The organism is Flavobacterium sp. 38-13 (assembly GCF_001899155.1).
Lineage (GTDB): Bacteria > Bacteroidota > Bacteroidia > Flavobacteriales > Flavobacteriaceae > Flavobacterium > Flavobacterium lindanitolerans.
On sequence record NZ_MKVG01000020.1, the window covers coordinates 301,843 to 343,622 of the forward strand.

Below are 41,780 nucleotides of genomic sequence, written 5' to 3' on the forward strand. Positions count from 1 at the left end.
TATAAGTTATTCCGGTAACTGCCCAGGTATAGCTGTCACAGGCCGTTTCAGTTACGATCATACTTCCAGGACAGGCAATCAATGTCGGCACCTGCAGTCGCCCCGTAAGCCCGTCACCCAATTGCGAGTAATTGTTATAGCCCCAGGCCCAGAATGAACCATCATTTTTTATAGCTCCTGAAAATAGTGAACTTGTACCTACTGAAATGGTACGCCAGTCATTTTCAGTACCAATTTGAGTAGGAACCAATACATCCGCAGTGCTTGCCCCTAAGCCCAATTGGTAGTATGTATTCTGTCCCCATGCCCATATCGTACCGTCAGTTTTCCTACCAATACTAAAGAAAAAACCTGCTTTAACGCTTTCCCAGTTAGTATCAGTTCCCACTTGCGTAGGTACTGAGTATCCAGAAGTAGTACCGTTACCCATTTGGCCACGTCCGCCCGTTCCCCATGCCCAAAGTGTCCCATCCGTTTTTAAGGCTAAAGTATGGCTTACACCACGGCTTACACTCTTCCAATTGGTATCTGTTCCAAGTCGAACAGGTGAAAATCTGTCAGAAGTCGTGCCATCACCAACAACCTGACTGCCTTGACCCCAGCCCCAAAGTGTTCCATCCGTTTTTACAGCGATTGTGACATTGTTTCCTGCAGAAACACTCTTCCAACCCGTTCCGATAAGTCTGGGACTAGTCCTATTGGTACTGGTACCGTCACCTAACTGGCCATGATCGTTAAGTCCCCAGGCATACATGGTTCCATCATTCGTAATTGCCACTGTATGATCATATCCTGCAGCTACGCTAGACCAGATATTACTGGAGGATACCTGAGTTGGGACGGTTCTGTTAGTGGTATTGCCTAGCCCTAACTGGCCGTTGTCATTAAGGCCCCACGCCCAGAGCGTCCCATCTGCTTTTATGGCTACTGTATGGAATTGCCCGCCTTCTATATTTTGCCAGTTTGAAGCAGTACCGACCTGGGTTTTTACCGGAGTATTAGTAGTATTACCGATTCCCAATTGGCCATAGTTATTTCTACCCCAGGCCCAAAGTGTTCCGTCTGATTTGATTACAAAAGTACAGGAGGATCCTGCTCCGGCCTTTTGAACACATTGCGCTGACAACTGTAGGCTTAGTGATACTAATAAAATTGTAATTATTCTTTTCATATTTGTTATTGCGGGTTAATAAATTTTCGACGGCAAACATATAAAGCATTTTGTAGGTTCCAAAGAAACTGACAGAAAATATTATATACAAGTTTACTATTTCACATTTTCATTGAACATCTTTTAAACAGCCTGCACAAAGTATTGGGTACTATCGATATGGAGCAAATTGTAAATCGAAATCATAAATTCAATGTATGTTCAAGAAAGTATTCCGGCATTTTTAATGTGTTATCACCATATTCGCCTGTACAGATTAATGATTAGATTGATTATCTTATTCTTTGAACATTGAACGATAATGACGAAATGCAAATCACGAAATCACACAAATACGTTACAATGATAGTTCAAAAGCAAGAAAAAATCCGGAACAATGAACAAGTGCTAACTATAAGAGGATTACTGTAAACCATTACAGGATATTCGTTCTTTCAGAACGTGTTTAAAAACAAGAAAATCCAAATGTTGGGACTTCAAACAGAGTACTTTTACTGTGTTAAAATAATCAATCCAAAAGTTTTTTTGTGTAGTATTGTAAAAACGGTTATTGATGATGCGGCAAATACACTTTTACAACAGTGAATACATATCGTGTTTGGGCATATAACTTGTTAGCACTGTATCGAACAATACCAAAACCAATGGAGTACAAAATAATAAAACCTTATAAAGATTTAAATCCTTTTATTCATTTTTACTGGGAATTAAAAGGAAACGAAGCCGAACTCCAAAGAGAACGGGTTTTCCCTGATGGCTGTGCCGGCATTCTAATAAATTTGGGAGATACTTGTTTGACGGATAACGGTTCAGTTTCTATGGAGTTTGGAAAAACCTATATAGTTGGTGCAATGAATTCTTTCAAAGATAGCTTTATTAACATTAACACTCATTTGTTAGGTGTTTGCCTGAAACCTGCAACTTTTGCTAATTTCTATAATTATGCTGACCAAAATGAGCTGACTAATGATACTGTTGAATTTGAAAAACACAACTCATTTGATATTGATAAAATAGTTGACAACCCATTCCTCTACTTTGACCATTTCTATTCTGAAAGAGTAAAAAGCCAACACATCCAATTACAACCCGTTATTAATGACATACATTTGACAAACGGGCAAATAAGTATTTCCGAACTATCAAAAAAGAACTTTACAACCGTAAGGCAGCTTGAAAGGAATTTTAAAAAATACATTGGATTAACTCCAAAAGAATATTCCAATATTATTCGATTTCAGAATGCACTGCGTGTGATTAAAAATTCCAAACAAGACCGGAGTTTATTAGATATAGCCTTTGAATGTGGTTATTATGATCATTCGCACCTTAGTAATGAAATCAGACGGAATACGGGACTTTGGCCATCACATCTGTAATTTGTCGCATTTTTACAAAGCATTATTGTTTGTCTAAAAATAAATTTGCAAAAACATTAAATGTATAACAGATGCGAAAAATATCACTTTTCATTGCAATGAGTTTAGATGGTTACATTGCAAAACCTAATGATGACCTCAGCTTTCTGAAACTCGTAGAAAAAGAGGGGGAGGATTATGGCTATTCGGAATTTGTATCAACAATTGACACAATAATTATTGGCAGAAAAACTTATGATTATGTATTAAAAGAAATCGGTCCATCCCATTACGATAACGGACAAAGAGATGTGTATGTCATTACAAGAACGGAACGTCCTCAGCTAGGCAGAACTATTTTCTATACGGGAAGCATTACAGACTTAGTTAAACAATTGAAATCCGAACAGGGAAAGAATATATATTGCGACGGTGGTGCTGAAATAATAAATGAGCTAATGAAGCATACTTTAATAGATGAATTCAAAATTTCGGTTATCCCGGTTTTATTAGGCAACGGAACGAGACTTTTCAAGGATGGAAGACCTGAACAAATACTTGAATTCGTGAAGGCAAAAACGTTTGATACAGGATTAACACAGTTGCATTACAAGAGTAAAAACAATAATGAATCCTAAAAAAACCAGGCTGAACTCTTCGGTTGGGCTTTTATTTAAACTGAACCTCTTAAAACATCCACACCTTAAAAACCTACCCTTTTTTTTATTTTTTCACAATGTTCTGTTACATTTCAAAAGGAGCCTCGTCTTAATGCAAAAGAGTTTTAAAAAATCATATTTTTTAAAATCAATCATCAAAAAACAGAACGACCTATGAAACTTTTGACTACCTTTTTTTTGGCAGCATTTTTTGCATTCAGCTCATTTGCACAATCCAGCTCACCAACATGGAACAAATTTCTTTCGGACTTGCAAAAAGCACAAGTCGAGTATAACAAACATTATCCCGCAAAGGAATACCAACAGGCCGCTACAGTTTTAAACACAGTTGCTACTTCATTAGACAATTTAAAATTAACTGAAAAAGAAAAGCAGGAATTCCAACCTACTATTAAAGATGTATATGCCAATGTTTACTATAATTTGGCTTGTTTACAATCATTGTTAAATGAAAAAAAACAAGCAATTGCCAGCTTTGAAAAAGCAATAGACTGGGGTTATAAAGATTATCAGAATGCGCTAAATGATGCCGATTTAACAAACATTCGCAAGGAGAAAAAGTTTATAAAGGCATTTAGTCAATTAAAACAATACGACAAGTTATTCCTGCTACAGCAATCCGGGAATTACATATCAGAAAATAAAAGTTCTTTACCCGCCTTTAATTATCAGGCAGCAAATGACCGCAATCTAACAGAAGTGAAACGATATTTCAAGTTGGATTCCATAGCCGGAACAGGTGATGAAGTTTCAAAAATAATCAATATCATGTTGTTTGTTACCAACAGTATCAAATATGACGGTACCAATTGGGCACTATGTGAATTTGATGCCATTGATTTTTATAACTACCATAAGGCAACAGGCAAAGGAATCAATTGCAGACACAAGGCTATGACATTAAATGAAATGTATCTCGCAATGGGTTTTAAATCACGCTACGTAACCTGTATGCCAAAAGACGACACGGATACCGACTGCCATGTCATTAATAGTGTATATTCCGAAACGCTAAAAAAATGGCTTTGGATGGATGCTTCCCACGGGGCTTATGTCATGGACGAAAACAATAATCTGCTGAGTATTGAAGAAGTTAGGGAACGATTAAGAAACAATCAGTCCATGAAGTTAAATTCAGAAACGAAAGTAACCAAAATCTGGTATCTTGATAATTATATGGCCAAAAACCTATATTGGATTCAGTGCACTAACAAAAGCCAGTTCAATACAGAAAGCAGATACAGACAAGCCGATGCTGACTTACAATATATTTCGCTCATCCCAACCGGTTTTGACAAAGACAGCAATAAATATTTGAAAAATAATGTTATCACTCATGACCCTGCTTATTTTTGGAAATTGCCTGAAGAAAAAAAAATGCAATAGAAAGTTTTGGAGATTGAATAACCTAGAATGATACGCTCAATTGATTTATAGTATTTGGTTTACACATAGAGTTTCGAGAGTTCGAATCCTCATTGCTCACAGAAATATAAACAATACTATTGCTTTCCAATGATATTATCTTTTCAAAAAGATTAACAAAATTTTGTTACGCCAAAATCTACCCAAAAAAGTCAATTCATTAAAAAAACAGGTCATGATATTCTTTTTTTGTGTAGTATTGTAAAACTTATCGTACTTTATATTATAAATACTCTTTCTAGTAGACAGATACATATACATTATTAAGTAGGATATATAAGTAATACGCAATTCCACAAAATATGCTAATGAAAACCCCACCCGAATTCAAGTGTAAAAGATGCTTGAAAAATTTTGAAATCGAGTCCGATGATTTTGAAAGAAACACCTATTCTTACGAAAGAAATATGGGAAACGAAACCCAATATAATTGGAATTATGTTGGTAATTGTCCACATTGCATGAACGACATAGAAATTTCATTTGATGCATATGAGTATCCAGTTGGTGTATTAAATTTTGAGGATTCTGAACTTACTGGGTGTGAATTTATTTCAAAACCAATATTTGATATACATGATGAAAATTTTGAAACAGATATTTAATATCTACACTCTGATTGTAATATCAATTTATTCTGTACTATTGTACATATACTTTAATCACTTTGATAGTTCAAAGTTATCAGATGACAATGATAAGTGGGGAACATTTGGAGATTTTTTCGGAGGCACACTTAGCCCAATTATTGGAATATTATCAATTTACTTAACTTATAAGATTATCTATAAGCAGAGTGAAGAAAGTGATCAAAATGAATTTAAAAACATGTTTCAAATTTTATTTCAATCACTTCCGGAAGAAAAGAAAGAAATCTCAATAAATAAATTAGTAGGTGATAAAGCAATTTTAAAATTAAACAGTGATTTTAAACTATATTTTGAAATAAACTCTAAAAAAGACAGTAATATTCCAAAAAATCATCAGAAAAATATTGAAAATTCATTTTTGAGTATAAAAGGAGATGCAAAAGATTCATTCGGCCCATTCATGAAGAATTTACATAATATGCTGAAATTTATAGATTCATACTGTGCTGACAATAGAAAAAGTGATTATGCAGATTTATTGAGAGCGCAATTTAATTCGCATGAACTATTATTTATTTTTTATAATGCTATTGGGAGCACAAAACATTCAAAATTTAAAAATCGCCTGATAAAATTTGACTTTTTAAAAGATATAAAAGATGATAATAGTATCGATCCTGACTTAAGAAATTTATTTAAGGTAAAGCAGTCTAAATATCCTATTAACTTTTCAGTTTGGAAATACCATATTAGAATCGAAAAAAACGCATAATAGCTAATTAATCGTAATTACCTAATCCATAACATTATAAATTCACAATAAATCGCTAAATTAATTTAGCTCATTCACATCAATAAGAGCTGATACCTTTGAACATTATTAGCAATCATAAATACAAAATAGATAAGGTGTCCAACTGCTGCGCCTATCTTTCATAAAACTGATTTTTATAATGACCTTAATACGATTATTGCCTTATCCACTTTTTCGCTTCTTCAACCACCTCATCCTCTTTGGTGTTTGCATTATCCTCAACCGTTACATCCGGAAAAATTTTTTCCCTATATACTTTTCCTGTTCTATCAGCGGCATGGCTTGTTGCCAGATACAGATGCGAACCGTTTGACAGAGGAAAAGTACCATTGGAAGTAGTATAACCTGCAGAGGTTTGCCCAAATGTTTTTACATTAGGAAGTCCAAGGAATAAATAGCAGTCATTTCTCCACTACTGCGGTTAATGAATCTATAAGCACGGCAATCTTTAGCTGCCTGTACTTTATTTTATAATCATTGATTTTTGCCTTCTGAGAAAGCATCGATCCGTTTTTGCTTGACCATGATATTTTATTATTTGATGCCGGATAGACAAAGTAACCTACTTCTTCATCTTCTATTAGTGCGTTCAAACCCGCAAGCATGGGCCACATATTACCCCAAGAATTATGACGCAAATCAACTATCCAGTCTGTAACAGTATATGTATTATCCACACTTTTAATTTCTTCACGTATGGTATTGGCTAATGCCAGATCTTTTTCAGAATCAAATGTCAGACAATGAGGTACTTTTATTAATCCGATTTGATCTCCCAAATATTTACTTTTAGGCTGTTCATGATCTGTAGTTTGCTTTCTGGTTGACATGGTCTTTTTTGAAACAAAAAAGGAATGGTGATCTCCCACTTGTCTTAGTTTTTCAGTAAAAAACTTAAATAATATAGCCTGACTGGCAGAATCATTTTCACTTAATACAATCATTTCATATTCCTCTTTAATCTTCTTCCAATCTAAAGAATCTGTATACAAGGAATTCTCTTTTATAATCTGAAAAATTTCCTTTTTCAATTTGAGGCTTTCTTTACTTGCCTTTTTTGAATTTTGGCAATATGTGGCAAACGAGCTAAAGAATAGAATGAGAAAAAAATATCTGATCATAATTGTATTGATAAAATCTCAGTTTGTTATCTTAACAAAAATAACAATAAAAAACCGCAGTTAATAACTGCGGTTTTAAACAACCTTATACTACTTATTATTTTTTGATGCTATTGATAAAAGTCTGGAGAAGCGCATCAGTTTCTTCCAGAGTATTTCCGTTATTTTTTACAGAGCTTGAAATGATAAGGGTCAGTTTTGGATTCGTTGGATGTTCCAGGATGTAAATAACAAAGTTCCCTTTTGGAGTCCATTTGGTCGCATTAATATGCTCACGTTCATCCGTACTGCTTTTAAATGCATAGCCTTTCATGCCATTGATAGTAACTGTTTCAAACAAATTCATCAGGTTACTATTCTTGACTTCTTTGTTGACACGGTAGGAAAGTTTAGACAGCCTGTTTTTCGAATCCAGCAAATCGTTGATATGGTCCCAAGGCAATGTATATTTCTGAATATCATAATCCTTAAATGGTTTTTTATCATTCATCTGGTTATAATTCGCATAGAACGTTCCTGCATGAATAAAATCGTCTGCTACTTCTTTGGCGTTCAGCCCCGGATATTTATCACTATCAAGAGCAAAAGCAGTATACCATATTTTGTCTTTTTCAATGAGCCTATATCCAATCTCAGTCTCTTTTCTGCCTAACATCCCGTTTTGCTTGGTGTCCATATCCCCCGCTATATTGGTCTTATCGATAGTCAGGTCCAGGAATGGCATAGTCACATTTTTTGCGTCCCAAATCGGCACGTTGAATGTCATAGGTTCTAACAATCTTACACTTTGTCCGTACTGTCTGTAACCTGTTTCTTCAGCAACATACAACCCGATTTTTACCTGTATGGTTTTCTGAGCTTCTTGTCCAATGGCTGCCGACAATATCCAATCAAGCGTATTGCCATTGCTAAGAAAACCTCCTTCACCAAATACTTTATACTTTGTTGTTGGTGTGTTACTTTTAAAAAAATCTTCGATGGCAACATAGCCGTCTTTTTGAAGGAAAAAAGACTGGATATCTTTTTTATTTGCGTCAAGAAGCTGAACATAGAGTGCGCTTATTCCGGAAATAATGGTGACTTTTTTCTGATTCTTAAAACCAACCTGCAGCGATGCAAGATCTTTTTTGGAGACACTTGCTCCTTCTTTGATTGCCTTCCCGTTGATATAGGCAGAAAGTTGCGCGTAACTGGTAGCGCTCATCGCCAAAAACAGAACAAATAGAATTTTTTTCATTTTCAGATGTTTTATATTAAGCTTAAATAATCTCAAAAAAACCACAACCTTTCGGCTGTGGTTCACCAATGAATTAAGTAAGATGTTGCTGATTTATTTTTTAGGAACGAATTTCATCGTCGTATTATTTATCAATAACGACAAGCTTTCCGGACTAATTTCCCAAATAGTCCATTGAAACGGATCCAATGCGCCTTCAGGCATTACGTTTAAAGTTTTGTCCTCATCAGTAAGCGACCAGGTTCCAGTGTAATTTTTGATTGTATTGGTATGGTCCATCATTTCAACGGTAACTTTCCCATCAGCACCAAGATTCAATTCACTCTTTCCTTTCATATCAGCCAGTACTTTTTCAAGCTGTGCTTTATATGCCTCTTTATCCTTTGCTGCATTAAGGCCCACATTGTAATTAATGTCATCTACCACCCAAACTTTTGTCAAAGTTTCTTTGACTGATGCCGGAGCTTTTGTCTCAACAGCTTCTGTAGCGGTGCTGTCTGTAGCAACCGTATCGTTTTCTTTAGTTTCTTTTGATCCGCAGGATACCGCTAGCGCAATGACCAGCCCAAACATTACATTTCTTAATTTCATAATTATAAAAATATTTAAACAGTTAGTTATTGATTTCGTTTAGCGTCCACTACGCAGGCTTTCTGCATTCTTTTTCTTCGCAATCCAGAAAGCAAATAATGCTACAACAATAAGTGGGATTCCTGTTATTAGTGCCAATGTTCTTCTTGAAAATCCTGAATATTTCCCTCCATCAATGTCAGGCGAAATAAAATAAGTAGCCAGTAAAAGTAGAATAGATGCCACCAGCAAAGTCTTTGACGATTTCAAATTCGGACGAAAAAGGAATACTCCGAAAACGATTGACAACAACATAGAAGACCCGAACAATACTTGTACAATTGTAAAGGTAGATTCGGCCGGAAGTTTTTTAATATCCGATTCTGCTTCTGCTATCTGGCTTTCGATTTGTACTTTTGATTCGCCTGTCATGTTCTTGGCTTCTTCTTTCAATAAAGCAAGGGATTGCTGTGCCTCAGCAATTGCCGCCTGACTTTCACGAAGTTCAGTCTTATCGCGCTCAGCTCTCCAGATGGATGCAGCGCTTGCAAACAAAATAAGCAAAATGATAAAGACTCCTAAAATGCGTACTGTTGTTTTCATTTAAATTGATTTAGGTTGTAATAAAGTTAAGTTTGGCAGTTTCAGAAAACTTGATGTTCCTGAACCACATTGCAATACTAAATCAAAAAGAAATGAAAATTCGGACCGATGAACCTGCGTAGCTTTTTACAGGACTATCGTTTGGAATGAAAGAAGAAATGTTTTAAACGTAAGAAACTTACATATTCTCGAGCAGCAAAAGAAATTCTTCTTTTTTACGTACTGATAGAGGTATCGTAAGCTTGTTTTGCATCACGATTGTATTACCCCCATCCGATTTAATAAAATGGTCGAAATAGGCCATATTGACGAGGTGTGACTTGTGAGTACGGAAAAAATTATAAGGCACCAACATTGTTTCATATTCTTTGAGATTCGTAGAAACAATAAGTTTTGGAGCATTAATAAAATTAAAGGTAGTGTAGTTTTTATCGGCTTCGCAGCTTACAATATCCTGAATATTGACCGAATAGATTTTATCGGCAGTTTTGAGTATCAGTTTTTGGAGATTCTTTGGGCGTTCGATATTGGAAAACAGGTTGTTGAGTTTTGTATCGAAAATCTCTTTATTGAAGGATTCCTGCGCTTTTTTTACCGCATCGACCAGTTCTGTAGCATCAAGCGGCTTCAGCAGGTAGTCAATAGCAGAAAAACGGAAAGCACGGATTGCAAAATCCTCATAGCCTGTAATAAAAATAACCTTAAATTGAATTGGTTTTAGTTTCTGGAGCAGATCAAAACCCGTTCCGTCGCTCATCTCAACATCAAGAAAAACAAGATCAGGTGAAGTGAGTTTTATTAATTTCACACCCGACTCTACTGAATCTGCCTGTCCGATTATTGAGATATTCGGACAATTTGATTTTATAATCGCAATATTTTCTTTTCTAATGCGCTCAATATCATCAATAACGACAGCTCGTATCATATAATTCTAGTTTTCGTAAATATAAGGAATTTCAAATGTTAGTCATCGAAACCGCTAAAAAATATCAGTGCAAGAAAATCTTATTAAAACGATTAACACAAACTACTCAACGTTAATAACCCAAAACGCAACGTTGCTTAATTTAATTATATATTGACATTTCTTTCTTCTATATTTGAATCATCCGAAGATTTTTCAGAAATGAAACAACTGACCAAAAATAAAAAAGAATATTCATAATTATAACATTATTTTAAAAAAATGAATAAAACAGCACTCCTACTTATTATGGCTTTAGTAAGCTTTACAATTACCAAAGCACAAACTATCGAATCCGGAAGCCGAAGCACCATTGGCTATATTAAAAGTGATGGAACTATTGAAAACAGCAGCCGCTCAACAGTTGGTTATATCAGAAGCGATGGCACTATTGAAAACAGTAGCCGGAGCACCATTGGTTACATTAAAAGTGATGGAACTATTGAAAACAGCAGCCGCTCAACAGTTGGCTATGTAAAGAGTGATGGAACTGTAGAAAACAGCAGCCGCTCCACTCTGGGCTATATCAAAGATGACGGAACGGTTGAGAATTCCAGCCGCAGTACTATTGGTTATGCCAAAGGAATAAAGAAAGAATGGGTGGCGGTTGTATATTTCTTTTTTAAGATGTAACGAAAAAAAACAAAGAGATAAACTATTAAAACATACTATAAAATGGGATTTTTTACAAAAAAAGAAAAGAAGGAAGAAACTGCTAAAAGTAACCTGTTACTGGCAATGCCAATGTTTAACAATGGAGAAAGATTTGATATCGACAAAGTAATAGCCTACCTCCAATCTGATTGGGGAATTGACGTAACGGATATCGATAAATCTACAGAAGCAGCGAGTTTTTCTGTTCAGGGTGAAACAGTTGTTTTGGCAACAGTAGCAGCGCAAATTCCAATGGGCGACATTCAAGGAACTGCACAGTATGCCTATAACTGGCCAACTGCGGTAAAAGATTTGGAGAATCACAATGTACACGGACTGGTAACCATATTATCAAGTAACACTACCGCTAAAGAACGCTTTGGAATTTTGACAAAAGTACTAACGGCCATTCTTGCAACAAGCAATTGTATTGGAGTATATCAGGGCACTCAATCTTTGCTTATCCCAAAAGCACAATATCTTGATAGTGCAGAAGCATTAAAATCAAATCAAATTCCTCTCGATTTGTGGATTTATATCGGTATTCGCAGAGGAGAACAGACAAATAGTGCCTATTCTTACGGATTGACCGCTTTTGACAAACTGGAAATGGAGTTTGTAAATGCTCCTCTTGGTTTAAGAGAATTGCACACCTTTTTAAGTCAGATTTGTGCTTATGTTATCAACAGCAATGTTACCTTTAAAAGTGGTGAAACATTAGGCTATACAGCAGAGCAGAAAATCAAAATAACCCAATCTAAAGGAAAATTTGTAGAAGGAGAATCTTTCAAACTGGAATTGTAAAAAATTCTAATGCTATTATACTCATTAACCAATAAAAGTCATGGCAGATTTAAAAAGGGAAGAACTAAAGAAACTTTTGTCTCCTATCAATAAAGAATTAAGAATTCACGGCGGAAATGAAAATACCGTTAAAATTACAAAGTTAAAAGCAGCGCAAATTGACTTTTTATTAGAATTATTAAATGTTCATTTAGATAATTACAAAACTTTTGCACGGACAAAACTGGAAGAGTTCCATGCTGAAGATATTAAAACGTTGGTTAACTATAAAATGCCTGTCAGTATACATAAAATCACGTTGCCCGAAAATGATGATGAAGATTGTATCTGGGAATTAATTATTGGCAGACTAAGATTTGGTTCTACAGAAATCATATTAGACCTGAAAAAATGGGAAATTATTGACGATACAGTGGTAGGTTAAATTAGTACGGAGGATATGAGTTTTTTAAATAAAATATTGAAACAAAAAATGAAAGATGACCAAAATTTCACAAATGAGCAATACGCTGAATATCATAATCTGAAGCTAAAATCAATAGAATCTATTTTAGGGATTTCGGCTGAGACTGTCGGGCATTCAATAATTCCATTTGGAACTATTGCTGACATGACTGTCGGGGCTGTTGACATGTACTATTTCCCAAATCATATATCCGGTACAGGATTTACAACCATGCAATTAATCAACCCTGACGGAAATGGTCCTAAAAATAAAAAAGGCACGTATGAATTAATCGCTTTTACGAAGCAAACTTATAATAATCCGGAGCAGGAACCACCCACGGAATTCAATCAAATTGAAAGACGCATTTGTGACACTTTTACGCAGATTGCCGGCGTGGCCTCTAAAAAGGAATTTAATCCTTTAGAAATATGCCAGTTAAAAGACAATGATGGTAAAAACAAATACATCATTTTTGATCTTTACAAAGAGTTCAAAATCGGAAAGCAAAAGCATCATTTATTGTTATGCATTGAAATTTTTGAAGAAGAATTGGCTACTGTAGAAATGTTTGGACACAAAGGTTTTGTAAACATGTTGAAAATGATAAACATTTATCCTTATAGTGATCTGGACAGAAATTGGGTGGGAGTCAGATAATTAAGAAATATGATTTATGATTTATGATTTATGATTTATGATTTATTTAAAAAAAATACTCTGGTACAATATGTTTGACCTTGAAGGCAGAGGAAAAGAAATTAAACTTGCTAAAAAAGGAACTTCCATGATACTTGCAGGAACAGTCCTGATATTCATTATTGATTACTCTTTATGGAATTTAGATTTTATAGCCGATAGTCTTTCAGATACTTCATTTGAAACCATGACTCTATTGGGTTCAAAATTTATAGGTAAAACAGTAGGGCTTCTGTCAATTGGCTTGTTTTATCTGTTGATTTTTGGAATGATGAACAGAAAAAACTTTTTTGAACAAACATTGCAAGAGTATGAAGCCATGTCATTGGTAGAAAAAGAGGAAGTAGCACAAAAAGGAAAATACCTAATCGTAATACCGTTTGCTCTGGCTTTGTTGTTGTTATTTTATATTATGCTTTTTAGATTAGACTAACTTAAAATTAATAACTGGAAATTTACAGAACATCCACTTAAAAAAGACATGATAGAAAAACTGAACATTGATCTAAGCCAGACACCCGAAAAATTCCAGGATTTAGGTCATGAAATACTTGATTTTTTGATTGGCAAACTGTTGCTGATCGATGCATTGGAACAGGAAATATATGATCGCTATCAGGTTTTGGAAAAGAAAAGAGCTTCTCCCAATCAAACACATCCCGATGAAGAAGATTTATGGGACGAATATGCCCAACGTTGCAAAGAAATAATTGCGCCAATCAGTATAAAAACCTATAACGATTCGCGATCCTTTGGAAAACCAACCGCTTACGAATATTTAAGCTATCCCGATACAAAAATCACCCTTATAATGAAATCGGAAAATCGTGCTGTAGTAGAAACCTATTTTGAACACGGGATAGCCAAAAAGGAACAATTTGTACTGAAAAAAGACAATAATAGCTGGAAAATTGACACCAAAAAATATGGCTTCCCAGACGAAGACAAATGGTGGAAAGATGAAATATAGTATTTGATTTTTTTAAGCAGTAACAACAAAAACCCCGATAGATGTATCGGGGTTAAAACTATTCTTGATTTTTCTTTATAGTATACGAAAAGTACTATCAATCATTTATTTTTTTGTGTTCAAACGTCCATATTGATTCATAAGACGTAATACGTTTTCCATCCTTAAAAAGATCGATATGAAGTTTTATCGGAATCAGTGTTGAGGTAAGTGTCAGGTATTGGTTGTCTTTTGACATTTTCCATTTTCCTTTATGCACTTCGTCGCCAATAAGGCTTTCAAATTTGCCATTTTCATAAAACACCTGATATACCTGGTCTGTCTTAAAGAAATCCTTGAGGTCTTTTTCCGGTCCGTTATGCAGATAACGTACGAGTTGCCATTTTCCAATAAGTTCTTTGGCAGTTTGTCCTTTTGCTGTTAAACAGGTAACGCAGAGAAATAATGCGAATAGTGTTGTTCTCATTGTGGTAGGTTTTAGATATTTAAATTTATGAAAAAGATTATTCATAAGCACTGTAATCCGTTTCTCGTCCGCAAAACATTCGCCCTTGTCTTTTTGCAGATGATTCCGATATTACGGAAATGCCATGTATGCATTGTTTTAGACCCGGGCATTCCGGATTCAGGTGGTATCTAAATGACATTGCACTTTCACAAACATATACCTTTCGATCATCCAAAGGTTTTTCCTGCTTTGAATCGTCGCAACCTAAAGAGAAAAAGAGCAATAGTAAAGAAAAATAATCCAGAATATGTTTCATTCTTAAATAGATTAAGTCTTATTTGAAAAACCATTAGGAAGAAATAAATTTCTTGATTGTTTCTATTGTAGCTGCTGAAGCTTTTTGACGTTCATAAAACACTACATCTTTTGCGGCCATTCTGTAAAGCCAATCTTTCCAATATGCTTCTAATATTATGGAATCTCTACCTTCGCCTGATTTTCTCTCTGTTACTTCACAAACAAGTATTTCTGTATTTGATAAATCTATATTTGCCGAGGGGATATTAAAATCATGTTTATTGATTTTATTAATCATATCTTTTAAATCTCCTTTTTTTGCTACAGGATATAGTATTTTCTCGTAACCATAAAGCTTTGTATACGCTTTCTCATCTTGCGGCTCTATATATCCATCAGTAAGGATAATTACTTTATTTTTATATTTAGTAAAGAAATTCGGCTTCTTTAAATTAGACTCCAAATACTGTCGAAAGTAACGATAATAATCTGCTCCCAGCTCTTTCCCTTTAGCAGAAACATACATTGTATTAACTGCATTTCTATATTGATTTGATAGTTCTTGCGTAAAATAGAGCCTATTTGTTTTTCCTTTATGATCAGAAAGATTAAATCGCAGATTATTTGCAATTTTTTCAAATTCACCTCCTGCCTGATGTTTGTCTGTAACATCAACTATTAATCTGTCATGAGAGTCTTTTTTCAACTTACAGGTTGACTCAAATGCATTCCAAATGGCCTCCATGGTTTTCTTATCACTATCTATCTGTCCAGGAATTAAATCAATCCTATTAGACAAATCCGGAACTACAATAATATTTAGACTTTCAGGAGCCGGAGGAAGCCAACCTATACAATCTTTAATTTCAGCATCGGTAAGTTGCATAGTGCTGAGTTTTGTTCGTATGGCTAACAAAAAGCTTTCACTATCATGCAATTTTAACTTATACTTTTCCCATACCTGTTTTACAGCATCTTTATTATATGCAGTAATCAATTCCTTTTTAGCATTCTCTTCTGGACTTGGTATCGAAATAAGATAAATAAACAAGCCAAAAACAGCGAAGAAAGCAAACAGTATAAATAAGGGTTTCCTATCTTTTTTCTTTTTTTTCTTAGAATTTTCCACTGCTATACTCGGTCTTAATGTTTAGAATTTTATTTTCCTGCCATTCTTCTTTCGCCTGCTCTGTTTCTTTTAAAATATCGTGAGCCTTCGAACCAAAAAAACCATGTGTATAGGCCCCCCATCCACCCATAAATTCACCAACGGCAGCTTTCAGTGAAGGAATACTAACTGGAATTACTCCATTTTCATATCCAATGATATCATTTTGCTTACCAGAAATTTCATCATCTAAGGTCATCAGGAGATTGGAAAGACTATTGATTCTGGCTATAATTTCTGTTAGTTCTGCCCGTCTTTCTTCAATCTTTTTGTCTATGTTTTCCAGCAGAATTTTAATTTTTTCATTTTCTGTTTTTACAAAAGGATGACTTAATACAAAATTCAGTAGAAAGCCCCAAATGACATAGACCACAAAACCAAGCAGTAAAACGATATAGAAATTTATATCCGTAAATATCATTTTGAAATGCCATTGCTCTTCGGTCAGACCTGCATTAAACTCATTATTATGCACACCCTGCGAAATTTTATATCCAATAAAAGCATCGGCTATTAGTGTTATAAATAATAACAGGCCAATTGTCAGGAATTTTTTAGGTTTTTTTTGAGCGGCTAACTTTTTATTTTTTTCCAGCGCATCATGAATCAAAAAACCTAAACCTAAAAATATTACCGGAAATAAAATTACAATCGCTATAGAACCTCCACTTATTTCTGCAAACGGATTGGAAATCCAACTGATCTTGCCTTCTTTAACTCCATAAAGCGCAGCATAACCCGAAGAGGAATAAAACGTAAATAAATAAAACGTAAGTAATATTGTTATGAAGGTTCCAATTACAAAAGGAATGGTGTCGCCAGTTTCTCCATCCCCATTTCTAATATCTATCCTTTCAAGCTCTAAATCCTCAATTAGCTTACTCTTTTCCTGCTTAAGTCCTTCGTAGGTAGTAATTTCGGCTTGGGTTTCATTCTTTTTTGCCCTGCTTTGCAACACTTCGGCTCTTAACTTCTCTATCCTGCTTTTAATCCCTTTCGCATCCAGTTTCATCTCTTCAATAAATCTTTCATATACATTATCTAAAAAGAATCCAACTGCCTGATATCTTGAATTAGCATTCTGTGCAGATTTAAATCCATAAGCATGATAAGTAAACCTTTCTTTTTCTTCGGTTTGTTCAAGTATTTTTTCTTCCATTTTTATTGTTTTAGTAAAATATTTTTGTTTAAAAATCCATAAAAAAAATGCTGAGGATAACAGATCAACAGGTATCCAAAATATTTTTTCATATAAGTATATGGGGAAAATCGGATTAAAAATAAAACCGACTATGAGCAATGTTATCTTCCATTTAATATCGATATTGCTATCATAGGCAAGAATGAGTAGTACCGAAACAAATACAATAATTCTTAAAAATGTATAATATCCAATCGGTAACGGAAGGCAGGCTAGCAACAATAATATGCTACAGACCGCATAAATATTCTTTATACTATTTGCCTGCATGATACTACCATCAAAAAGGTTATTAAAAAAACAACGATACAGCCACTCGCATTAGATTTACGGAGTCTCTTTGAATAGGTTACTCCTTTGATGCCTGTATTTACAGAGATTCGTTTGTTGCCGATTGTCCCGTATTTAGTCCGTAAACTGGATGAAACGCCACTACTGCTTATGTTAAGTCCAAATCCGCCTCCCAAGTTTACCCTTTTTCGAAACTGCAATCCCATAATTAACTTGTATGACAGGCATTACAGCAATAATAACAGCCATTAACCTGTGTATATTTTTTCTTAGCTTCCTTAACTGCGCCATCGCAAGAAGAATATTCTCCTAGATATGTTTTACTACCAGGCATATAATCGCAGCCACTTTTGTGCACTTCATGGTCTCCGTTAGACTGTGCTTTGTCATTTACATAATACTTTTTCATAATTAAGATTGTTTTAGGTTACACTTTTATTTTACTTTTTCATAGTTCGCCAATACTTCTAAAAGCATATCGGAATAATTAAAAATATCGTCGAGTGATGATAGGTCATGCCGTACTTCCTTTCGCTGCTCATCTAATGTTACCATATACTTCTTGTTTCCATTAAAATATAGTCTACACAATGTTTTACGGTTATTATCGTCGAGTAGTATAGCGAAATAAGAAAGCGCATCCCGATAGACGATGCGGCTTAGAGCTACTTTCTGTCTGAGTATGGTTTTTACAATCATAAAGCCTTCTAATTCTTCCTGAGTAGTAACAGTCTGATTAGAATCTACTTCCGTTTCTGTTGCTAAAGCAGCATCCTGTTCTTTTATTACCTGATTTTCTTTAGTAAGCGCCGATTTTAAACGTTCAGTTATCATGTCACTTACATACTGGTTTAGAGAAGTCTTTACGAGATTAGTGAATTGCTCCAACACCTTTGCAGTTATGACACTTGGATAGACCTGACGGGCAAAATGCTTTACAAAATCACCACCCGGATTGGTAAATTCTGAATGAATCAGTTTTTTCAATTCATTGGTATATTTCAGGTCGCTGGCTGTATTTACAATATTTTCAAAATCGTAATATGCTTTATGGAATTTCTTCAGCTCCTCGATCTGGTTTTCCTTCATGTCTGTAATGTCAAATGAGAAAAAGGGTTTTTCATCCATTTTATTTGTTTCAACCAGATCGGTATAAAATTTATATTCTATGCCGTTTGTCAGGATAGAAAACTTGGCTTTGGTTGTATGGAAATACCGAAACAATTGTGAAGCATTATTCACATTTAACGGAGCAGCATGGTGCTTACATTCAATGAGTATTATAGGTTCACCATTTTGCATAATGGCATAATCTATTTTTTCACCCTGTTTTATCCCAATGTCTGCAACTAACTCAGGAGTTACTTCAAACGGATTAAAAACATCATAGCCAAGTTCTTTAATAAAAGGCATGATAAATGCATTTTTTGTAGCCTCTTCTGTATTGACCTGAGCTTTGAGCTTGCTGACTCTTTCACCCAGTGATTTTATTTGGTCTTTAAAATCCATTGTTTAAATATTATAAGGTTACAAGTTTGGACACTCTGGAAGTTCTAAAAGGTTGTTCCTCGTGGTAGAGTCATTTTCAGTTTTTAAATAGTCATAGCCTGCGGCACTCCTCGCTACAATAACATTAACTTTATAAATGCCTTGCCCTACATAAAACAACCATTTACCAGATTTAATTCCTTCAATTGCCTCTAGCTGAGAAATTTTCCATCTGCTACCATCGGAGTTAAATCCTCCGATATTAATTATTCTTTCATGGATATTTTCTCTTTCCCGCTTGTTGATACATTTAATTTCGTGTGATGAAGCCATAATTTTATTATTTTAAATTTTATCCAAACCTACTGTGTCTGAAAAACTTAATTTTAAGGGAATCCTTATTTTCTAAAAAAAACCAAAAAAATAAGACCGGCATATTGCCGGTCTCTTTCAATTATTTGGTAAAGCTTTTAGTGACAGGGATGTTGGCAGTTAAACAATAGCCTATCCGAAATTTTATCATGGGTTATAATATCCTTATTGGCTAAAATCATTTCTGCTTTACCGGAAGATGGATTAATGTAAACAACAGCGCCATACCTGCAAGTTTTAAATCTGTAATGCAATGCTTTTAGTCCGGCTACTGTCCCATGATTCACAGCCGCTTCAAACACAAAATGAGAGCATGATTTTTTAAAAAGGCAGGTGCGGCGTTTGCTTTTGGGTATCAGCCAATAAATTCGGATAGCTGCAAGTAACAGATACCTCATCGTTTAAATACCACCATTTGGTTTGAAGTAGTAAAACCCGGTTTAGCACCAAGACCAAAGCAACCATACTCAGGTTGCACGTATGTAATTACGCTTTCCAGCCCAACATATTCCCAGCCTAAATTAACATGGTTTCTGATAGTTTCTTGCAGTTGTTCAACAACATGACTGGTATTTCCTTTTTTAGGATCTATTGAAGCAACAAAAGGTACAACTTTGTATTCCATAATGTAATAAGGTTTAGATTTCAGCAAACCTATTTCATTTTAAAGAAGCTATTTTAAGGGAATCCTTAATCTTTGGAATTAAAAGCATTTATACTTTAAAATTAATAATCACTTTAAAGCAGCCCCATATCTTTTGCTAAACTTATAAGATGTGTAGTATTTTTTGCTTTAAGCGAAGCTTTCATTTTTATGATACGCTTTTCGATACTGCTAATGCTTGATGCTTTTTTGCCCTTGCGTTTAAAATCTTCAACTATTTCAATCTGATTTAATCCTTTAGCCAGAAGTTGAATGATTTCCAAATCAAACTGGTCAATATCCGTTACAGAGGAAGGTTTTTTTAAATGAATCAAATGAGGTGAAATATACTGTTCTCCGGCATAGGCAGCTTTTATGGCCTTTAGCAAATCCCGTGTACTTTCTCTGCCTTTAGATACATATCCGTCAACTCCTATATCATCTAAAAGATGTCTTATGCTATAGCCTCTTTCGTCAATGGAATAAACAATTATTGCAATATCGAAATTTTCTTTTTTAAGCTGTCCTATAAGCTGTTCACCCGATGTAAGATTTACATCCATATGGCTGCTCTTAGAAGAAAGATCTGTAATTAAAAGCTCAAAAGGCTCATTATCATTTTCTGCCTTTTTAATTTTCAGGTACGTTTCATCACAATATTTGGTATAGACAACTTCCACTCCTTCAAGCTTTTCTAAGAGTACTTTTAAGCCCTGGCTAATACTGTCAATATCTTCTGCTACGATTATTTTTTTAAACATAAAGCTTTAAAATTATGCAGGAAAAGTACAAGTGACTTTGAGCCCGCCCATTGAAGTATCAAATATAAGCGACCCGTCAATGGCAGAAATGCGGGAAACCGCATTTTGCAGTCCATTTTTATAAATTAGGGCATCTTTGCTTAGCCCTTGCCCATTATCAGTATATTGTATTGTTATTTTTTTATTTTTAATAGCAAATTTTATAACCACAACATCGGCATGGCTATGCTTTTTCATATTGACCATCAATTCCTGAAGCACCCTGTAGACTGTTATCTTTTTATGCTTAGAAACCTGGTTCCAGTCAATGCTGTCAAAATTTATGTTCATTAAATTAATCGTGGCAGTCTTATAATCTGTTAGCATTTCACGGAGTACATTACCAAAATTTTCACCGGTATCGATCGTATTATTTTCTCTTGAAATATCACGCGTTTTTTGGTAAATAGAATCCAGATCCTGGATAAGTTTTCGTTGTTCAGGGTAATGTGTATCAGATGATTCCGCATACGACATGACATTGAATACATCATTTGCCAGCTCATCATGGATCTTTTTTGAAATTCGCGCTTCTGTATTATGCACTTCCAAAACTTTGGCCCTTTTATGTCTTTGCCGTAATATGTAAATTACAAAACCTGAAATAATTAGAATCGAGCATCCTCCTATTCCAAGCAATAATTTGTCTGTTCTATCTTTTTCCGACTTCAGCCTGTCCTGGACTTTTTCTGTTTTGAGTTTTAAATTTTCCGCTTCGGCTTTTTGAGAATCGTATCTCAAACTTGCATACCTAGTCTTAGTTTTATCCCTAACATAAGTAATACTATCTTTAAGTGAAATATACTTTAGCATAGGTTCTATTTTATTAGTTACAGAAAAAATTATATTCAAAGCCTCTAGGCGTTTATCTATGTTCTTACTTTTTTCTGCAGCCTCATATCCTTTTTGAGCATATAATACAGCTTCATTTTTATTTTTATCTTTATAAAATTCTGCAAGCTGAATGTAACTGGATGGAATTGCGGACAAATCATTCTTGGCCAGTCTTATGCTTAAAGATGATTTCAGAAGATCCAAAGCGTTCGGTTTTTTAAGAAAATTTGATACAGCCCCTAAATTGTTTAATACTCGGGCTTCTGTTTTAGAATCATTCAGGACAGTATCAGAAGTTATTAAATTACTCAGGATGTGATATGCCTTTTCATAATCCTGATTTTCAATATAAATACCTGCTATATTGTTTTCTATAATACATAAGGCCAATGAATCTTTCGCCATCATTTTTGCCTTATTATAAAATTTTATAGCTCGTTCAGTGTCTAAAAGACTTCTGTAACACATACCTAATTGATTATATGCCTTACTCAAGTAATCTTTTTTTAAGTTCAGACGGTCAGAACTATCTTTTTTGCTGTAAAATTCTTTCGAATGTAGATTTTCCAAAAGATTCAAGGCTTGTGTGGCATTTTCTTCGCATCCAAAGTTATCTCCTTCCTTTTTTTGTATTTCGGCCATCTGTAACAAAGAAAATCCTTCTCCCAAACTGTCTTTTGCCCTATTCTGCAATTCACGTGATTTATTATAATATCTGAATGCACTGTCATGAATTTTATCTTCTAGAAATTGATTTGCTTTACTAATATAAGACTTCAAAGAATCACTATCTTCTTTGTTTAGCGCATCACGAAGTATAAGTTCTTTTTTAGGTTTATTACACGAAACAATACCTGCTAACAGGAATAGCAAAAAAAAGGGGGAATAAATCTTATAAATAAGTTTCATTCCCCGAAATTAATAAAAAATTTAATTTATGTAACCTATGGTTTTGGTTTTACGATAATTGGATCTGGCGGCGGAGGCGGCGGAATAGGAATATCGCCATCGTCTGAAGCATATGAAGTTATTGCACCATTTTCGTCTACAGTTTCGTTGTCACAAGACACTAAGCTGCCACCTAGCAGCGAAAAAGCTGCCAGCAAAACTATTTTTTTCATTTCCGTTTTAATTAAAAATTAGACACTTGGCAGTCCGATATGCTGTTAAGCCTTAAGGCAGTAAACCAACATTTTTTGGATGCCGCTATTTTTTTGGGAAGTGAAGTGATGCTGTTCAGACCGTAAGCAGATTATACTTCCCGGATAGCTGTTAACAATCTGTACAGCAGCACTTAAATGTTGAAAGTAGTTTTGTACATTTGCTCTATTGCGCTTATAGAGCAACTAATTTCTGAGACAAAGAAACATCTGATTTTTAAGGACTTGAGTATGATATTAAAGTCATTCCAATTATTCCAGAAAAATCCCGGATATTCCTAAATATTCCTAATAAATCCTGTTTAAACAATAATTTAAAGTAATTATGGAAGAGTATAAAAAAGCAGTATTGGCTCATTATGAAGCCGTAAAAGACAATCTGCACCCCCATTTTTTATTACATCCTACTGGGGCTAAACTTAGAGGATTGTGTGAACTTTTATTAAATTCACTACGTTCCGATGACAAAGTGATTTTTGTACAATTTTTTACACCTGACAATCTTGATACTAATCTTGATTTCAACCATATCAAAAAAATTGATATCGATAAGTTCAGGCCTCTAGTACGGTATATGAGAGGAGGCCCATCACCAACAAGCCTGACAACTATAGAGTTATTTGCAATCTTGGTGGACTTCCAGCCTAGACCTATACAAAAGTTCAATAGGATTGGAATTAGACAAGCAGAATCTGATAATGAATCTGAGAAGGTTGATATACCACAAATATCAGACGACAATAACGGTGGGGAGAAAGAAAAAGAGAAAGAGAACATCGCTCCTTTCAATAGTAACATAAATGATGAAGACAAAGAGAGAAAGGATGAAGATATAGAAGCTAGTATTATAACAGGCTCTTTAATCAGCGATTACAAAAGGATGGATTTTCAGAGTACAATTCCTCAGAAAACTTCTGTAACAAAAGACAATTCCAGAACGAACTATGTAAAATTAGCCTTCGTTTTTTTACTGGTAGCTATAGGAGGTGGATATTTGGCAAAAAGCGATTTGCTAAAATATAAAGGTTGCATGATGTGGAACGAGGATCATTACGAAAAAGTAGCATGTGATTATGAGGTAGATCCTTCAGAAGGAAGAAAAATCATCTCTCTAGATGAAACACTTCTTAAATACCAAAAAAAGATTAAAGTTACCGACACAACAAGATTTTTAAACCCTGATGGAACAAAAAGATTTTATTATGGCAAGAATGCAAATCAACAAATGGAATATTTCACTCTTCCAGGAAGACACCCTGAAACAGGAAAATTATTAAAAGAGCTTTCGGATTATATGATGAAGAAGCATTTTGTAAGTACTGGAAATTAATATTATGTATAATACTTCTCAGTAAGAATTATAGATTTTACACTATTAAGAAAAGAGAGAAGTTAGATATTTTAATTAATGACAAAAACAATAAAAAAAACACAAGCTCGGCTTGTGTTTTTTTTATTGTTTTTGTTGAGCAATTAGTTCTTAAGCAAAATCCTTATCCCAACCAATGCCAAACAAATTGCCAATACTTTAATAATATTTGTTCCTTTAACTCTATGCGAAAAATAAGCCCCGAGTTGTGCACCGGGAATTACTCCTCCCGCAAGACAGATTACCATTTTTAATACTTCAGGATTGTTATAGGTACCATTCATGGCATGGACTATAACCGTAACCGTTGACATTACTGCCAGAATAAAATGCGAGGTTGCGGTTGCGATATAAACTGGAAAATGCAGCCAATTGACCATGGCCGGCACATGGATTATTCCACCACCTATGCCTAAAAGGGGCGACATATAGCCTACTACAATACTGATAATAATACCATTGCGCTGGTTATAGCTGTATTGATAAACGGTGCCCATCTTATCAACCAATTTGCGGTGTTTTAGTCCTTTTTGCTGACTGTCATCTTCCTGTACCTGTCTTTTTTCTGATTGCTTTTTAAAGAAAAGGAATACCGATAACGCAAGAAGCAAGACCCCGAAAATAATATTAAAAGATTCTTTTGGGATATACTGCACCGTAAACACACCCAATATAGAACCCGGAACCGTAAACAGCGCAAAAATAACACCTGCTTTGTAATCAATTTTTCCTGACTTTGCATAGGCCGCCGACCCAGAAATGGCATTTGCAGCCACTACAGCCATAGAAATAGCCGTAACGGTTTCGGGAGGCAAATCAGGATAAAACAATAACAACAATGGGACTAATATAAAACCACCACCCGCACCAATCAGCGTTCCACAGGTTCCGATGATAAAACCGGCCAATACTAAAAGAAAAAGCTCCAAACTAAAAAGTATTAATTAGTATTCCAAAGATACATACAAAGTCCTTGGTTTTTGGTGTAAATTATTTCAGTATTCTTATTCCGCTTAATTATTTATATTAGTAACCTTAAATCATTTCCATGAAAATTTTCAACACCCTGTTTATCATTATTATAATAGCCTCCGTATTTTTTAGCTGTAGCCGAAAACACTCCCTAAAAACAAATGTTCCAATTTCTGAAAATACTTTTAAACAAGACAGTCTGGCTTTTGAGTTGTGCAAAATGTATGGCTTTGACCAGGGTATCAGGACCAACAAACTGAATTTTAACAAAAGGGAATTAATGCCTAAAATTGACTCTGTAAATTTTTCCAATATGGTTGATTTTATTATTAAGAATGGTTACCCTACAGAAGAATTAGTAGGTGAAAGAAACATGAAACATGAATGCGTTGAAGCTGCTGTTGCTGCAATTTTACTGCATAACCCACACAGACTTGTAAACGAAAAGGTATATTTTGATTTATTTCTAAAGGAAGTCAATAAGGGAAATATTGACAATGCTTTTTTTGCTTCGGTTTTAGACAAGTATTACTGGTTAAACAGTCCTAACAAAAAGCAAAGGAGAGTTTTTTATGGTTCACAGTTTGGAAAACCCTGTATTCAAACTAAAGAAGCGACCAACACCGCAAGAATTGAAATTGGCTTAAAACCATTGAATGACGATGAATTCATAGATTGCGGGCAAGAGGAATTGAATATGCCGAAAAAGAGAGATAAATAAAAACACTTGGATGAAGCTATTAAGGCATAACTTAAAAAAGAATAGGCCCACAAAATAATTCTTTTTTATTGCCGTCAATAAATCTAAAAATGAGAAAGATATTCTACATATTACTCTTCCCTCTCATCATAAACTGTAGTAAGAATAATAATTCTGATACTGTTTCTGAAGAAGATATATATTCTATTCTCAATTTTGTCATCAGTACAGAATTACCAAGATTCAGCAGTACTCCCGGCAAGAGTTACATTACAGAAAGTTTTACAAATTTTTCACTTTCAAGTCAGGAAGAATATTTGGACAATAACCTTGATAGCCTTTTCAATAAAAAAGATATCGAATTTATTCATCAACAAATGGAAGATGCTGTAGACTTCAAACTCAACCAGAATTTTATAAAATCAAAAACAGTTATTTCATTTGACTCCCTAATGAAACTAAGAAATAAAGGCGAAAGAACATGGAAATTTTGGGAACGCTTTTCCAAAAAATACGGAAAACACGAATACTTCTCTATCAGCAAACCTCTTTTTAGTGTAGACAAAAAAACAGCAATAGTAAGCTATGGATTTCATTGCGGGAGTTTATGTGGTGAGGGATTAACAGAAATTTATAGATTAGTTAATGAGAAATGGATAAGAATCAAAACTATAGAAACCTGGGTTAGTTAAGAATTATTAAAACTACATTGAGGTATCAATATTTTGACGAATACAAAAACATTGAGGGCTATGACTGGTTTATTGGCAAGCCCTGAATTTAACCAATATCCTTGTCTCCTGCTTACCAAACAACTGGCATCTTGAGCAATACTAAAACATTTGTATATTTAACCACTTAACAAAAACTAAATCAATCAAATGAAAAAACTATTACTATTAGCCATGATTTTTATCTGGCAAAATAATTTTGCTCAGGTTTTAATATATACCGCAAAAAAGGAATTTATTCCGGCTGAAATCAGATTGGCCAATGACGAAATTATTTCAGGTTATATCAAAGAATTCAATGTCCCGAATGCCATTGAATTTACAGACTTCTCGTTTAATTTCAATCTTGAGTCCGAACTGCGTCTGGACCGTACGAAGTTCAACTTTAAGAAAACTCCGGATGGCGCTTCTGAAAAGATAGAGTTAAACAACATCAAATCCATTACTTTAAAAGCTGAGGATACGATTACCTATGAAAAATTAAAACTAAAAACAATCAACTCTAAACTGGAAGTCGTTGATCTGAAAAGGGAAATAATGGCTCCGCTTATTAAAAAAGGAAAAATCAATGTGTATGGATTGAGAGTATATGAATGTGGTCATGGATGCTCTTTAATGTGGATATTGGCTTATATAAAGAAGCCTAATGATGAATTTGCCTATATTCCCGTTGATTATAACCGATTAAACCTATTTAACCTGGGAAAAATTGATGACAAGTTTTTTAAAGCTTTTGAGGAAGTTGGTAAGGATTGCCCGGAATTCCTGAGTTATCTGGAAACGAGAAAAGCCCAATTTAATGATAAGGCTTACAAAAAAGAACTGTTAGCCGCCCGCAAACAATTTGATAAGGACAAAAATGAAAAATTGAAACAGGCAGATAAACGTGAAAGAAGAAAAATGGAAGATCAAATGGATACGGATTATTATTTGAAATTCTATTTGGATGAGATTGACGCCTATTCTTCAAGATGCCAATAATTACTACAATAAAAAAAACGCCTCGGTTTCCCGAAGCGTTTTTTTTATTTTTTATCTGTGGCAATCACAAACTTTAAATTGTTTTTGACACCAATCTGGAGCAGGTCTACTAAATCCTGTACCTGCAGGTTATAAGGAATTCTAACAATTACGGTTTGGTCTCTGGCATCACCCATTTTTGTCAGCAATGCCGCTTCCAATTCATTAAAAGGAACATTCTGCTTATCGACATAATATTGTTTTTCTTCAGAAACCGACAGCGTAATGTGCTGTTTGTTCGTCTTGTCATTCTGCTGCGTTTTAGGCAGTGTCATCTTGATTACGTTCGGGTTTGCCAGTGTTGAGATAATAAGGAAAAACAACAGCAAAAAGAACATAATATCACTCAAGGAAGAAGTAGCTACTTCCGCGTGAAATCTTCTATTTCGTTTTAGAGCCATCGTTAGGTCTTTGGATTATACTTACAAATTCCAAAATCTGTTTTTGGACATTCAAAGAAAAATTATCAATCATCCCGTTAAATAAGTGGTAGCCTGCATAAGCGATAATACCTACAACAAGTCCGGCACCACTACTAATCATCTTTTCATACAAACCTCCGGAAATGTTCCCTATACTGATATCTTCTGTTTGCGAAATACTGTAAAAAATCTTGATAACTCCGGAAATCGTCCCAACGAAACCTAAAGTAGGTGCAATACCGGCAATAAGTCCCAAATGTCCCATTCTTTTTTCCATTTCTCCAATTTCGATATTGGCAGCTCTTTCCATATTGGATTCGATTTCAGAAATAGGTCTTCCAATAGTCAGGATTCCTTCTCTTAGAACATTGCCGGAAGCCGTGTTTGATCTTTCCGCCAATGATAAAGCTGCATTTATATTTCCGGAATTCAACTGTATAGCAATATCCTTAATCAAGTGCGAATCCTGCTTCGTTGCTTTTTTAATGGAAAGGTATCTTTCAAAAATCAGGTAGATGGTATAAAAAAGAAGAATTACAATCGGGATCAAAAATGCTCCTCCTTTCATCAGGAAGCTAAACAGGTTCATTTCTTCATTTTTGGCGATTCCCTCAATTACTGTATTCGTTGAAGCTTTTGCAATGGTATCAGTCTGCAGTAAAATTGTTGAAAATATCATAAATATAATACAGGGATTTGGTTATTTAATTTATAAAGCCGTTTGTTGCTTCAGACAAAAATAAGTTTTTTATTTAGTTTTAAAAGTATAACGGCAGTTTTTAGAATATAGTATTTTGCAGTCGCTGCCAATTCCGGGAATCCTACAATAATTCCAGCGTTCTTTCTAAGGCCATGCCTCTGGAACCTTTAATGAGCAATGTCTTATTTTCTATTTTTTCAGCTTTAAATGCCTGGGCAAATTCATCATAGGTTTTAAAGAAATGCAGATTTTCCGTATCGTTTTTATTTTCGTAAAAATCTTTCCCTACAAAATAAGTCTGTACCTCTTTCTCATGCTTTAGCAAAGCCACAATATGTTTGTGTTCGCGCAGGCTTTCTTCACCCAATTCAAACATATCTCCCAAAACAGCAACCTTATTTTCCTTGTCCAACTGTAGAAAATTTTTGATTGCCACTTCCATACTGCTGGGATTTGCATTATAGGCATCCAGAATAATTTCATTTGAGTTTTTCATCAACAGTTGCGAACGGTTGTTTTCCGGAACATAACTTTCAATAGCCTCCTTTATTTCATCATCAGAAATCTTGAAATACCTTCCAATAGTTATGGCTGCATTAATGTTATTGGCATTATACAACCCTATCAGATGCGATTTGATTTTGATACCGTCAAACTCGATGGCAACAAAAGGATTGGCTTCAATCTTATTGATAAATACCGATGCATTTTTATCGGTATGGCTAAATGTGATACGAAGATTTTTAGCCGTTTTTTCTTTCTGTATTGCGTCGTCAAGATTTACAAAAACATATTTGTTGTGTTCTGAAAGAAACGCATACATCTCGCTTTTTCCTTTGATAACTCCTTCTACTCCGCCAAAACCTTCCAGGTGGGCTTTCCCAAAATTGGTAATATATCCAAAATCAGGCGTAGCGATATTGCATAAGAATTCTATCTCTTTCTGATGGTTGGCACCCATTTCCACAATTCCTATTTCGGTATCTGAAGTAAGGGAAAGCAATGTGAGCGGCACTCCAATATGATTATTCAGATTGCCAACAGTAGCTCTTGTATGGTAACGCTTTGAAAGCACTACATTGATTAATTCTTTGGTAGTCGTTTTTCCGTTACTTCCGGTTAATGCCAAAATTGGCAATCCCAGATATTCCCTGTGAAACTTTGCCACTTCCTGCAATGTTTCAAGTGTATTGGCAACCAAAATTGTCTTTTCGTCAATATAATAATCTTTATTGTCTATAATTACATACAAAGCTCCCTTATTCAGTGCTTCCTGAGCAAAAGTATTGGCATCAAAATGTTCTCCTCTGATAGCGAAGAACATGGAGCCTTCCTCAATTTTTCTGGTATCGATTGAAACTGAAGTACATCTTAAAAACAGGTCGTGTATTTCTTTAATTTCCATGCTGTGCGGTTTAAAAAAACAAAAGCCCTAAAAGGGCTTTTGTAGAATTGTTATAGAAAATTAATTTCTTGCTTTTTTCTTTTTGTCAGACTTAGGACCTACTCTTGACATCGCACATCTGAATCCGATGTAATCTGTAGCCATATCCTGAGGGAAGTATCTTCTCTGAGCAGGATCTAACCAGTAAGCTCTGTCTCTCCAGGAACCACCTTTGTAAACTCTTACGTTGTCGTCTATCAAAGTTGTTCTTTTTGAAGACTTGTCATATCTTCTCACCATGTTGCCTAAACTGTCTGTAGTAACATTGTGCTTTGGAGAATCGTACATTCTTTTTGAATCGTCTATTTTCTCTCCTTCTTCAGAGTTTCCGAAGTCATAGTATCTTGTAGACTGCTTGTCACCATCTCTGTAGTTTCTGTTGTCAGACTTATCAAAGTTTTGTCTTAGGTAAGTTTCTTTTTCGTCAACAGGAACCTGAGCAATTTGTCCAGGGAAATTTCTTGCGATAATTTTACCGTTAGCTAAAGTATCATAAGCAATGTTATCACCTGTAACGATTTCAGCTTTTCCATCTTCACCAATTTTGTTCTTCATGTAGATGTTACCTCTGTAGTAGTTGAAGTCGTTAGCCTCATCGTCAACGATTGGTCTGTAAACGTCAGCAACCCATTCTGCAACGTTACCTGCCATATCATACAATCCGAAATCGTTTGGTGGATAGTATTTTACTACGTTAGTGATATCAGCACCGTCATCAGACCATCCGGCGATTCCGCCGTAATCTCCTTTACCTTGTTTGAAGTTAGCCAATTGGTCACCTCTAACTTGTCTTTTTCCTGAACGGGTGTAGTTCCCTTTCCATGGATATTTCTTCTGACCTCTGTAAAGGTTATATTCTCTGTTACCTACATCAGCTGCTGCTGCATATTCCCACTCCGCTTCTGTTGGAAGTCTGTACTCAGGTAGTATGATACCTGAAGTTCTTTGAGCATATACGTTTTTAGCATCTTCTTTAGCGGCAAGTCTTCCTCTTTGTCCTTTCAAGACAATTTCTTCGTTACCACCGTAAGTTTTTGTAGGAGCATTAAGGTAAGTTTCTGTACTGAAAGTGTTATCACCTTTTGCATCTAATACTTTTGCATCTCTTTTCAGGTAGCCTTCTCTTTCAAGAACACCTTCGTTTACACGGTCTGTTCTCCACTTGCTGAATTCAACAGCCTGAATCCAGTTTACACCAACTACAGGATAGTTAGCATAAGCAGGGTGTCTTAAATAGTTGTTGGTCATTGTTTCGTTATAACCTAATCTATTTCTCCAAACTAATGTATCAGGAAGAGCTCCTTCGTAAATATTTTTATAATTTTCATCTTCCGGGTCGAAAACTCTTTTCAACCAGTCAAGATATTCCATATACATAAGATTGGTTACCTCAGTCTCATCCATATAGAAAGACTGAACGTGCTGCTGATTAGGTGTATTGTTCCAATCATGCATTACATCGTCCTGAACTTTACCCATAGTGAACGTTCCTCCTTCAACCAAAACCAATCCCGGAGCAGTTTCCTGCTTCTTAAACTTAGAATTGTATTGGAATCCGCCTTTTTTGTCATTGATTTTCCAACCAGTGGCAGAGGAAGCGTTTTTTGAACTGGATTTTTTGCTACAACTAGTAAAACCCATAACTAATGCCAAGGAGAGCATCAGCTTCAAAGCCATAATTTTGTTTACTTTCATACTTTCAGTAGGTAATAAATTTCGAGCCGCAATATAATAATTAACCATTAAACTGCAACAACAATTTTGAAATATTAATAAAAAACTAATTTTGTGTTAAAAGTCTCTTGCTATAACGCAAATTTATTGGGTTTATTGCACTTAATATTAAGTTAAAAAATTATTTTTACTTTTCGTAATAATTAGGCGCGACCAGCGTTATTCAAGTTAATGAAAAAGATTACCTTACTCTTATTGCTTATAAGCTCTTATGTTTCTTTTGCCCAACAAAGAGACAATGTAACTATTGAATGGATTGATAACTCCGGAATTTATTCGGAACAGGTCCAGATTAAGGCCCCTATTTTCAAATCATCCCGTTTTCAATTCGACTACGAAAAGAAAGCCGTCCTGTTTAATTTAAAAATTCCCGTATCGGGTTTTGCAGACGAAGGCAGCCTACAGATAACGAATATTGTATACGAAACTATTTCCCGCGAGCAGCTTGGCGATTTACGAATTACATCAATTCCTTCATCAATAGAAGCCCGCATTAAAAACATGAACAATTCTGCTTCACAGAAAGCCGTTTTGAGTCTGTCTCCTATAATTAAATCCGGAAATACATTCCAACGGGTTAAATCATTTACCTATTCCTTTTCGACAACGGCAAGTCGCGCCGGCAATGCCGCTCGAAACTCCAACTTTGTCTATAACTCTGTTTTGAGTTCGGGAGATTGGTACCGATTCTATGTAGTAAAATCCGGTGTTTATAAAATATCCCGAAGCTTTCTGCAGAGCCTTGGCATGAATGTGGGCGCTGCCGATGCCCGAAACATAAAGATTTATGGTAACGGCGGTCGTATGCTGCCTTTACTAAACGGCACTTATTATCCGGAAGACCTTATTGAAAACGCAATTACCTTAGTAGGAGAAAGCGACGGTTCATTCGACAGTCAGGATTATATTTTATTCTATGCGGAAGGCATGGACAACTGGAATGAAGAAAGCCAGACCCATAATAATTTGTATGCAGACCGGTCCTATTATTATGTAACATCACAAGGTGGTCCCGGAAAACGAATCACTAACATGCCTGTTATTGCCGACAACCCTACTCTTAATGTATCAACTTTTGATGATTACCAATACCACGAATTGGACAAAACGAACATTGGACGTTTGGGAAGAAAATGGTTTGGGGAAAGATTCAACATCGAAAACGAACAAACTTTCGAGTTCAAATTTCCCAATATAGCCACAGGAACACAAATCAGATTAAGAACCAATGCGGCGGCGGCGGCATTTTCACAAACCTCGATGAGCGTTTCAGCCAATGGCCAGGACCTGGGCGCAATGACATTCCCGCCAACAAGCAGTGACGGTGATGTTGCTTTTGAAAGAGCGCTGACCGGCAGTTTTCCTGCTTCAGAAAATGTGGCCGTAAAAATACAATATAATAATGGTGGGGTTCCCAGCGCAGATGCCTATCTGGATTATATCATTCTGGAAGCAAAAAGGAATCTTCAGGGTTACGGTAAACAATTCCGTTTCCAATATAATGATGCCGACCTTAATACGGGAGTAATCCAGTATCAACTTTCAAGCGCAGCCAGGATAACACAAGTATGGGACATTACCGATATATATAATGTACAAAAAGTAGAAAATAACGGAGCGGATGCTTTCTCATTTAAAGCCTACATGGGTGAAGACCGAAATTATATAGCGGTTGATGCTTCTGATTTTTATTCGCCTTTGAAAGATTCCAGAACACGCGTAGCCAACCAAAACCTAAAAGGCAGTATTCTGAAAAATGCACAGGGCTCCTTCCAGGACCTCGACTACCTTATAGTAACACCTGCTTTTTTGAGTTCACAGGCAGAGCGATTGGCCAATTTCCATAGAACCAACTCTAATTTAAACGTAAAAGTCGTCAATCTGGAAAATATCTATGAAGAGTTCTCTTCCGGCAAACAAGACATTGGCGCCATTCGAAATTTTGTAAAATACATTTACAATAACGGTTCGATTCCTTCTAAAAAATTAAAATACCTGAACCTGTTTGGTGATGCTTCATTTGATTTCAAAAACAGGATTTCCAACAACACCAATATTGTTCCGGTCTTCCAGGCATTGAACAGCTTTTCGTTAGGAGGTTCCATCATGTCTGACGATTATTTCACGATGCTTGACGATAACGAAGGCACCATGCTACAGACCGGCTCGCAAGATATGGAACTTGCCGTTGGAAGAATGCTGGTCAGCGATTTAAAACAGGCAGAAGAAATGGTAACCAAGGTCATCGAATATCACGCTATTGAATCGTACGGAAAATGGAGAAACAACTTTGTCCTGATTTCTGACGACGTTGACGTAGCCTGGGAAAATTCCATCCAAACCGGAATTGATGCTCTGGGTGACCAGATTTCCGCACAGAAACCTTTTGTAAACGTAGAAAAAATACATACCGATTCTTATGTGCAGGAAGCTTCTGCCGGAGGTTTCCGTTATCCAAAAGCCCGAAAAGATTTTGTTGATGCCATAAACCAGGGAGCTCTTGTCTTTAATTATTTCGGACATGGTGGTGAAGACGGACTTGCCAAAGAGCGAATTTTCGAAAAAGCAGATGCCCAGAATTTAAACAATCGCTACAAATACCCGCTGTTTGTAACCGTAACCTGCGAATTTACAAGATTCGACAATCCTTACAGACCAACTGCAGGCGAGTATACTTATTGGAATCCTAAAGGTGGCGCCATTTCAATGGTAACTACTACACGACAGATAAGCGTAACGACCGGACAGGATATCAACGATGCCTTTTCAAGCGAATTGTATGGCTACGGCACAACAAATAACGTTCCTATTTCAGAAGCATTAAGAATAGCCAAAAACAACTACAATGGCTCTGCACTTATGGTTTCTTATGTGGGCGATCCGGCCATAAGGCTTGCTATACCAAAACCGACAATTGTGCTGACCAAAATAAACGACCAGCCCGTTGCTGCCTCCACATTTGTGTTTAACGCCTTGAGTCCGGTAAAACTATCCGGCGAAGTTAGAAATGTAGAAGGAAATACAATATTATCAAATTATAATGGCAGCCTGTCGGTAAATATTTTCGACAAAAACGTACAGAGAACCACATTTGGAAACGACGGAGTAACGGACAGCTCTGGCAACCTAATTCTAATGGACTTTATCCTATTGGGCGAAACCATTTTCCGTGGTAATGCTTCTGTCGCAAACGGGCAGTTTGAATTTAATTTTGTGGTACCAAGAGACATTGCAATTCCTGTAGGCAATGGAAGAATCAGTTTTTATGCCAAACGAAATCAGGGATTAGAAGACCAGACAGGATATAATACCGATATTAAAATAGGCGGAATCAATCCAAATGCTACGGTCGACAACATTGGTCCGAGAGTACGACTGTATATGAATGACGAAACATTTATATCCGGGGGCATTACTAACGAATCTCCTATATTCCTTGCTTTTCTGGAAGACGAAAACGGTATCAACACCGCCAGCGGTATCGGACACGATATAGTTGCTATTTTAGATGGCGACGAAAACAATCCTTACATCCTTAATGATTATTACGAAACCGAATTGGATAACCATACCAAAGGAAAAGTACGTTTCCCTTTCCGCAATCTGGCAGTAGGACTGCACACGATTACCTTCAAGGCCTGGGACGTATATAACAATCCGGTAACGGCAGAAATTCAGTTTATAGTGGTTGGTGATGAAACGGTAACATTAAAAAACGTGCTCAATTACCCGAATCCATTTGTAAGCTATACCCAATTCTGGTTCACGCACAATCGCCCGTACGAACCTTTGGAAGTACAGGTACAGATTATCACCATTACAGGAAAAATAGTCAAGACAATCAATCAGGTAGTAACTACGGAAGGATTCCTTTCAAGAGAAATTACGTGGGACGGAAAAGATGATTTTGGAGATAAGATAGGTAAAGGAGTTTACGTTTATAAACTCACTGTCAAATCGACGCTGACCAATAAAAAAACAGAAAAATACGAAAAACTTGTTATACTTTAATAAAATACTATATTTGTTCAATTCAATTAATACCAATCTCAGAATGAAAAAAACCATATTATTTATTATCTGCATACTAGGACTCAATATAGCGAAAGCCCAGGAAACAAACAGGGTCATCACAACAGGAGTACCCTTTCTTCTTATCGCTGGAGACGCCAGGTCTGCCGGTATGGGTGACATAGGAGTAGCCTCTTCCCCAGATGCTTATTCACAACAATGGAACCCGGCCAAGTATGCATTTTCGCTTGATAAACAGGGTTTTTCACTTAGCTATACACCCTATCTACCGGAACTTGTAAACGACATTTCCTTAAGTCAGCTGACTTATTTCAACAGAATTAGTGAAAGAAGTGCCTTTGCGGGAAGCTTACGTTATTTCAGCCTTGGAGTTATCGAATTCAGAAATGACAACCCTGATGACCCGGCCGTAGAAGTAAATCCAAGTGAATTTGCATTAGACCTTTCTTATGCCCTAAAATTGAGCGAAAGATTTTCAATGTCCGTAGCTGCAAGATATATCCGTTCTAACCTGAGACTGGCGCAGTTGAGCAATGATGCTTCTGCTGCAAGTTCTTTTGCTGTAGACATTTCGGGTTACTATCAGTCGGAAGAAATTGCTTATGAAGATTTCAACGGAAGATGGAGAGGTGGTTTCAATTTCCAAAATTTAGGTCCAAAAATCAATTATGATTTAGATGAATCTGATGAAGGTTCCAACTTCCTTCCTTCTAACTTAAAACTGGGAGGTGGATTTGACTTCATCTTCGACGAATACAACAAAGTATCGATTAATGCCGAAATCAACAAGCTTTTGGTACCTACTCCTCAGGATCCGGATTTGAATGGAGATGGCGAGATTACCGATGTAGAAAGAGCACAAAACAATCAAGATTACCGTTCAATCGGATGGGTAAGCGGTATTTTCAAATCATTTGGAGATGCACCAGGCGGTCTGAAAGAAGAATTAAAAGAAGTTACCTGGGCTTTAGGAGCCGAATACTGGTATCAGGATTCCTTTGCAGTAAGAGCAGGTTACTTCAATGAAAGCAAAGAAAAAGGAGCCAGAAAATTCCTTTCGCTTGGAGCAGGATTCAAATACAACATCGTAAAACTGGATGTATCGTATCTGTTCTCAACTTCAAAAGTCAGAAACCCATTGGAAAACACATTGCGTTTCTCTCTTAGCTTCGCGTTCGGAGACAAATATGATGAATATTAGTATATAATTTAAAGTCTATAAAATCCAAATTGCTTTCATTAGTAATTTGGATTTTTTTTCCTCAAAACATTTATGAAACAAATCAACATTACGACCACATTCTCAGTATTCGACAACAAGGAAGAATTGCCTGAAGATGTAAAAAATCTGATGGAACAGGCCATTGAGATACGTAAGAAAGCCTACGCTCCTTATTCCAGATTCAGAGTTGGGGCAGCCATCTTTTTAGACAACGGAAAAATTGTTTTGGGTTCTAATCAGGAAAGCGCTGCATATCCGTCAGGGCTTTGTGCAGAAAGAGTAGCTATTTTCCAGGCAGGGGCTATATATCCTGACACCAAGATTTTGAGAATTGCAATTTCAGCCACATCAGACGAAAGACCGGTTACCTCTCCTATCCCACCATGCGGTGCTTGCAGGCAATCCATATCAGAGTATGAATTCAAACAAGATTACCCGATAGAAATTTATTTTATGGGCGAAACAGGAGTAGTTTACAAGTCGGATTCGCTCAAAAATCTGCTCCCATTTATGTTTGATAAAAACTTCTTATAAAAAACCTAAAATTTACATTTTAAACTTTACTTCTAAGTTGGAATGTCTTATTTTTGCCTTTCGCAAATTTGTGTGAGGAAACTACTTTGCGTCTTATTATTTAGCAATTTACTGGCACAATAACGTTTACAAAAAACAAACAATGAAAGAAATTACAAAAGAAGTTTATTTGAAGTGGTATGAAGACATGCTGCTTTGGAGAAAATTTGAAGACAAATTAGCCGCTTTATACATTCAGCAAAAAGTAAGAGGATTTCTTCACTTATATAATGGCCAGGAAGCCGTTCTGGCTGGTGCTCTGCACGCTATGGATTTATCCAAAGACAAAATGATTACTGCCTACAGAAACCACGTTCAGCCAATTGGTATGGGCGTTGACCCAAAAGCTGTCATGGCAGAACTATTAGGAAAAGTTACCGGAACTTCTAAAGGTATGGGAGGTTCTATGCACATCTTCTCTAAAGAAAAAGGATTTTATGGAGGACATGGTATTGTAGGAGCTCAAATCCCGGTTGGTGCAGGTATTGCTTTTGCTGACAAATATTTCAACACAGGTGGTGTTACCCTTACTTATTTTGGTGACGGTGCTGCCCGCCAGGGTTCTCTACACGAAGCTTTCAACATGGCAATGCTTTGGAAACTACCAGTTGTATTTATTGTAGAAAATAACGGTTATGCGATGGGAACATCGGTAGAAAGAACCGCAAACCATACAGATATCTGGAAATTAGGATTGGGCTATGAAATGCCATGTGGTCCTGTTGACGGAATGAACCCTGTAAAAGTTGCCGAAGCAATGCACGAAGCCATCGACAGAGCGCGTCGTGGTGATGGACCAACTTTCCTGGAAATGAAAACATACCGCTACAGAGGACACTCTATGTCTGATGCGCAATTATACCGTTCAAAAGAAGAAGTAGAAGAGTACAAAAAAATTGACCCTATCACTCAGGTTCTTGACATCATCAAAGAAAACAATTATGCCACTGAAGCAGAAATTGAAGCTATTGACGAAAGAGTTAAAAACCTGGTTGAAGAGTGTGCTCAGTTTGCCGAAGACTCTCCGTTTCCTGATACGCAACAACTTTACGATGTTGTTTACGAACAAGAAAACTATCCTTTTTTACCTCATAAATTATAATCATTATGGCAACAAAAATCACAATGCCTCGCTTGAGCGATACTATGACAGAAGGAACTGTAGCCACATGGTTGAAAAAAGTTGGGGACAAAGTTAACGAAGGAGATATTTTAGCCGAAATCGAAACCGACAAAGCTACTATGGAGTTTGAATCTTTCAACTCCGGAACCTTATTACACATCGGGATTCAGGAAGGCGAATCGGCTCCGGTTGATTCTCTTCTGGCAATCATTGGAAAAGAAGGTGAAGACATATCCGATCTTTTAGCCGGCGGTGGAAGTTCTTCTGACAAAAAAGAAGAGCCAAAAGCTGAAGAAAAAACGGCTGAAGCTCCTAAAGAAGAAGCTAAAGAAGCTCCAAAATCTGAAACTGCTGCTTTACCTAAAGGCGTAGTAGTCGTGACCATGCCTCGTTTGAGCGATACCATGACTGACGGTACCGTAGCTACATGGTTGAAAAAAGTAGGCGATAAAGTTAGCGAAGGTGATATCCTGGCTGAAATCGAAACCGATAAGGCTACAATGGAATTTGAATCTTTCAACTCCGGAACTTTATTACACATCGGAATTCAGGAAGGCGAATCGGCTCCGGTTGATTCTCTTTTGGCAATTATCGGACCTGAAGGAACCGATATTTCAGGTGTTGCTGAAAACTTCAAAAAAGGTGGTGCAGCATCTGCTCCTGCTCAGGAAGAAAAAGCAGAAGAATCTAAATCAGAATCTGCTGAATCTAAAGAAGAAACTGTAGAAACTGTTTCTGACGGAAGAAGAATCTTCATTTCTCCTTTGGCTAAAAAAATTGCTGAAGAGAAAAACATAAACATCTCACAAGTAAAAGGTACAGGTGAAAACGGACGTATCGTAAAGAGCGATATTGAAAACTTCAAGCCTGCCGCAGCAACTTCTCAAGCACCAGCTTCACAAGAAACGGCTGCTAAACCTGAAACTACTGCTTCTGCTCCGGCTGTAAAACCATTTGTTCCGGCTGGCGAAACCTATTCAGAAGAAATCAAAAATTCGCAAATGCGTAAGGTTATTGCGAAGCGTTTGTCTGAATCTAAATTCACTGCTCCTCATTACTATCTGACAATTGAAGTTGCAATGGATGGCGCAATGGCTTCCAGAAGTATAATTAACGCATTGCCTGACACCAAAGTTTCTTTTAACGATATGGTTATCAAAGCTTGTGCAATGGCATTGAAAAAGCATCCAAAAGTAAACTCACAATGGAAAGATGATGTGACTGTAATCCACCATCACGTACACATTGGAGTTGCTGTTGCTGTTGAAGACGGTTTGGTTGTTCCTGTATTAAAGTTTGCCGACCAATTGAGCTTGTCCCAAATTGGTGCTAACGTAAAAGATGTTGCCGGAAGAGCGAAAAACAAAAAACTACAGCCTGCTGAAATGGAAGGAAGTACCTTCACAGTTTCCAACTTGGGAATGTTCGGCATTACTGAATTTACCTCAATCATCAACCAGCCAAACTCAGCTATCCTTTCTGTTGGAGCAATTGTTGAAAAACCAGTTGTTAGAAACGGTCAGATTGTAGTAGGCAATACGATGAAAGTAACACTTGCCTGCGACCACAGAACTGTTGATGGTGCTACAGGTGCAGAATTCCTACAGACTTTGAGACAATATCTGGAAAACCCGGTTACGATGTTAGCATAAGCTACTAAAATCCCGCCTTTTTAAGACGGGATTTTTTTATTTTTAGCTTCTATCCAACGTGACATATATTCAGTGCTTCTTATTGTATGGTATTGCAAAATCTGACCTATAAAGTTCTTATTTCGATGCATCGTTAAGTTATCCTTTAAATCCAGAACCATCGCAATAAACGATTCCTTATACAGATTCTCAGCAAATTTATTCTTCAGTAGTTGTACTCCATTTTTTTGGGCATTACGCCAAAGATTTTCGTCTTTATAAAGCTCTATAGCATGGTGGGCGAAATCAACCGGGTTATCCACGATAAAGCCATTCCAAAGCCCATCCATCTGCATTCCTTCAGCACCAATACTGGTTGTAACGCTAGGCGTTCCATATTTCATTGCTTCAATAAGCTTTCCTTTTATTCCCGCTCCAAATCGCAAAGGAGCTAACATAATCTTAGCCTTTTTTATTACTTCAGCAGCATTTTCCGCTCTGCCCATAATATGAAAATTCGATTTTGGATGATTTAATTCCAAAACCTTTTGCGATGGATAGGCACCGTAAATCAACATTTTAGCATCCGGAAGCTGTTTGTGAATTAAAGGCCAGATAGTACTTTTTAAATATTGAACGGCATCCCAATTGGGCTCATGAAGGAAATTACCAATAAAAACAAAATCTTTTCGTTCTTCTAAAGGAACAAAATCTAAATTAGAATCGGCAAAAATAGGAAGATAAAATAATACGGAAGAATCAATTTTAAAATCATCGACAAGGAGTTTCATTTCAAAATCAGAAATGATTAAAGATATATCACAGCGCAAAATACTGGCAATCTCTCTTTTTGCAGTATCAGAAAATAAATCGGAAATAGTAAATTCTTTCTTCTTTTTAAAAGCATCCTGTCTCGCCAAGCGAAGAAAGTGAAGGTCCTCTGTATCCAGAATTTTTATAGCTTCGGGACAATATTTAGAAACTCTCCATCCAAACTGTTCTTCAATTATAAATCGGTCAAATAAGACAATATCGGGTTTTAAATTTTGGATAAAAGTATCAAAACTTTCGTCATTCAGGCTGATTTTGGTCTTTTGAATGGCTAACAATCCTAAATTAAATTCGTGTTCGCTGTCTTGTGCAGGACTGGCAAAAGTAATATCGTACGCTGCTTCTTTAAAAAGTTGTATTAACTGCAGCATCCTTCTTCCCGCTGCTGAAGAATTTGGTTCTGGAAATACCATACCAATAATCAAAAGTTTCTGCTTATCCATAATTACAAAGAAAACGTTTTTAA

At 36.0% G+C, this 41,780-nt stretch carries 44 protein-coding genes; 20 read left to right on the forward strand and 24 right to left on the reverse strand.

What is annotated here, in order from left to right; genetic code table 11:
• A partial coding sequence (locus BGO88_RS15945; protein WP_502686516.1) for an RCC1 domain-containing protein occupies positions 1-1,171 on the reverse strand: 1,171 nt, incomplete at its 3' end.
• Between the two features lie 644 nt (positions 1,172-1,815).
• Between BGO88_RS15945 and BGO88_RS15950 the strand changes: the two genes are divergently transcribed.
• The 5 genes from BGO88_RS15950 (at position 1,816) to BGO88_RS15970 (ending at position 5,996) form a co-directional block, all read left to right on the forward strand.
• Complete coding sequence (locus BGO88_RS15950; RefSeq protein WP_286707537.1) at positions 1,816-2,550, forward strand: helix-turn-helix transcriptional regulator; 735 nt, start codon at positions 1,816-1,818, stop codon at positions 2,548-2,550.
• 71 nt (positions 2,551-2,621) lie between these two features.
• A complete protein-coding gene (locus BGO88_RS15955; protein ID WP_286707538.1) occupies positions 2,622-3,167 on the forward strand; it encodes a dihydrofolate reductase family protein in 546 nt (181 codons plus the stop codon).
• A gap of 195 nt (positions 3,168-3,362) precedes the next feature.
• Positions 3,363-4,595, forward strand: a complete 1,233-nt coding sequence (locus BGO88_RS15960) for a transglutaminase-like domain-containing protein (RefSeq protein ID WP_286707539.1) — start codon at positions 3,363-3,365, stop codon at positions 4,593-4,595.
• A 347-nt stretch (positions 4,596-4,942) separates the two neighbouring features.
• Complete coding sequence (locus tag BGO88_RS15965; RefSeq protein ID WP_286707540.1) at positions 4,943-5,239, forward strand: hypothetical protein; 297 nt, start codon at positions 4,943-4,945, stop codon at positions 5,237-5,239.
• Positions 5,211-5,996: a putative phage abortive infection protein gene (locus tag BGO88_RS15970; protein ID WP_286707541.1), complete on the forward strand. Its 786-nt coding sequence runs from the start codon at positions 5,211-5,213 to the stop codon at positions 5,994-5,996. The genes BGO88_RS15965 and BGO88_RS15970 overlap by 29 nt, the downstream gene beginning before the upstream one ends.
• Positions 5,997-6,439: 443 nt before the next feature.
• Here BGO88_RS15970 and BGO88_RS15975 read toward each other — a convergent pair whose 3' ends face one another.
• From BGO88_RS15975 to BGO88_RS15995, 5 genes are all read right to left on the reverse strand, one after another.
• Positions 6,440-7,069: a S41 family peptidase gene (locus BGO88_RS15975; RefSeq protein WP_286707542.1), complete on the reverse strand. Its 630-nt coding sequence runs from the start codon at positions 7,067-7,069 to the stop codon at positions 6,440-6,442.
• A 187-nt stretch (positions 7,070-7,256) separates the two neighbouring features.
• Positions 7,257-8,396, reverse strand: coding sequence for a hypothetical protein (locus BGO88_RS15980; RefSeq protein WP_286707543.1), 1,140 nt, complete (start codon positions 8,394-8,396; stop codon positions 7,257-7,259).
• A gap of 93 nt (positions 8,397-8,489) precedes the next feature.
• Entirely contained in the window at positions 8,490-8,987 is a 498-nt protein-coding gene (locus BGO88_RS15985; protein ID WP_101473048.1) for a hypothetical protein, read from the reverse strand.
• A 39-nt stretch (positions 8,988-9,026) separates the two neighbouring features.
• The gene (locus BGO88_RS15990; protein WP_101473049.1) at positions 9,027-9,569 is read right to left on the reverse strand and encodes a hypothetical protein; all 543 of its coding nucleotides are present in this window, start codon (positions 9,567-9,569) and stop codon (positions 9,027-9,029) included.
• A 178-nt stretch (positions 9,570-9,747) separates the two neighbouring features.
• Positions 9,748-10,497, reverse strand: coding sequence for a LytR/AlgR family response regulator transcription factor (locus tag BGO88_RS15995; protein WP_056069015.1), 750 nt, complete (start codon positions 10,495-10,497; stop codon positions 9,748-9,750).
• A 261-nt stretch (positions 10,498-10,758) separates the two neighbouring features.
• Between BGO88_RS15995 and BGO88_RS16000 the strand changes: the two genes are divergently transcribed.
• The 6 genes from BGO88_RS16000 (at position 10,759) to BGO88_RS16025 (ending at position 14,108) form a co-directional block, all read left to right on the forward strand.
• On the forward strand, positions 10,759-11,169 hold the full coding sequence (locus BGO88_RS16000) for a 5-fold beta-flower protein (RefSeq protein ID WP_286707544.1): 411 nt from the start codon (positions 10,759-10,761) through the stop codon (positions 11,167-11,169).
• Positions 11,170-11,211: 42 nt separating this feature from the next.
• The gene (locus BGO88_RS16005; protein ID WP_286707545.1) at positions 11,212-11,994 is read left to right on the forward strand and encodes a DUF4261 domain-containing protein; all 783 of its coding nucleotides are present in this window, start codon (positions 11,212-11,214) and stop codon (positions 11,992-11,994) included.
• Between the two features lie 40 nt (positions 11,995-12,034).
• Positions 12,035-12,418 carry a hypothetical protein gene (locus tag BGO88_RS16010; RefSeq protein ID WP_286707546.1) on the forward strand — a complete coding sequence of 128 codons (384 nt, stop codon included), beginning with the start codon at positions 12,035-12,037 and terminating at the stop codon, positions 12,416-12,418.
• A 48-nt stretch (positions 12,419-12,466) separates the two neighbouring features.
• Positions 12,467-13,099 carry a hypothetical protein gene (locus BGO88_RS16015; RefSeq protein ID WP_286707547.1) on the forward strand — a complete coding sequence of 211 codons (633 nt, stop codon included), beginning with the start codon at positions 12,467-12,469 and terminating at the stop codon, positions 13,097-13,099.
• Positions 13,100-13,169: 70 nt separating this feature from the next.
• Entirely contained in the window at positions 13,170-13,571 is a 402-nt protein-coding gene (locus BGO88_RS16020; RefSeq protein WP_286707548.1) for a hypothetical protein, read from the forward strand.
• A 48-nt stretch (positions 13,572-13,619) separates the two neighbouring features.
• The gene (locus BGO88_RS16025) at positions 13,620-14,108 is read left to right on the forward strand and encodes a hypothetical protein (RefSeq protein ID WP_286707549.1); all 489 of its coding nucleotides are present in this window, start codon (positions 13,620-13,622) and stop codon (positions 14,106-14,108) included.
• Between the two features lie 97 nt (positions 14,109-14,205).
• On the opposite strand, the gene BGO88_RS16030 is transcribed toward BGO88_RS16025, so the two are convergent.
• From BGO88_RS16030 to BGO88_RS16080, 12 genes are all read right to left on the reverse strand, one after another.
• Complete coding sequence (locus tag BGO88_RS16030; RefSeq protein WP_286707550.1) at positions 14,206-14,574, reverse strand: hypothetical protein; 369 nt, start codon at positions 14,572-14,574, stop codon at positions 14,206-14,208.
• A 37-nt stretch (positions 14,575-14,611) separates the two neighbouring features.
• The gene (locus BGO88_RS16035) at positions 14,612-14,872 is read right to left on the reverse strand and encodes a hypothetical protein (protein ID WP_286707551.1); all 261 of its coding nucleotides are present in this window, start codon (positions 14,870-14,872) and stop codon (positions 14,612-14,614) included.
• 33 nt (positions 14,873-14,905) lie between these two features.
• Positions 14,906-15,982 (reverse strand): hypothetical protein, encoded by a 1,077-nt coding sequence (locus tag BGO88_RS16040; RefSeq protein WP_286707552.1) that lies wholly within the window; start codon positions 15,980-15,982, stop codon positions 14,906-14,908.
• Positions 15,969-17,492 (reverse strand): DUF6804 family protein, encoded by a 1,524-nt coding sequence (locus tag BGO88_RS16045; RefSeq protein WP_286707553.1) that lies wholly within the window; start codon positions 17,490-17,492, stop codon positions 15,969-15,971. The genes BGO88_RS16040 and BGO88_RS16045 overlap by 14 nt, the downstream gene beginning before the upstream one ends.
• 229 nt (positions 17,493-17,721) lie before the next feature.
• Positions 17,722-17,922, reverse strand: a complete 201-nt coding sequence (locus BGO88_RS16050) for a hypothetical protein (RefSeq protein ID WP_286707554.1) — start codon at positions 17,920-17,922, stop codon at positions 17,722-17,724.
• A 26-nt stretch (positions 17,923-17,948) separates the two neighbouring features.
• A complete protein-coding gene (locus BGO88_RS16055) occupies positions 17,949-19,022 on the reverse strand; it encodes a type I restriction endonuclease (protein ID WP_286707555.1) in 1,074 nt (357 codons plus the stop codon).
• Positions 19,023-19,040: 18 nt separating this feature from the next.
• Positions 19,041-19,334 (reverse strand): DUF3892 domain-containing protein, encoded by a 294-nt coding sequence (locus tag BGO88_RS16060; protein WP_286707556.1) that lies wholly within the window; start codon positions 19,332-19,334, stop codon positions 19,041-19,043.
• 137 nt (positions 19,335-19,471) lie between these two features.
• Positions 19,472-19,771: a membrane protein insertion efficiency factor YidD gene (gene yidD / locus BGO88_RS17410; protein ID WP_289035041.1), complete on the reverse strand. Its 300-nt coding sequence runs from the start codon at positions 19,769-19,771 to the stop codon at positions 19,472-19,474.
• On the reverse strand, positions 19,768-19,998 hold the full coding sequence (locus BGO88_RS16065) for a hypothetical protein (RefSeq protein WP_286707557.1): 231 nt from the start codon (positions 19,996-19,998) through the stop codon (positions 19,768-19,770). The genes yidD and BGO88_RS16065 overlap by 4 nt, the downstream gene beginning before the upstream one ends.
• Positions 19,999-20,111: 113 nt before the next feature.
• Entirely contained in the window at positions 20,112-20,777 is a 666-nt protein-coding gene (locus tag BGO88_RS16070; protein ID WP_286707558.1) for a response regulator, read from the reverse strand.
• Between the two features lie 12 nt (positions 20,778-20,789).
• Positions 20,790-22,559: a tetratricopeptide repeat-containing sensor histidine kinase gene (locus tag BGO88_RS16075; protein WP_286707559.1), complete on the reverse strand. Its 1,770-nt coding sequence runs from the start codon at positions 22,557-22,559 to the stop codon at positions 20,790-20,792.
• A 35-nt stretch (positions 22,560-22,594) separates the two neighbouring features.
• A complete protein-coding gene (locus tag BGO88_RS16080; protein WP_286707560.1) occupies positions 22,595-22,771 on the reverse strand; it encodes a hypothetical protein in 177 nt (58 codons plus the stop codon).
• A gap of 364 nt (positions 22,772-23,135) precedes the next feature.
• Here BGO88_RS16080 and BGO88_RS16085 point away from each other — a divergent pair, with 364 nt between their 5' ends.
• On the forward strand, positions 23,136-24,140 hold the full coding sequence (locus tag BGO88_RS16085) for a hypothetical protein (RefSeq protein ID WP_286707561.1): 1,005 nt from the start codon (positions 23,136-23,138) through the stop codon (positions 24,138-24,140).
• Positions 24,141-24,283: 143 nt separating this feature from the next.
• Here the strand turns inward: BGO88_RS16085 and BGO88_RS16090 are convergent, their stop codons facing one another.
• On the reverse strand, positions 24,284-25,108 hold the full coding sequence (locus BGO88_RS16090) for a sulfite exporter TauE/SafE family protein (protein ID WP_286707562.1): 825 nt from the start codon (positions 25,106-25,108) through the stop codon (positions 24,284-24,286).
• A 119-nt stretch (positions 25,109-25,227) separates the two neighbouring features.
• On the opposite strand from BGO88_RS16090, the gene BGO88_RS16095 reads away from it, so the two are divergent.
• The 3 genes from BGO88_RS16095 (at position 25,228) to BGO88_RS16105 (ending at position 27,563) form a co-directional block, all read left to right on the forward strand.
• The gene (locus BGO88_RS16095) at positions 25,228-25,872 is read left to right on the forward strand and encodes a hypothetical protein (RefSeq protein ID WP_286707563.1); all 645 of its coding nucleotides are present in this window, start codon (positions 25,228-25,230) and stop codon (positions 25,870-25,872) included.
• A gap of 89 nt (positions 25,873-25,961) precedes the next feature.
• Positions 25,962-26,543, forward strand: coding sequence for a hypothetical protein (locus BGO88_RS16100; RefSeq protein WP_286707564.1), 582 nt, complete (start codon positions 25,962-25,964; stop codon positions 26,541-26,543).
• Positions 26,544-26,732: 189 nt separating this feature from the next.
• A complete protein-coding gene (locus BGO88_RS16105) occupies positions 26,733-27,563 on the forward strand; it encodes a hypothetical protein (RefSeq protein ID WP_286707565.1) in 831 nt (276 codons plus the stop codon).
• Between the two features lie 44 nt (positions 27,564-27,607).
• On the opposite strand, the gene BGO88_RS16110 is transcribed toward BGO88_RS16105, so the two are convergent.
• From BGO88_RS16110 to gldJ, 4 genes are all read right to left on the reverse strand, one after another.
• Positions 27,608-28,003: an ExbD/TolR family protein gene (locus BGO88_RS16110; protein WP_056069041.1), complete on the reverse strand. Its 396-nt coding sequence runs from the start codon at positions 28,001-28,003 to the stop codon at positions 27,608-27,610.
• Positions 27,984-28,700 carry a MotA/TolQ/ExbB proton channel family protein gene (locus BGO88_RS16115; RefSeq protein WP_056069110.1) on the reverse strand — a complete coding sequence of 239 codons (717 nt, stop codon included), beginning with the start codon at positions 28,698-28,700 and terminating at the stop codon, positions 27,984-27,986. The genes BGO88_RS16110 and BGO88_RS16115 overlap by 20 nt, the downstream gene beginning before the upstream one ends.
• Positions 28,701-28,845: 145 nt before the next feature.
• Positions 28,846-30,129 carry a UDP-N-acetylmuramoyl-tripeptide--D-alanyl-D-alanine ligase gene (locus BGO88_RS16120; protein WP_286707566.1) on the reverse strand — a complete coding sequence of 428 codons (1,284 nt, stop codon included), beginning with the start codon at positions 30,127-30,129 and terminating at the stop codon, positions 28,846-28,848.
• 60 nt (positions 30,130-30,189) lie between these two features.
• Positions 30,190-31,863: a gliding motility lipoprotein GldJ gene (gene gldJ, locus BGO88_RS16125; protein ID WP_056069113.1), complete on the reverse strand. Its 1,674-nt coding sequence runs from the start codon at positions 31,861-31,863 to the stop codon at positions 30,190-30,192.
• A gap of 210 nt (positions 31,864-32,073) precedes the next feature.
• Here gldJ and porU point away from each other — a divergent pair, with 210 nt between their 5' ends.
• From porU to BGO88_RS16150, 5 genes are all read left to right on the forward strand, one after another.
• Positions 32,074-35,913, forward strand: coding sequence for a type IX secretion system sortase PorU (porU, locus tag BGO88_RS16130; protein ID WP_286707567.1), 3,840 nt, complete (start codon positions 32,074-32,076; stop codon positions 35,911-35,913).
• A 43-nt stretch (positions 35,914-35,956) separates the two neighbouring features.
• On the forward strand, positions 35,957-37,135 hold the full coding sequence (gene porV / locus BGO88_RS16135; protein ID WP_277012189.1) for a type IX secretion system outer membrane channel protein PorV: 1,179 nt from the start codon (positions 35,957-35,959) through the stop codon (positions 37,133-37,135).
• Positions 37,136-37,207: 72 nt separating this feature from the next.
• The gene (gene cdd, locus BGO88_RS16140; protein WP_286707568.1) at positions 37,208-37,690 is read left to right on the forward strand and encodes a cytidine deaminase; all 483 of its coding nucleotides are present in this window, start codon (positions 37,208-37,210) and stop codon (positions 37,688-37,690) included.
• Between the two features lie 142 nt (positions 37,691-37,832).
• On the forward strand, positions 37,833-38,831 hold the full coding sequence (pdhA, locus tag BGO88_RS16145) for a pyruvate dehydrogenase (acetyl-transferring) E1 component subunit alpha (RefSeq protein ID WP_056069056.1): 999 nt from the start codon (positions 37,833-37,835) through the stop codon (positions 38,829-38,831).
• 5 nt (positions 38,832-38,836) lie between these two features.
• On the forward strand, positions 38,837-40,504 hold the full coding sequence (locus BGO88_RS16150) for a pyruvate dehydrogenase complex dihydrolipoamide acetyltransferase (protein ID WP_286707569.1): 1,668 nt from the start codon (positions 38,837-38,839) through the stop codon (positions 40,502-40,504).
• A 20-nt stretch (positions 40,505-40,524) separates the two neighbouring features.
• Here BGO88_RS16150 and BGO88_RS16155 read toward each other — a convergent pair whose 3' ends face one another.
• Entirely contained in the window at positions 40,525-41,757 is a 1,233-nt protein-coding gene (locus BGO88_RS16155; RefSeq protein ID WP_286707575.1) for a glycosyltransferase, read from the reverse strand.
• Positions 41,758-41,780: the final 23 nt, after the last annotated feature.

Coding starts and splice junctions, on each gene's coding strand:
- BGO88_RS15950 (WP_286707537.1), top strand. CDS start 1,816: ATGGAGTACAAAATAATAAAACCTTATAAAGATTTAAATCCTTTTATT.
- BGO88_RS15955 (WP_286707538.1), top strand. CDS start 2,622: ATGCGAAAAATATCACTTTTCATTGCAATGAGTTTAGATGGTTACATT.
- BGO88_RS15960 (WP_286707539.1), top strand. CDS start 3,363: ATGAAACTTTTGACTACCTTTTTTTTGGCAGCATTTTTTGCATTCAGC.
- BGO88_RS15965 (WP_286707540.1), top strand. CDS start 4,943: ATGAAAACCCCACCCGAATTCAAGTGTAAAAGATGCTTGAAAAATTTT.
- BGO88_RS15970 (WP_286707541.1), top strand. CDS start 5,211: ATGATGAAAATTTTGAAACAGATATTTAATATCTACACTCTGATTGTA.
- BGO88_RS15980 (WP_286707543.1), bottom strand. CDS start 8,396: ATGAAAAAAATTCTATTTGTTCTGTTTTTGGCGATGAGCGCTACCAGT.
- BGO88_RS15985 (WP_101473048.1), bottom strand. CDS start 8,987: ATGAAATTAAGAAATGTAATGTTTGGGCTGGTCATTGCGCTAGCGGTA.
- BGO88_RS15990 (WP_101473049.1), bottom strand. CDS start 9,569: ATGAAAACAACAGTACGCATTTTAGGAGTCTTTATCATTTTGCTTATT.
- BGO88_RS15995 (WP_056069015.1), bottom strand. CDS start 10,497: ATGATACGAGCTGTCGTTATTGATGATATTGAGCGCATTAGAAAAGAA.
- BGO88_RS16000 (WP_286707544.1), top strand. CDS start 10,759: ATGAATAAAACAGCACTCCTACTTATTATGGCTTTAGTAAGCTTTACA.
- BGO88_RS16005 (WP_286707545.1), top strand. CDS start 11,212: ATGGGATTTTTTACAAAAAAAGAAAAGAAGGAAGAAACTGCTAAAAGT.
- BGO88_RS16010 (WP_286707546.1), top strand. CDS start 12,035: ATGGCAGATTTAAAAAGGGAAGAACTAAAGAAACTTTTGTCTCCTATC.
- BGO88_RS16015 (WP_286707547.1), top strand. CDS start 12,467: ATGAAAGATGACCAAAATTTCACAAATGAGCAATACGCTGAATATCAT.
- BGO88_RS16020 (WP_286707548.1), top strand. CDS start 13,170: ATGTTTGACCTTGAAGGCAGAGGAAAAGAAATTAAACTTGCTAAAAAA.
- BGO88_RS16025 (WP_286707549.1), top strand. CDS start 13,620: ATGATAGAAAAACTGAACATTGATCTAAGCCAGACACCCGAAAAATTC.
- BGO88_RS16030 (WP_286707550.1), bottom strand. CDS start 14,574: ATGAGAACAACACTATTCGCATTATTTCTCTGCGTTACCTGTTTAACA.
- BGO88_RS16035 (WP_286707551.1), bottom strand. CDS start 14,872: ATGAAACATATTCTGGATTATTTTTCTTTACTATTGCTCTTTTTCTCT.
- BGO88_RS16045 (WP_286707553.1), bottom strand. CDS start 17,492: ATGCAGGCAAATAGTATAAAGAATATTTATGCGGTCTGTAGCATATTA.
- BGO88_RS16050 (WP_286707554.1), bottom strand. CDS start 17,922: ATGAAAAAGTATTATGTAAATGACAAAGCACAGTCTAACGGAGACCAT.
- BGO88_RS16055 (WP_286707555.1), bottom strand. CDS start 19,022: ATGGATTTTAAAGACCAAATAAAATCACTGGGTGAAAGAGTCAGCAAG.
- BGO88_RS16060 (WP_286707556.1), bottom strand. CDS start 19,334: ATGGCTTCATCACACGAAATTAAATGTATCAACAAGCGGGAAAGAGAA.
- yidD (WP_289035041.1), bottom strand. CDS start 19,771: ATGAGGTATCTGTTACTTGCAGCTATCCGAATTTATTGGCTGATACCC.
- BGO88_RS16065 (WP_286707557.1), bottom strand. CDS start 19,998: ATGGAATACAAAGTTGTACCTTTTGTTGCTTCAATAGATCCTAAAAAA.
- BGO88_RS16070 (WP_286707558.1), bottom strand. CDS start 20,777: ATGTTTAAAAAAATAATCGTAGCAGAAGATATTGACAGTATTAGCCAG.
- BGO88_RS16075 (WP_286707559.1), bottom strand. CDS start 22,559: ATGAAACTTATTTATAAGATTTATTCCCCCTTTTTTTTGCTATTCCTG.
- BGO88_RS16080 (WP_286707560.1), bottom strand. CDS start 22,771: ATGAAAAAAATAGTTTTGCTGGCAGCTTTTTCGCTGCTAGGTGGCAGC.
- BGO88_RS16085 (WP_286707561.1), top strand. CDS start 23,136: ATGGAAGAGTATAAAAAAGCAGTATTGGCTCATTATGAAGCCGTAAAA.
- BGO88_RS16095 (WP_286707563.1), top strand. CDS start 25,228: ATGAAAATTTTCAACACCCTGTTTATCATTATTATAATAGCCTCCGTA.
- BGO88_RS16100 (WP_286707564.1), top strand. CDS start 25,962: ATGAGAAAGATATTCTACATATTACTCTTCCCTCTCATCATAAACTGT.
- BGO88_RS16105 (WP_286707565.1), top strand. CDS start 26,733: ATGAAAAAACTATTACTATTAGCCATGATTTTTATCTGGCAAAATAAT.
- BGO88_RS16110 (WP_056069041.1), bottom strand. CDS start 28,003: ATGGCTCTAAAACGAAATAGAAGATTTCACGCGGAAGTAGCTACTTCT.
- BGO88_RS16120 (WP_286707566.1), bottom strand. CDS start 30,129: ATGGAAATTAAAGAAATACACGACCTGTTTTTAAGATGTACTTCAGTT.
- gldJ (WP_056069113.1), bottom strand. CDS start 31,863: ATGAAAGTAAACAAAATTATGGCTTTGAAGCTGATGCTCTCCTTGGCA.
- porU (WP_286707567.1), top strand. CDS start 32,074: ATGAAAAAGATTACCTTACTCTTATTGCTTATAAGCTCTTATGTTTCT.
- porV (WP_277012189.1), top strand. CDS start 35,957: ATGAAAAAAACCATATTATTTATTATCTGCATACTAGGACTCAATATA.
- cdd (WP_286707568.1), top strand. CDS start 37,208: ATGAAACAAATCAACATTACGACCACATTCTCAGTATTCGACAACAAG.
- pdhA (WP_056069056.1), top strand. CDS start 37,833: ATGAAAGAAATTACAAAAGAAGTTTATTTGAAGTGGTATGAAGACATG.
- BGO88_RS16150 (WP_286707569.1), top strand. CDS start 38,837: ATGGCAACAAAAATCACAATGCCTCGCTTGAGCGATACTATGACAGAA.
- BGO88_RS16155 (WP_286707575.1), bottom strand. CDS start 41,757: ATGGATAAGCAGAAACTTTTGATTATTGGTATGGTATTTCCAGAACCA.